The following is a 57,671-nucleotide window of genomic DNA, read 5'->3' as shown; positions in this document are numbered from 1 at the left end:
CGCATAATCGCTTTTGATGTGACGGATTTGCCAGAGCCTGATTCCCCCACAATGGCAATTGTTTCTCCTTTATGTACATGAAAGGAAACGCCGCGAACTGCATGGACTTTCCCATAATCGGTTCGAAAAGAAACGTGTAAATTATTTACCTCTAAGATTTTCTCCATGCGTTATCTTCCACCTCTTTTATCTTTTTCGTGACCTAGGGTCGAGCGCGTCGCGCAGCCCATCGCCAATTAAATTGAAACTAATCATAATCAAGCTGATTACAACAGAAGAAATAACCATTTGGTGTGGATAAATTCTCATATATTTAAAGCCATCATTCACAATGGTTCCTAAAGAGGCTGTCGGCGGCTGAAGTCCCAGTCCGATAAAGCTTAAAAAGGCTTCTGAGAACACGGCTCCAGGTATAGAGAAGGAAACCGTTATAATAATTGGACCTAGTGTATTCGGCAATAAATTCCGAAAAATCAGCCGTCTATCCTTTGCCCCAAGTGTTCGTGATGCCAAAACAAACTCTTGCTCTTTTAATTTCAACATGTTCCCGCGGACAATCCTTGCCATGCCGGTCCACCCGGCAAGGCCCATCGCAATCGTTAACGTAATGATGCCCGGCTTCAAAACAAGAATCAGCATGATGATAATAATGAGCTGTGGAATACCAATTAAAATTTCAATGATCCGTTGCATGATATTATCAACCCTACCGCCATAATAAGCAGAAATACTTCCATAGGAGATGCCAATGATTATGTCAATGAGGGTTGCCAACAAGGCAATATATAAGGATACTCTCGTTCCCTCCCATACTCTTGTCCATATATCCCTTCCTAGCTCATCGGTGCCAAACCAGAAATTTGTCGTTATGTTCTTTTGTTCATATTGGTCAACTCCTCGAGTATCAACCCCATCAAAGGGCAGCCATGAAACCGACTCGAGCAGTGAAATTTTTGGAGGCAGATTAGCCCTGCTTATATCTTGATCATCATATCCATGTTCATTAAAATATGGACCCAATATGGCTAAGAAAAGCAGAAGTAACAGAATGATGAAACCTGTTAAGGCCACTTTATTTTGTTTGAACCTTCTCCCAACTCCGCTCCAATAAGATGTATTCTCTGCTGATAGCTGATCATACATGACAGGCCTATTTTCTGCCACCTTGAATAATTTTTTAGGCACAATAGTGTTTGGCTCCATCATTTCCCTCCATCCATTAAGCGAATTCTTGGATCGATTAGTCCATATAGAATATCGACAATGAGCGTTGCGATAATGAATAATGCGCTATATAGCAAGGTAGTCCCCATGATGACAGGGTAATCATTGGTCATGATCGATTTAACAAATTGTTCCCCAATTCCGGGAATGCCAAAGATTTTTTCAATGACTAATGAACCTGTCATTAAACTGACTAATAAAGGACCTAATATCGTAATAACGGGGATAATGGCATTACGAATACAATGACGAATGACAATCGCCCACCCTGACAGCCCCTTTGCTTCAGCAGTCAACAAATAATCTTGATTGATAACCTCAAGCATTTCTGTCCTCATATATCTGGCTATGACGGCAACAATCGATACGGCCAAGGTTAGTGTCGGCAAAATCGTATACTCGAACCCATTCCACATGGCGACAGGAAGCCAATTTAACTTCACGCCAATCCAATATTGCAGGAATCCGGCAAAAACAAAGGATGGAATAGCAATTCCTGCGACCGATAAGATCATCACGCCATAATCGATAAAGGAATTATGCCTTAAAGCGGCAATAATTCCAATGACAACGCCTACAATGGTCCCCAGCACTAAGGCCTGGATACCAAGCTGTGCTGAAGGACCAAGCCGTTCCGCAAATATATTCATGACAGGGCGTCCATCAAATTGAAATGATACTCCTAGATCTCCCTTGAAAATATTCGTCATATATTTAAAATACTGATAGGAAACTGGTTCATCTAAGCCATACTTTTCATAAAGCCTCTCTCTTTGGTCAGGACTTAATTTCGCATCATTAAATGGCGAACCGGGCAAAGTCTGCATGAGGTAAAAAGAGAATGTTGCAATAAGAAAAAATGTTAAAAATGCATAAATGATTCTTTGTGATATGTACCGTACCATTTCTTCCCTCCTGATTAAATTTACCGTTCCATGAGCAAATCCTTAATGGATTAAACAGCCGCCCTCCTCTCTAGATTGTTTCACTCTATATACAAGCAAGAATCATGCCAACTTGTTAAAAGGGTAAATTTTACAATGCATGACGAAGATTGTATAATAGCTTTATATATTTTAGAAATATTCAGAAAATAAGAATGATAGGTGAGCCCTTTATGAGCACTCTTTTGCCAAATATTCAAAGCGTGACAAAATCCGACATTGTATTCCTTGAATGGCAGCAATCAAACGCGCTAGAAATCGGTGACTTATCCACTAAACCTCCCATTCTATGGACAAAGTCCCCTCAAGAAGAATTTTTCTATTATAACCATTGCTATGCAGCTGAAACAGCTATATCTTCTCGACTTCCATGGATAAAGACTCAGCTCATCAGCAAGGATACACCCTTACATATCGTCATCCCTCTTTTATCAGACCATGAAATTGTACTCGTCGAGGATAAAAACACCGTCATTGGATACGTAAAAAGCGGTGATCTGTTAGAGAAAATTTTTGAAACCTATCAACACCTATATGCTTACTATGAAACGATCCTCGAAACAACTGACAATGCTATATCCATCATCAATCACGAAGAAAAAATGATTGCCTGGACCTCCTCTGCAGAATATATCTTCAACATTCCCAGGGAAGAGATAATCGGAAAACCCGCCACTGATTTCTTTGCATTGGAAATGCTCCAATCATTAAAAACCCTCCGAACCGGAGAGTCCGTTTACCGAATTCAGCATCAGCCAAGGGAACATATATTTGTTCTCATTAATTCAAATCCGGTTATCCATAAAGATCGCATTATCGGTGCCGTTTCTGCAGAAACCGATATTACCTCTCAAATTCTCTTACAACAGGAACTCATCCATATGTCTAGCAAACTCATTGATTTACAAAATAAAGTATCAAAGCTAACCCCTTCAGAGGACCCTTTTATCCATATCGTAAGCCGCAGCCAATCTATTAAAAATATGATTGAAATGGTTAAAAAGGTCAGCACCACAAGAACTCCTGTCTTACTCACAGGCGAAAGTGGTGTCGGCAAGGAGGTATTCTCCAAAGCTATTCACGACTGCAGTGAGGAAAGGCACGGTCCCTTTATTGCCATCAACTGCGGAGCTATACCGCCATCCTTATTTGAGAGTGAATTATTCGGCTATGAAGGAGGCGCATTTTCAGGGTCCAACCCTAAAGGCAAAAAGGGAAAATTCGAATTGGCCAACGGAGGCACATTACTCCTCGATGAAATTGGCGAAATCTCATTAGACATGCAGGTGAAGCTGCTCCGTGTTATTGAGGAGAAGACGTATTATCAAGTAGGCGGAACGAAAACATGGAGTGTCAATTGCAGAATTATTGCTGCAACCAACCAAAACCTTGAGAGGATGATAGAGGAAGGCACATTCCGTAAGGATCTCTATTATAGGCTGCAGGTCATCTCCCTTGATATCCCTCCGCTGCGCAAACGAAAAGAAGATCTATTCGAACTAATTCAGACCTTTTTACATGAATTCTCTGTGACCCATCATCAGCACATCAAACATTTCCCTGATGATGTCTTTCAAGCATTATTAAACTATGACTGGCCTGGCAACATAAGAGAGCTGAGAAATACAATCGAACGCCTAGTTATCTTCTCTATCGATGGTGAAATCAAAAAAGAGCATCTTCCGAACTCAATCCTAAGGCATGCACAAACTGCCCTTTCTACAATTGAAGAAGAACCTAACTCCCCCTTTCAAGCAAAATTGGACGCCTTTGAAAGAAAGCTGATCTTAGAGCAATTGCAGCAGGTCCACGGCAACAAAAACAAGCTCGCAAAAAAATTAGGTATCTCCAGGGCTACGCTCTACAATAAAATGAATCGGTTGAATATATAGCCTTCCTTTCTCCCTGTATATTCTGTGCGATTATTTTCTTTCAATCTACTGGCCTTTGGCATGATTGGTGTTCCCTTAAATAGGACATTAAAATTTTTTTCTAGGAATGCAAATGGAAATTAGATTTTTTAAGTTCATTTTTTGGTTGTGTATAATTTTTAAGATAAGCAGAGATTTGTTGTCTATTTTTTTAGACAAACCTATAAATATGATTCATTCCTTCTTGGCACAATAAGTCGTAAAGAAATGCTGCATTCACAATAAATAAACCCTATTAGCAATTTCCTTCTTCGTATAATTTGAGTATCCTAAAGATGTGTTGTATGTGATTCAAGGTCAATGGAGTTAGGTAAGTGACTTTTTAAAGGAGGTTTATGATGGCTTCAGGTCAGCCCTTTATATTGGTAAAGCTGCTTTTCACTCTTAAAGCCTGCTAGCCATCGAATTCCTATCAACTAAAAAAAAGCAGGCGGTCCACCAATCAAGTTGGTTTCTCCGCCTGCTTAAATATCATTTTATAGTCTAGTATCCCACTTATTGCACCAGACGTTTTCATTTGGTGTTCCTTTGAAGTCGGATTCACCCATAATTTTGTCGATAACCGCTTTAATCGTGATGTCTGTATCTTTATATGCGTTGATATAGGCTTTAACCATAGGGACATCGGTTAAGTGTGTTGTAAAGTTAAGTGATACGAAAACAGTTGGCACTTCATGTACATACCAAGGGATTTCGTTCGCCATAGCTGCTTTCCATCTGATGCGGTAGTTATTTTCTGCACCATAACCAACCACATTAGCGAATACTAGGGCTGCATCTACTTCTTCACGATATTTCAATGTAGCGCCTTTAATACGCGTGTTACCTTCGTTAACGGTTACTTCAAAGCCTCTGCTTTCTAGCTCTTTCACAATATAGGTAAGCGTTTTGTCATCGCCTTCATAAATGCCGCCCTTTTCTCCTTCTAAGAAATACAGACGAATACGTTTATGTGTTTCTGGGCGAATTGGCAGCTGATCCAATGTGTTTTTAACAAGCGTAATTCCTTTGTCAGCTGCTTGTTTAGCACGTTCAATATGGTCCTCACAGCCAATAACTTTTAAATCTTCTTCATCACGGAAGATCGAACCGTCTTGTTGTGCTTTGTGCAAGCCAAGTGTCGCTTTGAAGCCCAAGATTCTTTCTAAAGCATCTTGAAGACGTTCTTCTGTGATGATGCCGTTTTTGTAACCATTCAACATGAAGTTATAGTCTTCATCAATATCATTGAAGAACAAGAACATATCACAGCCGGCTGCAATGGATTGCGGTACATATTCTTCACGTCTCATAGCTGCCGTCATTCCAAGCATGTGAGAAGCATCTGTCAGTACCAAGCCGTTGAAGCCTAATTTGCCTTTTAGGAGGCCATTGATTAATTCGGGTGCTAATGTAGCTGGTAGAATATCACGGTCTTCTAGCTCAGGCACCAATGCTTTTTGATATTCCGGTAAAGCGATATGACCGGCCATGATGGAATGTACCCCATTTTCAATATGGTTGCGGTATACTTCACCAAAGGATTTTTCCCATTCATCAACAGATAGTTCATTCACGCCCATAACTAAGTGCTGGTCGCGTTCCTCTGTACCATCGCCAGGCCAGTGCTTGATGCATACTCCTACATTGCTTTCTGTCAGCCCTTTAATGTATGAATTTGTGTGCTTAATTACGGTTTCAGCATTTGTACCATATGCACGCGTGTTAACGATGGTATTTCTCCAGTTTTTCAAAATATCAACACATGGGTCAAAGTTCCAGTTAACACCGACTGCATGCGCTTCACGTCCGCTGACATAACCCGCGTCAAAAGATACTTGTTCATCACCGGAAGCTTCACACATAGCAGCAGATGCCACATAAGTGCCGTCGTTAACCGCACCATTACCGCCAGCATCACAGTTCGCCGCTACGAGCAATGGAATTTTGGAATCCTTTTGCAGGTCGTTGATAAGCGCTTGTACTTTATCAGATGTAGCGCCCATGTAACGAGCTCCACCAATATGATACTTTTCAAGAAGTTCTTTGTTGGTGAACTCATTTCCGCTGAATTTATCATCTCCGAAGAAGAACAAGTTAATGAATAACTGGCCGATTTTCTCTTCGACAGTCATTCCAGCAATCGTATCTTTCACCCATTTGATATCTTCATCAGAAAGATTATAAGGCTTTGCCTTTAAATCAACTTTGGGCATCGGAATGTTTTTAGCAATCTTTTGAATCATCCGTATTTCCTCCAAACCTTACTTCAAGTTATCGTTAAATTCCTTGATCAGCTGCTGCTGATAATCACCCGCAAAGCTTCCATCTAGGAATTTTGCTAATGCTTCATCTCTGAAACGATCCCATGAGAACTTCTCTTTCCCAACAAGAATCGGGTAATAAAGAACGTCATTTACTTCTGCAGCAGATAAGTCTCCAGGAGCATCTCCAATCATCAATACATGTGTATTCTCATAGCCGAATTTCTTCAATTGCTCGATGCAATAGGCTTTCGTACCAGCCTCTTGACCAAGCATGACATCAACATGTACAGAAAGTTCATGTCTTGTCCATTCATCAAGTACAGCTGCGCCGTTAGCTGATGAAACAATCGCTACGTCTGCCACATTATTAGCCGTTTCCAATCCAGCTTTAGCGCCTTCAACAGGTTTATCATTACCTGCGAGTTCTTCCTCAATGGTACGGTTAACCGCATGGCTCCATTCTAAAGCCTTCTTTAATTGCTCATCATTCGTTTCAGCAATGGCTCTTTCAAGTGAAGGATTAGAAAGCTCATTTGTTGTTTCAGTCCACTTTTTAAAGGAAGAGATATCAGGCATTTCAATACCTTCTTTTTCTAACGCTTCAAATGTAGCGACAACCCCTTTAAAGCGGTTAATTCCTCTTGTTCTTGTGTAAAGATTGATATCATTCCATACTTTAAGGAAGTGATCTTTAATAGAATGAAGCTCCCAAACGTCAACTGCGCGTGGCCCAAAAGCTTCCTCGTGTTTTACCCCCATCGTATCCATGGCACAGCCATCAGAGTCAACACAAACTAAAAAGTTTTTCGTCTTTTGAAATTCTTGAATCGTATCTTTCATGAATAAAAACCTCTTTATCATTGGGTTTGTTTTTTGCCATTTGAAAATAAAGGTTGCTAATCCAATAAATTAGATTAACAACCTTTCATTCAGCATAAGAATCTGATTAGATTAAACGCCAGAGTAAGAAGAGAATCCGCCATCGATTGGAATAACGACGCCAGTTACGAAGCTTGCTGCCTCTTCACTCGCTAGGTATAACAATCCGCCAACTAATTCTTCTGGCTCACCGAAGCGTTCCATTGGAGTGCTGTTAAGAATTTTTCCTGCTCTAGCAGATGGAGTGCCATCTTCATTGAACAATAATTTTTCATTTTGTTTTGTAACAAGGAATCCTGGTGCAATCGCATTAACACGAATGCCAGCTTTCGCAAAGTAAGTTGCACACCATTGTGTGAAGTTACTGATTGCTGCTTTCGCTCCGCTGTATGCAGGGATTTTTGTTAAAGGTGTGTAAGCATTCATAGAAGAGATGTTAATGATGTTTGCACCTTTTTTCCCGATCATATCTTGTGCGAAGACTTGAGAAGGAAGAAGAGTACCTAAGAAGTTAAGGTCGAATACGAAGCTAACTCCTTTAGGGTCTAAATCAAAGAATGTTTTCATTTCTGGATTGTTCTTTACAGCTTCTGCATTGTAGAACTCATCATCTGTTGTACCTTTTGGATTGTTTCCGCCAGCATTGTTGACAAGAATATCCACTGTTCCAAGTTCTTTATTCACGATTTCTCTTGCAGCTTCAAGAGCTTCCTTATCTAATACGTTAGCAGCAACACCGATTGCTGTTCCGCCAGCCGCATTAATTTCAGCAGCAACCTTATCTGCTGCTTCTTGCATAAGGTCCATAACCGCTACTTTTGCTCCGCATTCTGCCAAAGCTTTTGCGAAATAAGAACCTAATACACCGCCGCCGCCAGTTACAGCTGCAACTTTACCTGTTAAATCCATTTTGAATGGAACTGCCATGTCCGTATCCTCCTTTAATATAACGCATCAATTATTTTCTGTTTTTTTGTTCTGCTTCCCATAGACCATGTAAGTATGTTGCACCTAGTGCACGATCATATAAGCCGTAGCCTGGTTTTCCTGTTTCGCCCCAGATCATTCTTCCGTGGTCAGGACGGATTGGGCCTGTGTAATTGAAGTCTGCCATCGCTTTAATCACTTCATACATATCAACGGAACCGTACTCAGATGGGTGAGCACTTTCTTCAAATGACATTCCGCCAGTTAATTTAACGTTACGAGCATGTACAAAGTTTACGCGGTCTTTTTTACCGAAGTAACGAAGCATTTCAGGGAAATCGTTCTCAGGATGTGAACCAAGGGAACCGCTGCACATTGTCAAGCCGTTATAAGGGCTGTCATATAGGTTAACGAATCTTTCCAAGTTTTCTTTGTTTGTGATGATACGTGGTAATCCAAAGATATCGAATGGAGGATCATCCGGGTGGATGGCCATTTTCACGCCAGCTTCTTCTGCAACTGGGATGATTTCTTTAATGAAGTACTCAAGGTTTTCCCAAAGTTTTTCATGATCCACGTTTTTGTAGTGATCGAATAATTGTTGAAGGTCTTCTTTCTTATAGCTAGAATCCCAGCCTGGTAAAGAAAGTTCACCTGTTAATGGATCCATTTTCTTCGCTACTTCTTCTTCGAAGATAAGAGCTGTAGAACCATCTGGAAGACGGTATTCTAAGTCTGTACGTGTCCAGTCAAAGATTGGCATGAAGTTGTAGCACACAACAGGGATACCAGCTTTTCCAAGATTACGTAAAGTTGTTTTGTAGTTTTCAATATATTTATCACGAGTTGGCAATCCAATTTTAATATCTTCATGAACAGGCACACTTTCGATAACTGAAATGTGCATACCAGCATCTTCTACAGTCTTTTTCAATTCTTCAATTTTATCCATCGGCCAAGCTTCACCAACCGGGATATCATAAATAGCTGTTACAATTCCCTTCATGCCTGGAATTTGGCGAATATATTCAAGCGGAATTGTATCTGTCTTTCCATACCAACGAAAACTCATTTCCATAATTAAGTTCCTCCTCTAGGTCAAACTACTTCGATTACGAAGTAGTTTCTCGCGTTGTTATAACAAATGCCTTCTATTAGGTTTTTCAGCATTTCTTGATCATTTGGAATTTCCCCTGCTTCCACCCATTGACCAACTAGGTTACATAGAATTCGGCGGAAGTATTCATGTCTGCTGTAAGAGATAAAGCTGCGTGAATCTGTCAGCATTCCGACGAAGTGGCTTAATAGCCCTTGGTCAGCAAGCGCCGTTAATTGGCGGATCATGCCTGGTTTTGTGTCATTGAACCACCATCCAGAACCGAATTGAATTCTGCCTGCGATTCCTTCCTCATTGACTTGGAAGTTTTGAATCGTAGTCCCAATCAATTCGTTATAAATTGGGTTCAAGTTATATAGAATCGTTCTAGGCAAGGAATCATTCAGCTCCATCGCATCGAGAAGGGCATTTAATGGTGCTGCCACTTCCCCTTGGTCGCTGATGGAATCAAAGCCTGCATCAGGTCCAAGCTTGCGGAACATTTTTGTATTGTTGTTCCGGATTGCCCCAAAGTGGATTTGCATAGCCCAACCGCGCTCTTTGTAGGCCTTTGCCAAACTCATTAATAGGGCTGTTTTAAATTTATTCTCATCTTCCAGGCTTACAGCTTTACCGCTGCGCCCCGCTTCATAAATACCGTTCAGTTCACTTTCTTCAAACTCAGCGTATGGAATCTCAGACACCCCATGGTCTGATACTCGACAACCGCTTTCATGGAAGTATTGAACTCTCTCTAGTAATGCCTGCTCAAAGGCCTCATACGTTTCTAATGATTTTCCAGTTACCTTCTCAAGTGTTTCTACAAAAGGAACGAATGTTGCCTTATTGATCTCTAACCCTTTATCAGGTCGGAAGGATGGCAATACCTTCACCGGAAAATCAGGAAGCTCAGCGATTTGCTGATGATATTTCAAGTCATCAGTCGGTTCATCTGTTGTCCCGATTACTTTAACATTTGACCGTTTGATAAGAGCTTGTACAGAATATTCATCCTGCTGCAGCAATTCATTGCAACGATTCCATATGTCTTCCCATGTATGCTCATTCAATAGCTCTTCAATACCAAAGTATTTCTTCAGCTCAATATGAGTCCAATGATACAAGGCATTCCCAATTGTATGAGGGACCGTTTTCGCCCAAGCAGCAAATTTCTCCTTTGGATCCGCATCGCCTGTGATATATTCTTCACCAACCCCGTGCGCTCGCATGGCTCTCCATTTGTAATGATCGCCTTCAAGCCATAGCTCGGTAATATTATTGAATTTACGATTCTCCGCGATATCCTTTGGGGATAGATGGCAATGATAATCATAGATTGGCATATCTTTTGCATATGTGTGATACAACCGGACGGCTGTTTCATTGTTTAACATAAAGTTTTCATGAATAAACGAAGTCAAACAGAATCCCTCCTCTATTGGCATTCAACTAGGCTGGCCGCCCCGCCGTTCTAAGCGATGCAGCCGAACCTTATTATTCAGCTTTTACAGAAGCCAGCTTGTTAACGAATTGACGTGCAACTTCTTGAACGGAGCTGTAATCACCGTCTTTAACCCCTTTTGTCAGAGCACTTCCGATACCGACTGCAAATGCGCCGTTATTGACCCATTGATCAAGGTTGTCAATGCTGACACCGCCTGATGGCATAAGCTCAACATGAGGAATCGGACCCTTCACATCCTTTAAGAATCCTGGTCCCATCAAGCTTCCTGGGAATAGCTTCACAACATCTACGCCGGATTCCAGCGCCTGCATGATCTCTGTTACAGACCCGCATCCAGGTAGATATGGAATCGCATAGCGGTTGCATACTTCGGCAATATCGCTGTTAAAGTGAGGGCTTACAATGTAACGCGCACCTTTCATAATCGCGATACGGGCTGTTTCCCCATCAAGGACAGTTCCTGCTCCAACAACCATATTAGGGTTCCCCATTTGTACTAGCTCAGCAATGGCATCCTCTGCACCAGGGGTTGAGAAGGTGATTTCTAGAGATCGAATACCGCCTTGGAATGCCTGTTTTGATATTTCTACTGCATCTTCTTTATTTTTTCCGCGGATAACCGCTACTAAATAGCCGTCATGTATATCGCTTAAAATTTGATGTTTTTGCAACATAACATCCACCTCTTCCATTTCTTTGGTGAGGAATCGTCCATCACCAGTTGCAAACAATTCCTTTGAAATGCGCTGCTTCTTCCAAAATTGGCTCATTTCGTTATCGACACTATTCTTTACTAATGCCTCGTTTTTAAAAAGAGAATGAATCCTTAACTATTCGGCTTTATAAGAAGCATCGCCTTGTATACTTGTATACTAGCATGTGCTTACTGGCATTTCAAGTAAAAAAAGTGCGTATAGTATAGGGTTTTTCTCTCTTAAATTCCCCTATGCTTGTATCTCAGCGATATATTGGTTATCCTGAATAAATAAACCAAATTGCCATCGGGGATTAGCTATTTAGGGCTCAATATCATCCTAAATGCAGATTAGGTTCTGCTAAGTGAAATGCCTTACTTCTCATTCGCCCATGCAAAAAACACCTATCATTTCAATTCGGCTATGCCAAAATCGAGTTGAAATGATAGGTGTTTTTTATTTGTTACATATAATAAATCCGTATCTTTTTGCCATTATCCTACGAAGTTGCGGACTCACCTTCAATAGAATCAAAGTAATGGATATAAGGGCTTCCCTCTTTATATAGATCATCCCAAAGCCTAGTAGCTTCAATAATATGAAGATTCACAACATCCTCTACTTGGTCACATCTTTTATGTTCAAGAATATCAATGATGGTTTCATGCTGCTTAATAGCCTCACTAAAATTATGCTCAATTTCCGATAAAAGCCTCATGCGGTTATAGTGAGTACTTATTCTCGTAATGGCTTCCCAGATATGTTCCTTCTTATTTGCCTTAAAAATGATACGGTGAAACTCTTTATCAAGCATATGGAAATCGGCTTCTTTACCACTTTGTCCAAGCAAGCCTTTTTGAAGAGCTACATTTTTCTTCAAATCATACAATGCTATATCTGGAAAAGATTCGCAAGCCAGTTTAAGTACCTCTTTTTCCAAAATATATCTCATGAAAGAAGCTTCCTTAATGAGCTGAAGGTTTATTTTGGATATATATGTACCCACTTGCGGAATCACTTCAATCAAGTGCTCTTCGCGTAATTTAGCTAGAACTTCTCGAACTGGAGTACGAGATAAGCTTAAGGCCTCTGCTAGCTCAACTTCACTTATTGCCTGTCCAGGCTCTAACTCTAAAGACATAATAGAATCCTTTATCACCCTATAGGCATAATCTTTATTATTCTCTCCCGGAAGCTTTGGCGACACTTTCACCATTGTGCTCACTCCCTCTATTATCGATCATGTATTCTTTCATCATATCACGGCAATCTGCCATGGTTCAATAAAATGTCAAAAAGATCGAATACAATAGGACAACGATTTCATATTGCCAGCAAAATCGACAGCTAATACTACCTGAATATTACACCCAATATTATCGTAAAATTCTTTTGAATATACCTATATACGAATAAAAATGAGACAAAATCCCTTTTCATAAAATATGCCTTAAAAAGAGATTTTGTCTCTGAGTCAGTTAATAATCTTTTTCGATATGATTCGTATATAATTAAGCCGTTTGTTTCTTTCTGTTTTCAGCTAAATCTACTGCCAATTGTTCTGAACGTTTTTTATTTAACGGATAAAGGAACATTAGGACTAAGAACACGAGCCCAAGTACAATTGCAGGTACTAATGTTGCCAACATATGAATTCCATTTAGAGTTCCTGTTGTTTGTACTGTTAATTCTGCGTTGTAGCCGACAGCTGCAATCGCTGCACCGCCAAGACCACCTGCAACAGCTTGTCCAATTTTACGAGCCATTGAATAGATCGAATAAATTGTTCCATCTTCACGTAAACCTGTTAAATATTCGTGGTAATCGATAACATCTGTAACGAATGCCCAAATAACAAGGTTAAATGTACCGTAACCAAGCATTGCAACTGTTAAGATAGCAATGAATGATGTCATACTTAAGTCTGAGAATACATATAAAAGAGCATAGGCAGCAGCACCAACTAATACACCAAAAGATGCCACTTCTTTTTTACCGAATTTCTTAACCAGCTTAAGGATGAATGGCGCCATTGCAAACACGGCTGCGGATTGTAAGAACCCAACAATACTTAGGCCTTTCGTATTTCCAAAGTAATCTTTAAATAAGTAAACATTTACCGCTCCGATAAACATGATAATAACCATGAATGTTAATGAAGCGACAAGGAACCAAAGTAAAGGTTTGTTTTTAATGATACCTTTTATTGTCTCACTTGTTTTCACTTTAGGCTGATCATCTTTATCAGCAAGAGTAACACGTTCTACTGTTAAATGATAACATCCCATGTAACAAGCAATCGCTAAAATACCGAAAATAACAGCAGCTAATAAGAAGCGGTTTGCTGATGCTTCGTTATCAACAAACAAAATGATTGGCCCTAAAACGTTAATGACTAGTCCTGCCATTTGTGATCCCACTGTTCTCCAAGAAGATAAAGCAGTACGCTCTACAGGATCAGCTGTCATAACAGAAGCCATTGAGCCATAAGGAATATTTACAGTACTGTATAATGTTCCCCATAAAATATAACTTACATAGGCATATGCTAGATAGAATCCATTAGACATCCCTGGAATATAAACAAACATTAATACACCTGTGATGACTAACGGAAAGGACATTCTAAAGATCCACGGTCTAAATTTACCATGAACTCCAGCTTTTCTTGTGTCAATAAAACGACCCCAAGCCACATCAGCAAATGCATCCCATAATCGTGCAATCGCGAACAATCCGCCGACTGCCAAAGGATTAAGATGATAAACATCCGTATAGAATACCATCAAATAACTTGCCACGAGCATGAAGAAGAAATCGTTTCCAAAATCCCCGAACAAATAGCCCATTTTGTCTCTAAGACCGAATTGTCTCATTATGTTTCACCTCTAATTTTTATAATCTCCACTATCAAGTTGGTTTTTATTCGCAAATGAAATGTAATCAAATAGATAGTCTTTTTGACTTTGTGAAATATTGAGCAATAAAACTAAAAAAAATTTATCCTCGTTTTACTAGATTTGATTACTAACCTCCTCTTAGCTTCGATATACTAGTATACTAGCATGCCACAATCCAATATGCAACACTTTCTCGAAATCGTTTTCACACAGGGTTTACCCCTGTTGATAATTGCGTTCAAACCCTTATATGGCAAGGGATAAGAAAGATTTAGATATTATTAATTTTTTTATTCTACTCAACGCAAGGAATTAATTACCATAGAATTTTGTCGGGTTTATGATAGAAAATGTCTATCGGATATAAAGATTATAAAACCACAAGGAAACGCTTACAACAAATCGGAAATATTTAAAAGTTTTCAGTAAATAATAATTTTAAGTGCTCCAGTAGTTGCTTAATCGTGTTATGAGGAAGGTAATAAAAAGAGCGGATCCTCTCTCCTATCCAAAAGATGAATTGTCATAGTTAGCAAGTTACATGCAAAGAATTCATATAAAGGATCTGGCCGTTTTATGCCCTACCATACAAGGATTCATTGAAATAGATGATTAATTTGCGAAGAATATCCACGATGCTAGAGCAAGGCTTAATTGGAAATCTCTCTTAATCGTACAACGATTGCATTTTCACAAATATCCTACACAGTTATCAATATAGAAAATAAAGAGGACTGGTTTTCCCCAATCTCCTTCTGTATAGGAAGACTATGCTTATTCATACATAGAACTTTTATCTAAGTTCATTTCTATCCTGCGGTTTTCCATCTTCTTTAACCAGATGACACAGTTTTGGCATTTTTGATGTTCACTCATTCAAGAAAAATCCCCAACATTATCGAAATTCACTTACTTATGAACCGTTCTCCAAAGCCAATCAAATAAATCTAAAGTATTTTGTTCTTATATCGGACCAAACGCTTTATTTAAAAACGTATTTGATTTCCAATCATTTTCCCTTAAGTTACCAGTTTAATCCGCTTATGGACTGTCCATTCTTGTCCCTTAAGCATATTAATAAACAGTATCTGCAGCTTATTTAAATGAGGTTGCTATTTTTCAAATTGCCTTTTTTTCATGATCTGTAAAGGTATAATTTGCATGGAAAAGGAGAAGTGATACATTGGAGCATCAAATTATTGTACCGTGGGAAATGGACGAATTATCTACTCATGATGAATTTTATGTACCTGATTATATCCATGATATGGGACTAGAGGTTCTTAAACAGTACGATTTAAAAGTTAATAGCATGCAGGTGGTCACAACAAAGCCTGATAAGGGCGGTGCCATATGGAAGTTGGAGACCGATGATGGACCTAAAAGTTTTAAGCTTCTCCATCGAAGACCTACAAGAAGCATGTTTAGTCTTGGTGCCCAAAGGTATTTGGTAGACATAAAAAATGCAAGGGTACCGGGAATTATCACAACCAAATCGGGTGAAGATTATGTTCAGGCCGGAGATAAGTTATGGTTTGTTGCAGAATGGATTGAACCATTAATGCCAGTAACAAAAGACTTAGAAGGCGCAAAACAGCTTTGCTATGCGCTCGGTGAATTTCACCGGTTAAGTCAAGGGTATGTCCCCCCTGCTGGGGCAGAAATTGCCTCAAGATTGTATAAGTGGCCAAAAAGCTACCAAAAAATCCTCAGGAAAATGGATTGGTTCCGAAATGTAGCTATAGCGTATAGTTCAATGCCTGCTAGTCAGGAGCTATTAAATGTTATCGATTTATTTGAAGAACAAGCAAAGAATAGTATCGAAGCATTAAATCAGTCAAAATACTTGGAACTAGTAAAACTCGGTAATACAAATTGGGGTCTGGTTCATCAGGATTACGGCTGGTCAAATGGTCAAATGGGACAGAATGGAATGTGGATTATTGACCTTGATGGTGTAGCATATGATCTTCCCATACGTGACTTAAGGAAATTGATAACAGGAACCATGGCAGATTTATTTAGATGGGATGTAACGTGGATGCGTGAAATGATTCAAGCTTATCACGAGGCAAATCCAATCAGTACAGAGCTATATGACATCTTACTAATTGATTTGTCACTTCCTAGTGAATTTTATAAAAATGTCAAAGAGTTACTATATGAGCCAGAAATATTTTTAGATGAAACAACCTCTCAATTAATTAGAACAATTGTTGATACTGACCAATCCAAATGGCCGGCATTAGAGGAAATTAAAGCTGATTGGAGGAATCAGTCATCATGAAAATTTTAATGATAGCTACTGAAAAACTTCCTGTACCGCCTGTCCTTGGAGGGGCCATTCAAACGTATATTTCCGGAAGCCTTCCACACCTAGCAAAGTCATATAATATTACTGTTTTAGGAATAACAGACCCATCGCTTCCTAATGAAGAAGTCAAGGATGGCATTAAATATGTCCGAGTACCAGGGAAATTATTGCCGCTCTATCAACAAGGAATCGTTCAATTTTTAGCCTCCAACTCTTTTGACATCATTCACGTTTTTAATCGCCCTCGCCTTGTTATGCCGATTCGAAGCGTTGCACCTCACTCGAAAATTATCCTTAGCATGCACAATGATATGTTTAATCTTGATAAAATTGAACCGAATGAAGCTCATGCAGCAATAGAAGAAGTCTCTATGATCGTAACAATCAGCGACTATGTAGGGAATGTCATCCGCAGCCTCTATCCCGAAGCATCCTCAAAAATCCGCACTATTTATTCAGGTGTTGATTCTGAACGGTTTTTACCCGGCAATCATTCTAAAATGGAATCTATTCGAAATCGGCTTCGTAAAGAACATGGTTTAGAAGATAAAAATATCATCCTATTTGCAGGAAGACTTTCCGCAAACAAAGGAGTAGATCGGCTAATTCGAGCATTACCCCTGCTTTCAAAAAAACACAAAAACCTAGCCTTGGTTATCGTAGGAGGAAACTGGTTTAGCCAGAACAAAATAACCGATTATGTAGCCTATATTCGATCTTTAGCAAAACAACAAACCGTTCCTGTTGTCACAACAGGCTTTGTATCATCAGCTGATATCCAAAATTGGTTTGCGGCTGCCGATATATTCGTCTGTACCTCTATTTGGCAAGAACCACTCGCACGCGTTCATTATGAAGCAATGGCTTCCGGCCTTCCTATTATAACAACGGCAAGAGGAGGAAACGCAGAGGTCATTATTCCAGGGAAAAATGGCTTTGTAATCGAAGATCCAGAGGACCCAGCAAACTTTGCAGAAAAGATTTCTGAAATATTGTCAAATAAATCATTAATGCAAAGCATGGGGAAAAGAGGAAGAGAACTCGCTATAAGCCATTATAACTGGCCTAGAGTCGCACATGACATTATGGAGGTTTGGGAGCGTACGCTGCAGACGCCTCTTCCTGCACTGCTGCCAGAAGACGAAAGCCTTCAAAATATTACTCCACCAGATGAACCGAGTGATGAAAAGAAGAAAAAGAAGAAGAAAAAACAAGACAAAGATAAAGATAAAAAAGGTAAACATACAAAGGAGAAACACAAGAAAGATAAACACAACAAAGTAAAGACAAAAAAGAAAGATAAGAATAAAGAATCTAAGAGCCGCAAACTAAAGGGTAAAAAAGATAAGAAACGTAAAAAAACTGACTAATGCTATTAATCAATCGGTGCAGCAACATCTAAAAAACCTGAACTTTTAGGCAATAGATTCATAAAATACCGCCTAAAAGTTCAGGTTGATCATTGGCTGAGATGCCAATATTCAAGTCTATTCTTCAGCCTTTTTTATTAAAACCTCATCTATTTATGATAGGGTTCTCCTCGATTAATCCGAAACGCCCGGTACACCTGTTCCACTAAAATCAATCTCATCAACTGATGCGGGAACGTCATTTTTGAAAATGACAGGGTATCATTTGCCCGCTTCATGACATCCTTACTCAAGCCAAGAGAGCCGCCGATAACGAAGACGATTTTGCTTTTGCCGTATGTAGCGAGCTTGTCGAGTGTGTCAGCAAGTTCCTCAGATGATTTCATTTTCCCTTCAATGGCAAGGGCGATAACATGGGCATCATCTGGAACTTTAGCAAGGATTCTCTCCCCTTCTTTTCCTTTCACCTGAAGCATTTCTTGTTCGCTTAAGGTTTCAGGAGCTTTTTCATCGGGTATTTCAATGATATCAATTTTGGCATAGGCCGATAGTCTCTTCGTGTATTCCTCTATTCCTTGTTTCAAGTATTTCTCCTTCAATTTACCTACCGTTACAATCGAGATATTCACAGTTCATCCTCACTTTACAAACAACTTATCCACAAATGTTATCCACATATACACAGTTACCGTCCACATATTGTGTCCGAATGTTCGTTCGCCACAACATATACAGCTGGTTTTCCACAGTATTCACAGGTGAATTCGCCCGAATTGTGAGTAACTTTTCCTCCTTCTTCATCAGAAAGGTTGTTGATAAATGGAGGTACTTCTGCCTCATCCACGATATTATCGAGTCCTACTTCCACATGCTCTGCACAGCAATAAATTTTCATTTCAATCTCTCCATTCTTTTTTCAATAGGGAAAGCAGGGCACCGTCTACAGTCCCCTGCTTCCGTCAACTATTATTGTAAGTCAGCTTCCGCCAACGTCATTTCCGTTGTTTGAACCTTGCCGTTACGGTAATACTTCACCTTCATCGTATCACCAATCTTCTTCTCAGCATATAAGTGTTTTCTTAAGGATGGTACATCTGGTATTGCATCACCATCCAGCTCAACAATGACATCATATTCCTTCAATCCAGCTTTCTCAGCTGGTGAACCTGGCTCGACACTTGCTATGACTACCCCTTCCGTTATCTTAGACGGTAGATTCAATGTTGCATCCTGTTGATAGCTTGTCACTTCGCTCAATGACCGTAAAGATGTCCCCATATAAGCCCGTTTCACCTTTCCATGGGCTTCAAGGTCCTCGATGATTGGAATGGCATAATTGATGGGGATTGACAAACCTATACCCTCAACAGAGGATTCAGCAATTTTCATTGAGTTTATGCCAATCACCTGGCCGTTGATATTAACAAGCGCTCCTCCACTGTTACCAGGATTAATAGCCGCATCTGTTTGAATGACCTCTGCGTTCCAATCCTCAATCCCGTCTGAATTGACATCAATAGGGATTGTTCGATTTAAGCCAGAAATAATTCCTTGGGTCACCGATCCAGAAAAGTTCAGCCCAAGCGGATTTCCAATCGCAATAACGGGCTCGCCAGACTTTAGTTTATCAGAATTTCCGAACTGTGCAACGGTATCGACCCCTTTGTCGTCAATCTGAATGACGGCCAAGTCGGTCCATACATCGCTGCCTAGCAGCTTTGCCTCTGTCTTTGTTCCATCTGTCAATGTCACCTCAAGCGTGCTTGCTCCTTCAACGACATGATTATTGGTCACAATGAAGGCTTTTCCATTTTCCTTTTTATAAATAACACCGGAGCCTGTTCCTGCTTCCGTCTCCTCATTAAAGAAACTAGAGCCTTGAATATTCGTTATGCCAATAACTGCATCAGCTGCTTTTTCGACCGCCTTTGTAACATCTGTGGTCACATCCACTGAGAGATTTTGCGTCAGACTGGATGTTCCGTTATTTTGGTTTATGGAACCAGGATTGTTCTGTCCATTTCCGCCAGTAAGATTGCCGCTTAAGAAGAGGACAAGCAAGGCCCCAATAATCGAACCAATGAGACCTGATACGAAATATCCGCCCTTCCCTTGGCTTTTCTGCCGCCTGAACTGGTTATCATCTTGATCATAATAGCCCATCCACACACATTCCTTTCAGCTTGAACTCAATTTACCTTCTATTATTTGTTTATTTCCATAATATAAACCGTAAATTACTGTTTCAACTCTTTCGCTTATTCTTTTCCCTGCTGAATGGAAGATTATGTGCGGTCAAAAAAATAACAGAGATACTCTCTCTGTTATAGCTCAATTAATTCAGTTGGCTCGTTAGGATCAGTATCATATAAGCTAAATTGCTCTCCGACACGAATCCCCTTTGTCTCTAGCGTTTGGGCAACAGACATTTGGGCAAGGTCCTTCATATTATTATCTTTGCTTAAATGGGCCAGATAAAACCGCTTTGTCCGATCACCTGCGACCTCACTCATGGCAATTGCTGCATCTTCATTGCACACATGGCCTACATCGCTTAGAATTCGGCGCTTAACGCTCCACGGATACCGACCCATCCGCAGCATGCCTACATCATGATTGCTCTCAAATATATACATATCTGCATTATGGATGATTCCTTTCATCCTGTCGCTCACATAACCTGTGTCTGTAATCGTTACAAGCTTCTTATCTCCATGATGGAAGACATAGAACATCGGCTCAGCTGCATCATGGGAAACACCGAACGATTCTACATCCAGCTCACCGAATGTCTTCACGGTCTCCATCCCAAATTCGAACTTCTGCTCAGTTGGAATTTCCCCAATCAAGCCCTCCATTGCCTTCCACGTATTCGCATTCGCATAAATCGGTAATTGATATTTTCGAGCCATGATACCAAGGCCCTTAATATGGTCGCTATGTTCATGGGTCACGAAAATGCCTGAGAGATCCTCAGGCTTTTTATTAATCTTTCCTAATAACTCTACCATTTTCTTGCCGCTCAAGCCGGCATCGACGAGAAAGGAATTCCCCCCGCATTCTACATAAAGAGAATTTCCCGTGCTCCCGCTGGCGAGAACGCTGAATTGCATTGACATATTCCTCACTCCGTTAAATTCTCTTCTTCTGTATTCAATACTTCACTATCGGTTCCTTTAACGAAATAATCCTCCTGTCCATTCACCTTGAAATGCCAGGTTGGCACAAGCACCAAGATTTCAGACTCCGTCACTTCAATCAGCGTGTAATACCCAAGCTCAGGATCTGTGACTTTGCTGCCATTCGTTAAATATCCATTCGTCAGCAAGCTTCCCAATGCTTTCACAGCTGGGTCGATGGCTTGATTATCGTTAAATTCCTCGATATTATCGAGCATGGTCTGCTCATAACTCACTACTTGATCTTTCTCATTCAATTGAAAGACGATCTGGGCGTTCTGATTATTAAAAAGCATCCGCCCATTATAAACTTGATTATAAATAATGGATTGGCCTTCCTTGCGCCAAAACTTATAAGAATCACCAGCTGTTATATTTTTCTCCATGAATGTTTGCAGTTCGTAATATTTCCCCTCGCCTGTTCCAATTGCTATCGGTTTCTCGAGTTGGGAAAGAATTGTGTGTTCGTCACCAAGAACAGCATCTTGATTCTTGAGACCTCGGATATCACTTTCTGTGAATACCTTTGCCTTTGCACTAATCGTTTTCTCAGTAACAGACCCGCTTGGCATGGATGAGTACACTATACCAGCATCCTTCAGCTTTTCCTCAAGGGTTGTTTCTTTATTGATTTCAAGCTTGGCTGCCTTGAAATCAATGAACTGATAAAGAAGAAAAATATCTAGAATGAGGAAGACAATAATGAATAGACTCTTTGTTTTATTCCAATCCATCCAAGATGCCTCCCTTAGTCTTATCCGTTATCGTTACCCAGGACTGGTCGTAATAGAAATACCATGTCGGTTTTAAGACGATAATATCTGTGCCAGTACTCTCATCAATCGTCATCATATACCCGATCGTCATGTCGGTGAGCTTATCTGGATTATATTGCTTGCTCATGCTTTCTTTAAAGACGGCGAGCGCATCCTCCGCTGCTGGCAAAGTATTCTCACTTTGTGTCAGAGCCTTATCACCGAGATACACATATGGACGCTCATACACCTTCACATTCTCCGTGCCCCATTCAACATCATATTCTGAGATACCTGTGTCATTAAATACAGGCAGGCCGGATATATAGAGGCGATAGAGGATATCTCTATTTCTCTCATCCAATGCAGCATAACGATATCGTTGATCCCAGCCTGCATGGGTGTTAATCCAATCAATACTTCTTTGGAGGATATGAGTATCTGTATTTTTCTCTTCCTTTGCACCCACAGCAAGGTTCTTATACTCAATCATCATGGTTTTGGAGTTTGCCTTCAGGAGGCTTGATCCATCTGTATAAAAATCGCCTTCCTGTTTCACTGTATCAGGAACAGAGAATAAGGCCTTCATGAAACTTGTTGCGGATACAAATTTGGTTAAATAGCTGTATCCTGTTACCTTTTGCCTGCCAGCTGGCACAATAACAGATTGTTGATCGGTAATGGCAATCTTCTCATACCTTACATAATTCTCTGTCTTTGCATAGGAAGAAGCAAACTGCTCAAGCACCTCAGGTTCAAGAGCTGCTGTCACTACTGTCTCTTCATCCTCTGAAATGAAATAAACCGCATGATTACTATCACCGATGTTCTCCGTAAAGACCACAATTCGGTCAAAGTTAATATCTGGCACGCTGCTATCTTCAATCTTCAAATACTTTTTATAGAAGGATAAAGGCACATGATCATTGAATATGACTTCAATCGCCCCATCCTGCTCCATTAATTCCTTTATAGATTTCACATCATATTTCTCAGATTGGTTCTGGAAATTAAAGAGACTAAACCGTTTGATGGAATCAATCATTTCCGGCACCAGTTCATCCGAATAGGTTCCGTAATAGGAGCCTCGGGTATGGTACAGTACCTTGACCGGCTGCACGACCTCATCAGGCTCCATATTGCCATTGCTCGTAATTTTCGTCTGGACATATTGAGAGCTGTCAATCTCATAAGTCGGCTGATAGAACCAATATGACCAAGTAAGCAATCCGCTGATTACAATTAAGGAGAACAATAAAATATTTTTTAATCCTTCCCAGCTCATTCCCAATCATCCTCTTGTAAAGGTTCATATGGAAGCGTAAAGAAGACGGTTGTCCCTTTTCCTTCCTCGCTTGATGCCCATATTTGCCCCTTATGTGCTTCAATCATTTCTTTTGCGATAGCAAGACCTAAGCCGGTGCCGCCCATCTTCCGTGAGCGTGCTTTGTCGACACGGTAGAATCGCTCAAAAATTCGTGAGACATTCTCTTTTGGAATTCCCATTCCCTCATCGCGGACGCTGACTTCAATATTTGGTCCAATGACCTGAAGCTTAAAGGTAACCTGTCCGCCCTCTGGGGAATACTTTAAGGCATTGGAAATGATATTATCAAGTACCTGCGTTATTTTGTCTTCATCAATCTCCACACCAATTGATTCATCAGGAATAAGACGCTTGAAGGTCACATCCCTAGATTTTGTCATTTCAAAACGGTCAATCACACGATGGAAGTATCGGCCAAAGTCTACCCACGTTGTCGATAATTGATAATCTGTGCTATCGAGCTTAGACAATTGAAGAAGGTCATTCACCAAACGAATCATCCGTTCTGTTTCTGTCTGAGCTGTATTCAAGAATTTCGGTGCAAGCTCCTCATCATGCATCGCACCTTCTGCCAATGCCTCAAGATAGCTTCGCATTGTCGTCAATGGCGTTCGCAGCTCATGGGATACATTGGCTACGAATTCTCTGCGTTCCTCATCAATCTTTTCCTGTTCTGTAATATCATGCAGAACGACAATCAATCCATTCACAAAGCCTGTTTCACGCTGAATAATGGAGAAGTTTGCTCTTAAATATAACAGCTTTTTATCAGAGCTGTGATCTAAAATAATCGATTCCTTTTCATTCAATAGCTGATTAAATGTATAGGAATCTTCTAATCCTAATACTTCTGTCACTGGCTTCGATAAAGATGTTTCACGTGAAACCTTCAGCATGGAAAGAGCCGTATCATTAATTAAAATGACACGTCCTCGCCTGTCAGTCGTCAGCACCCCATCTGTCATATTGGTTAGAACAGATGATAGCTTCCGCTTCTCTGCCTCTGTTGTGGCTTGAGCATCCTGAAGCTTCTTCGTCAAGTTGTTGAAGGCCACAGCCAGCTGCCCAATCTCATCATCACTATAGACTTTTACTTTTCGAGAATAGTTTCCGCGTGACATCGCCATTGTTTGCCTTCTCATGTCCGAGATTGGCTTGGTAATCGTCTGAGCTAGCAAAACACCCAATATAGCTGTTACAGCCAGGGAGATAATTGTGGCCTTTGCCATAATCGTGTTGATTTGTTCAAGCTCCTCGTAGACATTCTCAATCTTCGTTATTAAGTACAGATTGCCAATGACAACATCATCCTCTGTCATGAGCGGCTCAGACCATAGGAGAATTCGTTCGGCAGTACCCGCATCTATCCGAATATCCTTCTGAGCCGTCCCCTGATTAAAGGCCGTCATGACCATCTTATCGTTAAAACGAGTTCCGACAATATCCTGATTCTCAGCAGAGGAGCCGATGACCTTGTAATCTTGGTCCATGACACGAATCTCCAAAATATCATCAGAATCATAATCCCCAATGGTGGTTTCAATATCCTCCATCAAAGTCGGATCACCGACCTTACGCGTTTCGGTGATCTCCTTCTCAAGACTATATTTCAAAATCGTAACCCGCTCTTGAATAGAGCTCTTGAAGCTGTCTAATAACTGCTGCTCCAGGCGCTGGGCAAAATAAACACCAATAATCTGCATCGCTACAAAGATTAGAAGCAAATAGATTAATACGAATTTAAAGTAAATCGATTTAAAAAAGCCGACTTTTTTCATAAGAGTTACTCCTGTTCTGGGTGACGGAGATAATAGCCAACTCCTCTTCTCGTAACAATCCATGCCGGATGGCTCGGATTATCCTCTATCTTCTCCCTTAGACGTCTAACTGTAACGTCGACTGTTCTTACATCTCCGTAGTAATCATAGCCCCATACTGTTTGCAGAAGATGCTCCCGTGTCATAACTTGTCCAATATGCTTCGCTAAATAGAAAAGCAGCTCGAATTCACGATGAGTGAGTTCGATTGTCTCCCCTCTTTTCGATACCATATAGGAATCTGGGTGAATAACCAGATTGCCGACAGTGATTTCGTTCGTTTCCTCCTGCTCATCCTGCTGGGTTGCCGCATGCTTCTGTCGGCGAAGATTTGCCTTAACACGCGCAATCAACTCACGCGTACTGAAAGGCTTTGTCACATAGTCATCTGCTCCAAGCTCAAGACCGAGCACTTTATCGATTTCAGAATCCTTCGCGGTCAGCATGATGATTGGCATATCGTATTTCTTTCTTACCTCCCGGCACACTTCCATTCCATCCTGCTGTGGGAGCATAATATCAAGTAAAATCAAATCAGGTTGTATCTCTTCAACGAGCTTGATTGCATCATTGCCATCATAAGCACAATACACCTCAAACCCTTCCTTCTTTAAATTAAACTGGAGTATGTCAGCAATTGGTTTCTCATCATCAACGACTAAAATTTTCTTATCCATTACAGCGACTCCTTTACCTAGCTTATAAATCTATATAAAAACAGGACAAAACTTGTCCCATTTTCTATAAACTCCTTCAAACTTACTTTATCATTTCTCCTTGATTAGGTCACCTTTTTAAGAAAAAATCCAGTTATCTACTGGAATAAGCGATAAATACCAATTTCCTTATATTCCCGCAAACGAAGCTTTGTAAACAGGCTGCTCCGCTCATATTTTCACTTTTTTATCATTTTCTTTGCTGTTTGTACCTGTATTTCCTTTCCATTCGTATCAATGAAATCTTATACAAAAAAAAAGAGGTTGGAACATGACTGAATTTGCCGTGTCCAAAAACGAATGTTGCGCTGACATCTAGGCTTGATTAATCTAAATCGCTGATCCTCGTTGCAGGCGGCTGAATCTAAGGGCGGACGGGGTGCTTTGGCAATCTGCGTGGTCACCCCTGTCCGCTGACCACGCAGGAGTCAACAGCTTGAAACGTTAATTACCGGTATTCTACTATCATCATTCATTTTTAACAGAGCTAAGGAAAAAAGGACTGAGAATATGTATTCTCAGTCCTTTTTTGTACAAGCTCGGCAAGGCTGCCTTGCTATCCTTATTAAAGTCCGTATGGGTTGCGCAATACATTGGTTTGATTGCGGTCTGGTCCAACAGAGAAAATGGACAATGGAATGCCTGTCAGCTGTGATACGCGTTCCAGGTAAGTTCTAGCATTCGCTGGGAGGTCTGAGAGCGTCTTCGCTCCTGTAATATCCTCCGTCCAGCCAGGAAGCTCCTCATAGACCGGCTCACATTCAGCTAGCACTTTCAGACTTGCCGGGAACTCTTCCATGATTTGTCCTTTGTAGCGGTAAGCCACACAAATCTTCAATGTCTCAATACCAGTCAAGACATCAATGGAGTTCAAGGAAAGGTCAGTCAATCCGCTCACACGGCGGGCATGTCTTACAACAACACTGTCGAACCAGCCAACACGACGCGGGCGTCCAGTTGTTGTCCCGTACTCTCTTCCTACCTCCCTGATCTGGTCGCCAATCTCATTGTGAAGCTCAGTTGGGAAAGGTCCATCCCCTACACGAGTTGTGTATGCTTTGCACACACCGACAACATGATTGATTTTGGACGGGCCGACACCAGCTCCGATTGTGACTCCCCCTGCTACTGGGTTAGAGGAAGTAACAAATGGATAAGTACCTTGGTCAATATCAAGCATAACCCCTTGTGCACCTTCAAAAAGAACGCGACGACCCTCATCAAGGGCATCATTTAAAACAACAGATGTATCACATACATATTTCTTGATCTGCTGTCCATACTCATAATATTCTTCAAAGAAATCAGCTAGGGTAAATCCTTCTGTCTCATAGAATTTCTCGAGCATCCGGTTCTTTTCCTCTAGATTTCGTGTCAATTTTTCTTCAAATACTTCACGATCAAGCAAGTCAGCAATGCGGATGCCGATACGGGCAGCTTTATCCATATAAGCAGGCCCAATGCCTTTTTTCGTTGTACCAATCTTATTGGCTCCCTTGCGTTCTTCTTCTACCTCATCCAGCTTCAAGTGATAGGGAAGAATAACGTGAGCACGATTAGAAATACGAAGATTGTCGGTAGAAACACCGCGTTCATGTAAATAAGCAAGCTCTCCGATTAAAGCCTTTGGATCAACGACCATCCCATTACCGATAACGGAAATTTTGTCCTTATAGAAAATTCCTGATGGAATTAAATGTAGCTTATATGTTTCGCCATTAAACTTAATAGTATGTCCTGCGTTATTGCCCCCTTGATAACGAGCAATGACTTCTGCATTTTCAGAGAGAAAATCAGTGATCTTCCCTTTCCCTTCGTCTCCCCACTGTGTACCAACTACAACTACTGAAGACATTCTGACACCTCCAAAATTTATGAGCAATCAGCATATGCTTTTTGCTTAACAAACATACTTAGTGTACCAATATCGAGCAGGATTATCAAGAAAAACACGAACATTTTTATTGGATAATTAAAGTATGTTCGTGATTATTTTAGGGATATAAAAAATCCGCCCCATTCAGGCAGCGGATTCTCTTATTATGCACCAGTCGGAAACGCGTCATTCTCAAACCTTCGTTCCAGATTGACGAATTTATTGTATTCTTTCACAAAGGCAAGCTGCACCGTACCGACCGGGCCATTCCTTTGTTTCGCAATAATGATTTCAATGACATTTTGGTTCTCTGTTTCTTTATCATAGTAGTCTTCCCTGTAGAGGAAGGCTACAATATCGGCATCCTGCTCAATACTCCCGGATTCACGAATATCAGACATCATTGGACGTTTATCTTGACGCTGCTCCACTCCACGGGAAAGCTGGGAAAGGGCAATAACCGGCACCTCAAGCTCACGGGCCAGCGCCTTTAAGGAACGGGAAATCTCAGATACCTCCTGCTGCCTGTTCTCACCGGAACGGCCATTCCCTTGGATTAGCTGCAAGTAGTCAATCAAGATCATGCCAAGACCATGCTCCTGTTTAAGACGACGGCATTTAGAGCGGATTTCACTAATGCGAACCCCCGGTGTATCATCAATAAAGATTCCTGAATTGGACAGGCTCCCCATCGCAAGCGTTAGCTTTCTCCAATCCTCATCTGTCAATGAGCCTGTACGTAAGTTCTGGGCATTAATATTCCCCTCAGCGCATAGCATACGCATGACAAGCTGTTCAGCTCCCATCTCCAGGGAGAAGATGGCAACATTCTCATCGGTTTTTGTTGCGACGTTTTGGGCAATATTTAAGGCAAAGGCTGTTTTACCAACAGATGGACGTGCAGCGACAATGATCAGGTCATTACGCTGGAATCCCGCTGTCATCTTATCTAAATCATTAAACCCTGTCGGAATACCAGTAATATCACCGACACGATTATGCAAAAGTTCAATATTATCATATGTCCGAACAAGGACATCCTTAATATTATGGAAGGCACCCGCATTTTTGCGTGAAGCAACTTCCATAATGCTCTTTTCTGCTTCTCCAAGCAGGCTTTCCACTTCATCCTCACGTGAATAACCATCTTGAACGATTCCCGTCGCCGTATTAATCAATCGGCGCAGTACAGATTTCTCTTCTACGATTCGAGCGTAATACTCAATATTAGCCGCTGTTGGCACAGAAGAGGCAAGCTCTGTTAAATAAGACACACCGCCAACTTCTTCAAGCTGTTTCGTTGCGCTAAGCTCTTCTGTTACCGTCACTAGGTCGACGGCTTTCCCCGTGTCATTCAGCTTGAGCATAACGAGGAAAATCTTTTGATGTGCGCTTCGATAAAAGTCCTCCGGAAGAAGAATCTCCGAAGCTAGTATAAGTGAGGAAGGCACAAGAAAGATTGCTCCTAATACAGCCTGTTCGGCTTCCACGTTTTGTGGCGGTACCAAATCAGTAAAGAGCTCATTCATTCGGCAAACCCCCTTTGTATAATAAGGCCCTTCTGACAATCGTTCATGCCTGGGCATCTCTAATATCATTCATACTGTTTGTTCTTCTATTGTATATGGAAATGAACAGAATAGGTATAGGTAATTATTTATTAATTTATCCACTAAAATCTATCATACTAAAAAAAAGTGATGAAATCAGCTTTTGAGCTTTTCATCACTTTTTTTCTGAAATTATTTCCCGGAAAATGTCGCTTATTGTTCCTTGACGTGTACATTTAAGGTAGCTGTCACTTCATGATGAAGCTTAACAGGCACCTTTGTGTAACCTAAAGATTTAATCGGATTTTCAAGATCAATCTTCCGTTTATCCAGCTTCACTTTATGTTGCTTTTGCATGGCATCAGCAATTTGCTTGCTTGTAATGGAGCCAAAGATGCGGCCGCCGTCGCCAGATTTCGCTTGAAGCTCAACTGTAAGCTTTTCTAAGCTCTCTTTTAGTTTCTTCGCATTTTCAAGCTCTTCCTGGGCAACCTGAGCCTCTTTATTCTTTTGGTTCTCTAATGTCTTCATATTGCCGCCTGTTGCTTCTACAGCGAGTCCTTGTTTAAGCAGGAAATTATGGGCGTATCCGTCAGCCACATTTTTAATTTCCCCTTTTTTCCCTTTACCTTTTACATCTTTCAAGAAAATAACTCTCATGAAATGGTACCTCCTTCTAATTGCTCATCAATTGCTTCTTTCAGCATTTGTTCTGCCTTCAGCATGGATATTTTTTCAAGCTGAGTTGCCGCATTTGTTAAATGACCGCCGCCCCCGAGCTGCTCCATGATGACTTGAACATTGACCTCACCAAGCGACCTTGCACTAACACCAATAATGTCTTCTTCCTTCTTCGCAAGCACGAATGAGGCAGATACACCTTCCATAGACAGCAATGTATCTGCTGCTTGGGCAATCAGCACCTGATCAACATAGCCCGATACCTCTCCGCTTGCAATAGCGACGCCATCCTTGTAGAAATACACATTGCTCAAAAGCTTTGCCCGCTGCAGGTAAGAATCTACACTCTCCTTTAGGAGCCTCTGAACCATGATGGTATCAGCTCCATGGCCTCTTAAGAATGAAGCCGCATCAAAGGTACGCGAACCAGTTCGGAACGTAAAGGATTTCGTATCCACGATAATCCCTGCCAATAAGGCGGTGGATTCAAGCATTTCCAACTTAACCCGGCTCGGTTGATACTCAATCAACTCTGTCACAAGCTCAGCCGTAGAGGACGCATATGGCTCCATATAGACAAGAAGGGAATTATCAATGAATTCCTCCCCTCGCCGGTGGTGATCGATCACCACAATCTTCTCTGTACGAGAAATGATTCTGTCATCGATGACCAGGCTTGGTTTATGTGTATCTACGACAACCAGCAGTGTCTTCTCGGTAATAAGCTCTACACCATTCTCAGGTGATATAAACATGGCATCGAGCTCCGGCTTCTGCTTAATCTCACAGAGCAGTCTCTTAACGCCTGAATCGAGCTCATCCCGATCAAGGATGATATAACCGTCGCGGTCATTCATCTGGGCAATCTTCAATACACCAAGAGAAGAGCCTATGGCATCCATATCAGGGAATTTATGCCCCATTATAATGACCTTATCGCTGTCAATAATCAAGTCACGAAGTGCATGGGAAATAACTCTTGCTCGGACACGCGTCCGTTTCTCCATCGGATTCGTTTTGCCCCCGTAGAATTTCACCTTCCCATTTGGCAGCTTGATGGCTGCCTGGTCCCCACCTCTTCCTAACGCAAGGTCAAGACTGGATTGAGCTATAACACCAAGGTCAGGCAAGGATGGAATTCCACTGCCGATACCGATGCTGAGTGTAAGCGGCACATTCTGTTTAGCTGTCGTTTCCCTTACATCATCAAGGATAGAAAACTTTGTCTTTTCCAGCTCAGTAAGGATGTTTTCATTCATTACTGCAATGAACCGATCTGAGGATATCCTTTTCAAAAAAACACCGTATTCCTTCGCCCAATTATTCAGCAAGGATGTAACGAAGCTATTAAGCCCGCTTTTCCGCTGATCATCCATCCCTTGGGTCACATCATCATAGTTATCAAGGAAGATGATTCCAATAACAGTCTGTTCATCCTCATACAGCTTCTCAATCTCTGTTTGCTCAGTCACATCAAAGAAATAAAGCAGCTTCTCATCCGGTTTATGGACGATACGGTATTCCCGATTATAAAATGTCAGGATGGTCTCGGTCTCCTGTTTGCGGAGAAAAGGAAGCAGCGGTTCTGCCGCCTGTTCTATATACTTGCCTACCAAAGTATCCTCTTCAAGGCATTTGGCCATATATGGATTGGCCCACTCAACTAAAAACTCATCATTGTACAATAAAATGCCAATAGGCATTTCTAAAAGCGCTTCCTCTCCAACCCTCTTTAACCGATAAGAAAGGGTAGAGATGTATACCTCTGTTTCTTTTCGTACTGCAGACTCAATCTGCAGAATCAAAAAGAAAAAGGTGACAAAGAGCAAAGAAGCCACTAATGCAAAAATCCAATTATAATAAGCAAGGATGCCAACAATCATCACGCTTACGCTTATCAAAGCGTAAATCGGATAGCGAATCGCTTGCTTTTTTAAATAAGACGGCATGGTTTCAGCTCCTAATTAAAATGAGGTCAATTATGTATTACATCTATTATACTTGATAGTATAGCACCATGACCAACATGGTAATAATTCTCATGTATATTCAGACATAGCTAATTATCATTTTAGTATAAGTAAAACGAAATAACAGTAATAACGCCTATAATGATATGAACGATCCTTGTTTATTCTCCCCCGAAATCTTTTTTATAAAGCCGGGAATATCTTATCTGTGTAATTCATTCCCCGCATATGCTATTTTGTCCTATATTGATTATATAGCCCTATTCTAAAGGACGATTTCCCTTTTGTTTTTCCCGGTACCATTCCATAGGACACTTTTGTACAGAATGTTATCCATTGATTATATTTCCAAAGGATATGAATAGCAGTGTGGACTTTTAGGGAGATGACGGAGAAGAATATAGATTTTTTGTCCAGAAAAGCGTTCTTCAAAAAGAACAACCGATTTATTTTGTTTCCTATCTATCCCTTAAGATGAAGGTCATCATCACCTCAACAACTTACAGGGGTATTATGTGAATAAATTATATAGTGCTATATCAATTTAGAAAAAATTGAACTACGTCTATCAATGGAGAGTGTTTCTGTCTTCCTTAAAGTCCCTGAAAAATAAAAACACAGCAAGGTCGAAACCTGCTGTGTTTTTTATCGTTCTTACTTATCTTCTGCAACGAATGGAAGAAGAGCCATAGTACGAGCACGTTTAATTGCGATAGTCAATTTACGTTGGTACTTAGCGCTAGTTCCAGTCACACGACGTGGAAGAATTTTTCCGCGTTCAGAGATAAACTTTTTAAGAAGATCTACGTCTTTGTAATCGATGTGCGTAATGCCGTTTGCTGTGAAGTAGCAAACTTTACGGCGTTTTGCACGTCCGCCTCTGCGTCCGCCTGCCATTTGATTCACTCCTTTGAGTTAAATTATATATTTCACACTGCGTTTAAGTTCATTTTAGAATGGAAGGTCATCATCGGAAATATCGATTGTTTGTCCATCATTGCTGAATGGATCATCATCGATTTTCGTATAACTGCTATCCTTCCGTTGATTCTGGTTTTGGCTGCGATTGCCCTGACCGCCAAATGGATTATCATTGCCTCCATATTGGTTTCCGCCCATTCTCTCACCTGATGAGGAGCCTTTTGGCTCAAGGAATTGCACGCTTTCTGCCAGTACCTCGGTTACGTATACACGTTTTCCATCTTGGCCTTCATAGTTACGCGTTTGAATGCGTCCATCGACCCCAGCAAGATTACCCTTCTTCAGATAATTAGCTGCATTTTCTGCTTGGCGGCGCCAAACAACACAGTTAATGAAATCCGTTTCCCGTTCACCTTGTTGATTGGAAAATGTGCGGTTAACCGCTAGCGTGAAAGTAGCAACCGGCACACCATTTGGAGTATAGCGGAGATCAGGATCCTTCGTTAAACGACCTACCAAAATGACACGGTTTATCATCAGAATCAACTCCCGTTATTAGAAAACTGTTCCACATGGAACAAGTAACATCCAATAAAATTATGCTTCTTCTTTAACTACGATATGACGGATGATATCTTCGCTGATTTTAGCAAGACGGTCAAATTCTTGAACAGACTCAGCAGTTTCAGCTTGGATTTTGTTGATCATGTAGTATCCATCACGGAAATCATTGATTTCGTAAGCTAGACGGCGTTTGCCCCATTCTTTTGTTTCAAGAACTTCAGCACCTTTGTCAGCCAAGATGTTGTTAAAACGCTCAACTAGCGCTTTTTTGCTATCTTCCTCAATGTTTGGACGGATGATATACATAATTTCGTATTTTGTCATCACTGTCACCTCCTTTTGGTCTAAACGGCCCAATGGGCAAGGAGCAATTAACGATAATTACTCACAAGAATAGATTATACTACAGCGGAGATTTTATTGCAAGGTTGAGGAGAGTAATGAAAACTTAGCGCGATTTAAACACTTAGCCCATTTTTAAGGGTATTTTCAACAGAACGGCCTCGCACTCCATAGGGTAAGCGAGATCACGAGGCTAGAAACAACTTCCCCTAACATATGGAATGCAAGAACATAAAAAAACTGTAGGCACAATCCTACTCGGATTGTGCCTACAGTCTAAGTGCCAATCACTTGAATGGCTACCTTGCTTATTCTTATACGTTAAAGCGGAAGTGGATGATGTCTCCGTCTTTTACTTCGTATTCTTTTCCTTCAAGGCGGACTTTTCCTGCTTCCTTCGCTGCTGTCATAGAGCCTGCTGCCATGAGGTCGTCGTAGGATACAATTTCTGCACGGATGAAGCCGCGTTCGAAGTCAGAGTGGATGATGCCGGCACATTGTGGTGCTTTCATTCCTTTTCTGAATGTCCATGCACGTACCTCTTGTACACCTGCTGTGAAGTAAGTTGCAAGGCCAAGAAGATTGTAGGATGCGCGAATCAATTGATCTAGGCCGGATTCTTCAATGCCAAGCTCTTCAAGGAACATTTGCTTTTCTTCTCCTTCAAGCTCAGCGATTTCAGACTCGATTTTTGCACAAATAACGATAACTTCTGCTTTTTCACCAGCAGCAAATTCACGTACTTGTTTCACATATTCATTATCCGATGCATCAGCAACCTCGTCTTCATCAACATTCGCTACATATAGAACAGGCTTGACCGTCAATAGGTGAAGACCTTTAACGATTTTTTGCTGTTCATCAGTGAATTCAACGGCTCTAGCTGGCTTTTCTGCCTCAAATGCTTCTTTCAATAAGGAAAGGACTTCAAATTCAGCTACTGCTTCTTTGTCCTTCTGCTTAGCTAGCTTGCCAACGCGTTCAATACGTTTTTCAACTGTTTCCATATCTGCTAAGATAAGCTCCAAGTTGATGGTTTCAATATCATCAATTGGATTTACTCGGCCAGATACATGTGTGATGTTCTCATCAGCGAAGCAGCGGACAACGTGGCAGATGGCGTCTACCTGGCGGATATGTGAAAGGAATTTATTCCCGAGTCCTTCCCCTTTGCTTGCGCCTTTTACGATTCCGGCGATATCGGTGAATTCAAAAGCAGTAGGAACTGTCTTTTTCGGGATGACAAGCTCTGTTAGCTTTTGTAATCTGTGGTCAGGTACTTCAACGATTCCCACGTTTGGATCAATTGTACAGAATGGATAGTTTGCTGATTCTGCACCTGCCTGGGTAATTGCATTAAAAAGTGTGGATTTTCCGACGTTCGGTAATCCAACGATTCCAGCTGTTAATGCCAATTCATTCACTCCTTATGTGTAAAACATGTAAACATGTCAATAATCACTTAAACCTTTTCCAATTATAGAGACTACGTGTGTAAATGACAAGCGGTCGAGTCTGTTTTCTTCCTAGCCTGCTGAGGTATTCAGCTAGCTTCGTGCTTCTCAACAACCTTCTTCATCTTCTTCACGAACTCCTTGCGAGGCAGCATGACACTGTGCCCGCAGCCCTCACATTTAATCCGGATGTCCATGCCAATTCTGATGATCTTCCAGCGGTTCACCCCGCATGGATGCTGTTTCTTCATTTCAACAATATCATTCAAGGCAAATTCTTTCTCATCCAAACTAAACCACCCTTTACCTGTTATTATTTCAAATTCAATCATCCTGTTGTCTTTGTCCGTAAAGTGGAGCATGATCAAGTCTCCGGCTCATAAACTAGCTCACCAAATTGATACAATCCATATTATCATATCCTGTGTTTAGTCATAGGATAAAAAACTCACAAAGGATAAAGTTTTTTAAGTCTTTATTGAATGATATATCAAAATAATTATTCCGTTTTATTCCTGCATTCTAAAATTACTAGATTACCAATTCACTCCATGTTTCTAGTCTATAAGGGAGTGGGTATATTGTATATAGCTTAAAATCTGCTGTCTAAGCAGTCACCAATCAGATAACCATCTCTAAGAGTTATACTTTTAAGCATTTAATTTCAATTCCAATGTATATATATTTTTGCTTTTCCGTATACTGATAGTATCTTTCTTGAGGAGTGGTACAAATGAACATGAGGCCTTCTTTTTTTGAACACCGACACTCAGCCAATCGAATATCTTATGAAGAAGAGAATGCCCATCATGTTCTCTCCAAAGAAATCATTTCTCTTTTACCTAAGGAAAGGAATCGTCCAATCGTCATTGTTTGCATCGGGACTGACAGATCAACTGGTGATGCTCTAGGACCTTTGATTGGAACCCTTCTAAGTGAAAAGCCTTTAGCAAACTTCTATGTTTACGGAACATTGGATGATCCAATCCACGCTGTTAACTTAGAGGAAAAATTAGCGAATATCCATCAATTACACGATAACCCGTTCATCATAGGGATTGATGCGTGCCTCGGTAAAGTCAAAAGCGTCGGCATTATTCAAATCGGGAAAGGACCCGTTAAACCGGGTGCTGGAGTCAATAAGGAACTGCCTAATGTGGGCGATGCCCATATTACAGGAATTGTAAATGTCAGTGGCTTTATGGAATTCTTTGTCCTGCAAAATACACGTCTTAACCTAGTGCTGAAGATGGCCAAAACCATCTCCAGAGGCATATACTTAGCCGGCCTTTCCTATAATCATGCCAACTCAGTTTCACCTACATTTAATTGGAATTATGAGGATGAACACCTTCAGGAAAACTGAAAAAATAAAAAAACCATTAAAAATGGTTTTTTTATTTGTCCAGCATTTCAAGGATTCTCTCTAAATCATCATCTGAGAAGAATTCAATTTCAATCTTTCCACGTTTCTTTGATTTCTTGATTGTTACAGAAGTTCCAAATCGTTCCCGCAGATGACTTTCACGCTCTTGAATGAAAATATCCTTAGGCGGCTCCTTCTTTGTTTCACGTGAAACATTCTCGTTTTGATTATGAATAATCTCCTCTAGCTGTCTCACATTTAAGTTAGCTTTAATCGCTTTGTCGGCAATCGGCTTTATTAAGCTCTTATTCTTTAATCCTAATAGAGCACGTCCATGTCCCATGGATAGTTTGCCATTAGAGATGTAATCCTGAATGTCATCTGGCAGGGATAATAAACGGATGTGATTGGCAATATGAGGGCGGCTTTTCCCCATTCTTTTTGCCAGTTCTTCTTGTGTGATATCGAGTTTTCGAAGGAGTGCCTGATAGGCTGCGCCCTCTTCCACAGGATTTAAATCCTCGCGCTGCAGATTCTCCAGCAGGGCCAATTCCATCATCTGTCTATCATCGAATTCACGAACGACGACCGGAACTGTTTTAAGCTTCGCTTCTTTTGCAGCACGGAACCTTCTTTCCCCTGCGACAATTTCATACCCTTTAATGCTGCTTTTTCGGACGATCAATGGCTGCAGAATGCCATGCTGTAAGATAGAATTCTTTAATTCTTCGATGGCATCCTCCTGAAATGACTTCCTCGGCTGATAAGGGTTGGGCCGCAAATCGGAGAGTTTAACTTCCTCTATGGATTCCTCTTTGCTGACTTCCATATTAGTAATTAAGGCATTAAGACCTTTCCCAAGTCCCTTTCCCAGTCCTTTACCCATTTGCAACCACTTCCTTTGCCAAGTCTATATATACTTCTGCGCCACGTGATTTTGGGTCATAAATAATAATGGGCTCCCCGTGGCTTGGTGCCTCACTTAATCGGACTGTACGAGGAATAATTGTCTTATAAACTTTATCCTGGAAGTACTTCTTCACTTCATCAATGACTTGAATGCCAAGATTTGTCCGAGCATCAAGCATGGTGAGAAGCACTCCTTCTATCTTTAATTGTTGATTTAAATGCTTTTGAACTAGACGTACTGTGTTGAGTAATTGACTGAGGCCTTCAAGGGCGTAGTATTCACATTGCACAGGTATAAGTACAGCATCAGAAGCTGTTAGGGAATTAAGCGTTAATAATCCTAAAGAAGGAGGGCAGTCAATGATAATGTAATCGTATTGATCAGACACTTCCTCAAGAGCCCTTTTTAAGCGGACTTCCCGAGAAATGGTCGGAACGAGCTCAATTTCTGCGCCGGCTAGTTGAATCGTTGCCGGGATTACATCGAGATTTTCTACCTTGGTCGGTTTGATTACATCGGCTACCTCGACATCATCTATGAGGACATCATATATGCACTGTTCTACGTCAGCTTTCTCTATCCCTACTCCACTGGTCGCATTCCCTTGAGGGTCAATGTCGACTAGCAAAACTTTTTTTCCTATGTACGCCAAGCAGGCCCCCAAATTGACGGAAGTCGTTGTTTTACCAACTCCCCCCTTTTGGTTTGCTATGGATATTACTTTTCCCATGTTGTCACCTGCCCCATTTCTCATTCATCTTGTAACGTATTCTATTTTATCATGTTTCCAATTTTCGAGGTCCATATATTTATAATATTGTAAAGAAAATAACGAAATATGTAAAAACGTATCATAAATGAAAAAAACCAGGCAATCTTCTTGATTGCCTGGAGCATAAATAAACAAAATTATTGCTTCTTTTTTGGGATGCGGATTGTAATTTGGTAGAAATCATCAAATTCCGCTTCCTCTGAATCTAGGTTTATCCCATTATCTTTCACCATAGTCATAGATTGCCTGATTGTATTAACGGCAATTCTCATATCCTTGCTGAACGCTTTACGGATTGAGCGCGGCTTCTTCTCTGTATCTTTGGATAGAAGCTTATTGACCCGCTCTTCTGTCTGTTTGACATTCAAGCCCTTTTCAATAATCTCTTCCACAAGCTTGTCCTGTAATTCAGCATCCTTTAGTGGAATGAGTGAACGGGCATGTCTTTCTGTGATTTGCTTATTCATGACAGCAGATTGGACAGTTTCTGGCAGCTTTAAGAGGCGAATCTTGTTCGCAACGGTTGATTGTCCAATACCTAGCTGGTTAGCAAGTCCTTCTTGTGTCAATTGATGGAGTTCAATCAGCTGACTGTACGCGATGGCTTCTTCAATCGGGGAAAGTTCTTCACGCTGAAGATTCTCAATCAAGGCCACAGAAGCTGTTTCCGTGTCAGATAAATTATTGATAATTGCCGGGATGGTTTCCCATCCTAATTTACTGACGGCCCGAAAACGTCTTTCTCCGGCGATGATTTCATAACGGCCTTCCTGAAGTTCACGCACGACGATTGGCTGGATAATTCCATGGGTTTCAATGGTTTGGGCAAGCTCATTGATTTTCTCATCAACAAAAACGCTCCGTGGTTGAAAACGATTCGGAGTGATGGAATTAATTGGAATTTCATGAACTTCATTCCTTATTTCTTCCATCTGATGATGTTCTTCTATAGTCTCTTCCTTTTCTCCAAGCCCAAAAAAACGTGAAAAAGGATGTTTACTCATCCCTACACCACCTTTAAAAAACTTCCAACTAGCATACGCCCTAGTTGATAACCTTAGCAATAAAACGGGAACGCCTCATTCATCTGGTAATCGCTATCTTTCATTATACAGATTTTTCGTACTCCCGTCTGCTAAAGTTTCTTTATTCAAGAGGCTGCTTATTCGGTGTTCCTGGTTTCCGAGGGTACTTTTTCGGTGTTGCCTTAACTTTATCGATGATAACGATATGACGGTCACTATCCTCTTGCGGAAGTTGGAAGTAATGATCTTCTTTTATCTTCCCGCCAAGGATGGTGACAGCCTTTTTCCCAGTGCTCATCTCATCCTCTGCCCCGGCCCCTTTCAAGGCAACGAATTGGCCGCCGACCTTCACGAGCGGCAGGCAAAGCTCACTAAGAACAGATAGACGTGCTACCGCACGAGCAGTCACGATATCATATTGTTCTCGCTGGTCTGATAGTTTTCCGAAGGTTTCAGCCCGGTCATGATAGAGACTTACATTTTCCAGGCCAAGTGTTTCGGTCAAAGTCTTCAAGAAGGTAATTCGTTTATTGAGCGAGTCAACAATGGACACCTTTAAGGATGGGAAACAAATCTTCAGTGGAATGCTCGGAAATCCTGCTCCCGCTCCTACATCACATATGGACTTCTCTTCAGAAAAATCGACGAAGAAGGATGGAGAAATCGAATCATAGAAATGCTTCAAATACACTTCTTCCTTCTCTGTGATGGCGGTCAAGTTCACCTTTTCATTCCATTCAACCAGCATCTTGAAATAGGTTTCAAACTGGTCGAGTTGTTTAGGAGAAAGGTCAATCCCCTTCTCCTTTAACGCTTGTTCAAATTCACGAATATTCATGTGCTTACCTCATTATTAGTTTTGGGCTATTTTAGCGATTTTCCCTTGTTCGATATAGACGAGCAAAATGGAGATATCGGCTGGGTTAACACCAGAGATCCGAGATGCCTGTGCAACGGATAATGGTCGAACCTGTTTCAATTTCTGTCTAGCCTCAGAGGCGAGTCCTGTGATGGCATCATAGTCAATCAAGTCAGGAATCTTTTTGTTCTCCATTTTCTTCAGCTTTTCAACCTGCTGAATGGATTTTTCGATATAGCCTTCATATTTCACTTGGATTTCCACTTGCTCTGCTACATCATCCGTGATTTCTGTATCACTTGGGATGAGCTCGCTCACAAGATGGTAGTTCATTTCAGTCCGGCGCAATAAGTCATGACCGCGGATACCATCCTTCAACTCGCTGCTTCCCCACTCTTTCAGTTTAGCCTGAACATCAGCGCTCGGCTTAATGATCGTATTTCGAAGCCTTTCGATTTCCGCTTCGATGGATGCCTTTTTCTCTTGGAATCGTTCGTAGCGTTCATCACTAATCAAGCCGATTTTGTGACCAATTTCCGTCAAGCGAAGATCTGCATTATCATGGCGGAGGAGCAAACGGTATTCTGCTCTGGATGTCAATAAACGGTAGGGCTCATTCGTCCCCTTCGTAACCAGGTCATCTATTAAAACTCCAATATAGGCCTCTGAGCGGCTTAGGATGAGCTCCTCCTCATTCAGAGCCCTGCGGCCTGCATTAATCCCTGCCATTAAGCCTTGACCTGCTGCCTCTTCGTAACCAGAGGTACCGTTAATTTGTCCTGCTGTATAAAGATTCTTAATTTGCTTTGTTTCTAGTGTTGGCCAGAGCTGAGTCGGAACGACCGCATCATACTCGATTGCATAGCCGGCACGCATCATTTGGACATTCTCAAGTCCAGGAATTGTAGAAAGGATCTCCTTCTGAACATCCTCCGGAAGGCTTGTGGAAAGTCCTTGAACATATACCTCATGTGTGTTGCGGCCTTCTGGCTCAAGGAAGATTTGGTGGCGCGGTTTATCATTAAAGCGAACCACTTTATCTTCAATGGATGGGCAATAACGCGGACCAGTGCCCTTGATCATGCCGGAATACATTGGTGAGCGATGAAGATTGCGATCAATGATGGTATGTGTTCCTTCATTCGTATACGTAAGCCAGCATGGTAATTGGTCAGTAATATAAGCGGTTGTTTCATAAGAAAATGCTCTTGGTACATCATCACCAGGCTGGATTTCTGTTTTACTGTAGTCAATCGTTTCCCCGTTTACACGTGGAGGCGTTCCTGTTTTAAAGCGAACCAAATCAAAACCAAGCTCTTCTAGATGTTCTGAAAGCTTGATGGACGGCTGCTGATTATTCGGACCGCTGGAGTATTTCAATTCGCCGAGTATGATTTCACCGCGCAGGAAGGTTCCTGTTGTAATGACAACTGCCTTAGAATGATAAACTGCTCCTGTTTGGGTGATGACCCCTTTGCATTCGCCTTCTTCTATGATAAGACGGTCAACCATTCCCTGCATGAGTGTAAGGTTCTTCTCATCCTCTAATGTTTTCTTCATTTCATTTTGATAGGCAAATTTATCAGCCTGTGCCCGCAGTGCGCGGACGGCTGGTCCTTTACCTGTATTGAGCATCCGCATTTGGATGTGTGTCTTATCAATATTTCTCCCCATCTCTCCGCCCAGGGCATCAATCTCCCTAACGACAATCCCTTTGGCAGGGCCTCCGACAGATGGATTACATGGCATGAATGCCACCATATCAAGATTAATGGTCAAGACAAGCGTCTTTGCACCCTGTCTTGCCGCGGCCAAACCAGCCTCACAGCCGGCATGCCCCGCTCCTACTACTATTACATCATATTCACCAGCATGATATGCCATTGTTTAACCTCCTTATTTCCCAAGACAAAACTGAGAGAACAGCTGATCGATTAAACTTTCCTGCACACTGTCCCCAATAATTTCTCCGAGCATCTCCCATGACTTTGTTAAATCGATTTGGACAAGATCAATTGGCACACCAGCTTCAATTCCTTCAAGCGCGTCCTCAATCGCCTTCTTCGCCTGGTTTAAAAGAGCGATATGACGGGAATTCGAAACATAGGTTGCATCCCCCATCTGCAGGTTCCCTTCAAAGAACAGACTGGCAATTGCCTCCTCAAGTTGATCGATACCTACCTCTTCCTTAAGGGAAGTCATAATAATCGGGTAGTCTTTCGCTTTATCCTTCACTTGATTTAAGTCCAATTTACGCGGCAGGTCTGTCTTATTAATTAAGACAATGACATCCATGCCATCTACCGCTTCAAATAAGCGTATATCTTCTTCTGTAAAATCATCAGCATTATTCAAGACGAGCAGAATTAAATCTGCCTTCTTCAACACTTCTCTTGAACGCTCAACACCAATTCGCTCAACGATATCTTCTGTTTCACGGATTCCCGCTGTATCAACGAGACGGAGCGGGACCCCTCTTACATTTACATATTCCTCGATTACATCACGTGTCGTTCCTGGAATGTCTGTGACGATTGCTTTATTTTCCTGCACAAGGCTGTTTAACAGAGAGGACTTCCCAACATTCGGACGTCCGACAATAACGGTTGATATGCCTTCTCGAAGAATCTTCCCTTGATGACTTGTTTGCAGCAGCTTATCAATTTCCGTCTTCACGTACTCACAGCGCTCCTTAAATAAGCGATGTGTCATTTCCTCTACATCATCGTATTCTGGGTAATCAATATTTACTTCAACCTGGGCAAGTGTTTCGAGGATTTCCTGGCGGAGTGTTCGAATCAGTTTGGACAGCTTTCCTTCAACCTGTCCTAATGCCATGTTCATCGCTTTATCTGTTTTTGCACGAATGAGGTCCATGACTGCTTCAGCCTGAGACAGGTCAATACGGCCGTTTAAGAATGCTCGTTTCGTGAATTCACCTGGCTCTGCTAATTTTGCGCCTTGATTCAAGACTAATTGCAGAACTTTGTTGACGGAGACAAGTCCACCATGACAATTGATTTCAACCGTATCCTCGCGTGTGAAGGTATTCGGCCCCTTCATAACAGACACCATGACTTCATCGACTATTTGGTTTGTTGCAGGGTCGACCATATGTCCATAATGGATGGTATGGCTCTTCACGTCAGCCAAGGATTTGCCTTTCGGGCTTCGATAGACGGAATCAGCAATCTTAATTGCCTCATCTCCGCTTAAACGAACAATCCCGATTGCCCCTTCTCCCATCGCGGTTGATATCGCAGCAATTGTTTCAAAATCCATGGTTTTTACTCCTTTCCTGTTGTGTTCTTCCTTTTATATAAAATCGGCTTTTCCGACTAGTGTATGAATCGCGTTTATCCACATCTGTAGAAATGCAATACGTTTAATTTTAACTTATCCACATGTGAATAACAAGAATCTTAGCGCATTCTCTTTTTCAGTGTCTTTCCTGAGTTTTTTCAAGGCCAAGGGATTAAGCAAGCTTCCATAAAAAAAGGAGCAAGATTTTCGCCCCTCGCCCCTTTTGTTCTCTCTATTCAAATGTCTTAGCGGGTAAAGTCAGCCTATACCCTTATTATCGCCAAGATAAAGCTTATTTACTCTCCTCGAGCTGCATAGCAGGTCCGAAGAATTCATGATGAATCTGCTCGGCATGAATACCTGCTTCTCGCAAGGAGCTCACAGCAAAATTCATGAATCCTGCCGGCCCGCATACATAGTAGATTCCCTTCGCATCAAGACCTTGAAGATCTTCGGAGGTCATTTTCCTTTGGCTGTCACTAATATAAAATTCAGCATCGAAGTCAGTCAGCTTTTCAGCCAGCTGCTTTAGCTCCTCTTTAAATGCCTGTACTTGCTCATTTCTCACTGCATGCTTCAAAACAGCTTTTCTTTCAGGATTCCGGTCAGATAAGGTATGGAGCATGCTCATAAATGGCGTGATTCCAACCCCTCCGGCGATGAAGTAAACTGGTTCTGAACCCGTTACATCTAGGGTAAAGTCCCCAGCTGGGGCTGTTGCCTCCAAGCGGTCTCCTACATTCAGATGGGTATGAAGGAAATTCGAAACCTTTCCATCCGGGCTGTTTCCAGGGAGCTCCTTCTTCACGGATATCCGGTACTGCTCCTTATTTGGGGAACAGGTCAAGCTGTACTGACGGTTCATCAAATATTCCTCACCTGGGATGGAAATTCTGATGGTCATATATTGGCCCGGCTTGAATTCCGGAAGAGCCTTGCCATCTGCAGGCTTTAAGTAAATGGAGGTGATCACGTCACTTTCCGCCACTTTGTCCGTTACAATGAATTCCTTATAATCAGCCCATCCGCCGTCTGCTCTTTCTACTTCCTCATACATTTCTTTCTCAACCGCAATGAATACTTCAGCGATTGCGCCATATGCTTCTGCCCAAGCCCCGATAATTTCATCTGTAGCCGCTTCCCCAAGCACTTCCTTAATGGCTTCAAGCAAATTCTCTCCAACAACAGGATAATGCTCAGGCTTAATGGCTAAGCTTCGATGCTTATGGGCAATTTGTTTTACCACTGGCAATAAGACCTCCAGCTTGTCAATATAATGGGCTGCCGCTGTCACCGTATTGGCAAGAGCCGTTTGCTGGCGCCCCTTTTCTTGGTTCGCATGGTTAAAAATATTTAAAAGCTCAGGGTGTTTCACAAATAGATTTCTGTAAAAGGCGGTGGTTATTTCTTTCCCTCTTGTTTCTAAAATAGGGGCTGTTGACTTAACAATTTCAATCGTTTTAGCTGATAACATCCCAATCACTCCCTCTGTTTCTAAAAGATGTATTTTAAATACATCTTTATTATCCACATAAATAATAATAAAAGCAATATTTAAAATACTTCTTTTAAATATGATAGTATGAATAATACATATCGCAGGCAGAAAGAGAGGGATTGATCATGCGATTAACGAGTTATACGGATTATTCGATTCGCGTCTTAATGTATTTAAGCGCTGATACTCATAAATTAGTCAATATCAAGGATATTGCGGCCGCCTATGGCATATCCAAAAATCACTTGACGAAGATTATTTATCATTTAGGGAAATTAGGCTATATCGAAACGATCAGGGGAAGAAATGGCGGGATCCGTCTAGCCATCGATCCGATGGATATTAATATTGGGGAGCTTGTTCGAAAGACCGAAGAGGATTTTGCTATTGTAGAATGCTTCACGTCAGATGATCATTGCCCGATATCACCTGTTTGTTCACTCAGGAGCATTTTGAATCAAGCTCTCCTAGCCTTCATTGGGGTGCTTGATGCTTATTCTCTAGAGGATATATCCAGAAACAAAGGAATGCTCCTGAAGATGCTGCAGCAATCAGCCCCCTCTGAGCCTTCCCCAAATGATTCAAATCTGGACCAATAAAAAATGCCGGCCAAATCCTTGGCCGGCATTTTTTATTTATGCGGGGCAATCACAATATAGCGATTCGGTTCATTCCCCGCGGAGTAAGTCTTAATATTCTTCTTGTTCATCAATGCTGAATGGATAACCTTCCGCTCATAGGATGGCATCGGCTCAAGCGGGACTTCCTTTTTCGTATAAAGAGCCTTGCTTGCCATTTTCTCTGCAAGCTGCGTGAGCGTCTGTGTCCTTCTGCTTCTGTAATCCTCTGCATCCAGCATAACAGTCAAATATTGCTCGGAGTGCTTATTAGCCACAAGCTGAGTCAAGTATTGCAATGAATTGAGGGTTTGTCCCCTTTTACCAATTAACATGGCAATTTTCTCGCCAGACAGCTCAAAAATGACTAATTTACCTTCCTTTTTCAGTGTCACTTGCACCGGCGCACCCATTTTCTCTGCGACGTCTTCAATAAAGCGCTTGGCTTCTGCCAATGGATCCCGCTTCAAGATGACTTTAACAATGGCCGGCCTTGTGCCAAATAAGCCCAAAAAGCCTTTTTTGCCTTCATCCACGACCTGAACTTCAATCATATCCTTGGACGCGTTTAATTGTTTCATTGCAGATTCAACGGCTTCATCCACCGTTTGGGCAGTTGCGGTTACTTGTTTCACTTTTTCTTACCTCCAGCTCTAGCCATTGCTTTGTCAGATTTCGCTTGCTTAATATCTGGACCTTTAATGAAGTAAGTTTGAGCAATAGAGAATAGGTTACCAATAACCCAGTAAAGAGATAATGCAGCCGGGAAATTAATCGCAAACACGATAATCATAATCGGCATGATGTAGAGCATCATTTGCATTGTTGGGTTATTATCTTGTCCAACCATAGAAATCTTTTGTTGGATATATGTTGTTGCACCTGCGATAAGCGGTAAGAGGAAGAACGGGTCCTTATCCCCTAAATCGAACCACAGAAAACTATGATTGGCTATTTCAGTCGTCCTCATAATCGCATGGTAGAATGCAATCAAAATCGGCATCTGAATAAAGATTGGCAGACATCCTGCTAATGGGTTAACACCATGCTGCTGGAACAAGGCCATTGTTTCCTGCTGCAGCTTCTGCTGTGTTTCTGCATCTTTGGAGCTGTATTTCTCCTTCAAACGATTCATTTCAGGCTGAATTGCCTGCATAGCCTTTGTGCTTTTTATTTGCTTGATCATCAATGGCAAAATGAGAAGTCGAACAAAGATTGTGACAACTATGATGGATAATCCGTAACGGTTGCCAAGTAATTCTGCCATTTTCGTAATCAACCAGGAAAGCGGATAAACAAAATACGTATTCCAGATTCCTTCACTCTCTGATGTGATTGGTTCATTGATCTCGCTGCACCCTGATAGGAAAGCAATGAGAAATATGACTGAACCAAAGAGAAGCAAATGTTTCTTCTTCAAGCCTTCTTTCCTCCTAACTACTTAAGAGGTCTCTTGAACCTCTTGTCCAATGAATGTATTTTAACATCTTTTCTATCGCAATGCCTATCCTGTTCAATCGTTTTTGCGACAAATTGCAAAACTCAGTATCTCTTCAAGACAGATGCTCGTTTCAAAACATGTGTAAGGCTCTTCTTCGTCTCATGAAAATCCATCGCATGTGTAGGCTTTCTCGCAACGATGATATAGTCATTTCCTGTCTTGATTCGATCCTCCATCTCAAGGAAAGTTTGTCTAACATACCGTTTCACGCGGTTGCGCGTGACGGCATTGCCAATCTTTTTGCTGACAGACAAGCCGAGCCTGAACTGCTCTTGCTCTTTCCTTTCAAGGACATATACGACAAACTGGCGGTTGGCAAAGGATTGCCCCTTCTTGAAGACCTCCTGAAACTCTTGGTTCTTCTTAATTCTTCTTTCCTTATTCATGTGTCCACCTGCACCTAGTACTCTACGTTATTCGTATGAATTTGTTTCAAAAACCCGGAACATTTTCATTCCTCTTTAAGCATTGACCATTTACCAGTTTATTAAAAGTCTCTTTCTTATTAAACCATAATCATGTTCATTTATATACTGACAGTCAAAATGGCCCTTCACTCGGTCAAGTGCCCCTTCTATGCAAGTTTGCCTAGTCAAGGGCTCCCGCTCCAAAGCTAAAGGGCCATTATTCGATGACTATTGTAGTCCACCTGAAAAAAAGACCACTGAAATGGTCAGTGGTCTTAGGCAGACAATACTTTTCTTCCTTTACGACGACGTGCAGCAAGTACGCGACGTCCGTTTTTAGTGCTCATACGGGCACGGAACCCATGAACTTTGCTGTGTTTACGTTTATTTGGTTGGTACGTTCTTTTCATTATAGTACACCTCCCTGAGGATTACAGTTAAAGACAGTCCTTACAAGTATATAGAGGCAGATACCCAATTGTCAACTTATACTTTCATTAACGTCTCCGATCTGCCGATTTTTTATTCTTTCTAGTCAACGTGAATTTTATACTTGTTGTTATGGGATATGTTGTGGATAATTAAATTAATCGGTTTCCACAATCCACATCCTTTTTCGACAGGTTTTTCACAATCCACTCCCTTGTGGAAAACTTTTATCCCCACGTCGTGCGCGTTGTGGATAAATAATAAAAAACGTTGCAACTACTGTTATTTTTTGATATTATATTTTATGTTTTCATTCTTGATAACTTATCCACAAGAGAAAACTATCCACAGAATGTTAATAAGTTGTGGATAGTTTTATAAACAGTACGGAATAACTTTGTCCACAGGTGGTGGATATTGTCGAAAACGTAAAACCCTCATAAATTTCCTTATACATGGTTACTTATTTTTATACATTCCCTATCCTTTTCGTAAATATTTCTAGCGGGTTAAGGTGAATTGGCTGTCAGAAGGAGGATCGACAAGTGAAAAACATAGAAGAACTATGGAAGCATTCTTTATCCATACTAGAGAAGAAAATAAGCAAGCCGAGCTTTGAGACATGGCTTAAATCGACAAAGGTTCATTCCTTAAAAAAGGATACACTGACTGTCGTGGCTCCGAACGAATTTGCGCGCGATTGGCTTGAGGAACGCTATTCAGAGGTCATTGGAGATGTCCTATATGAAATCACTGGCGAACATTTGGAAGTGAAGTTCATCATTCCTCATAACCAAACAGAAGAAGAATATGATCTTCCTGCTCCAGCCAAGAAAGTGAAGAAAAATCAAGATGAGCAGCATGAAATACCGCAGACCCTATTGATTCCTAAATACACGTTCGACACGTTTGTCATCGGCTCTGGGAATAGGTTTGCACACGCCGCCTCTCTTGCGGTAGCAGAGGCACCAGCTAAAGCCTATAATCCCCTCTTCATCTATGGGGGCGTTGGACTCGGAAAAACACACTTAATGCACGCGATTGGTCATTATGTACTTGAGCATAATCCTTCTGCCAAGGTGGTTTATCTATCATCAGAGAAATTCACGAACGAGTTCATTAACTCCATTCGTGACAACCGTGCGGAAGACTTCCGAAACAAATATCGGAATGTCGATGTTCTATTAATAGATGATATTCAATTCCTAGCCGGGAAAGAATCAACCCAAGAGGAATTTTTCCATACATTTAACGCTCTTCATGAGGAAAGCAAGCAGATTGTCATTTCAAGTGACCGCCCTCCGAAGGAGATTCCGACACTTGAGGACCGCCTGCGATCCCGCTTTGAATGGGGCTTGATCACGGATATCACACCTCCTGACCTTGAGACGCGGATTGCGATTCTTCGTAAGAAGGCAAAGGCTGAGCGGCTTGATATTTCCAATGAGGTCATGATCTACATTGCCAACCAAATTGACTCCAACATCCGTGAGCTGGAGGGAGCTCTTATTCGGGTAGTGGCTTATTCTTCCCTCATCAATAAGGATATAAACGCAGATTTAGCAGCAGAGGCCTTAAAGGATATCATTCCGAATTCGAAACCGAAAATCATCTCAATTGCGGATATTCAAAGGGCAGTTGGAGAACATTTTAATGTGAAGCTCGAAGACTTCAAGGCAAAGAAACGAACAAAATCAGTTGCCTATCCAAGACAGATTGCTATGTATCTATCCCGTGAGCTCACAGACTCCTCTTTACCGAAGATTGGAGAAGAGTTCGGAGGCCGGGACCATACAACAGTTATTCATGCCCATGAAAAGATTTCAAAACTCATGCAAACTGACACACAGCTTCAAGAACATATTAAAGAAATCAATAGTACGCTTAACGTTCATTAATCAACAGCCGATTATTCTATTGTTGATAAGAACCGTTTAACACCCAAGATTAGTCACAGTCTGTCCACATGTGGATAGACTGTTTTTCCGTCATTTTTTCGAGTTATCCACATACTCACAGGGCCTACTATTACTTCTTCTATTTTTTTATTAAAATAAATAATAAATATGTATCTAAGATTAGTCACAATTTGGAGGATTACTAATGAAAATTATTATTCAGCGCGACCGTTTGGTTCAAAGCGTCAATGATGTTCTAAAAGCAGTATCCACTCGAACAACGATTCCGATCTTGACGGGGATTAAATTAAAAGCAAACGAAGAAGGCGTCACTTTAACAGGGAGCGATTCTGACATCTCTATTGAATCTTATATTCCTTCTGAAGAAGAGGGTAATGAGCTTGTTGAGATTAAAGAAACAGGTTCGATCGTTCTTCCAGCTCGTTTCTTTGCTGAAATTGTTAAAAAGCTGCCCGAGAATACAGTAGAAATTGAAGTCCAATCACATTTACAAACCTTGATTCGCTCAGGAAAAGCAGAGTATAAATTAAATGGATTAAATGCAGAGGATTATCCACAGCTTCCGCAAATTGAGGAAGAAAATATGTACTCCATGCCAATTGATTTACTAAAAACAATCATTAGGCAAACCATCTTTGCAGTGTCCACCTCAGAAACACGCCCTGTCTTGACAGGTGTAAACTGGCGTATTGAAGATGGTCAATTAATCTGTATTGCAACAGACTCTCACAGGTTAGCTATGAGGAAAACGGCAATCAGCGGCAATGGAAATAGCCATAGTGTCGTCGTTCCAGGGAAGAGCTTAAATGAACTCAGTAAGATCCTTGATGATACGGATGAAGAAATTCAAATGATTTTCACTGAAAACCAAGTTCTCTTCAAATCCAAGAATTTATTGTTCTTCTCTCGGTTACTTGAAGGCAATTACCCTGACACATCTCGTCTAATTCCAAATGAGAGTAAAACGGATGTAAGAATCAATACGAAGGAATTATTGCATGCCATTGACCGTGCCTCTCTATTAGCTAGAGAAAGCCGAAACAATGTCGTTAAACTTTCTACCCTTGAAGGTTCTTATATTGAAATCTCCTCCCATACACCAGAAGTAGGGACTGTTACAGAGGAAATTTTGACACACTCTATTGAAGGAGAAGAATTGAAAATTTCCTTTAGTGCAAAATATATGATGGATGCATTGAAGGCGCTGGATGTAACAGAAGTAACGATCAATTTCACAGGAGCTATGAGACCATTTGTCTTAAAAGGTGTGGAAGATGAGAGTATGCTTCAATTAATTTTGCCAGTGAGAACGTATTAATTGATTGCTTTGAGAAAGCCTGTTCGTCGGATTGACCCTAGAACAGGTTTTTTTGTGTAAAATCATTTTATTTAGTAAAATAAACTTTTAGAGACTTTTACAGGTGGGATTTTTTGAAATGGAATCTATTCAAATTCAAACAGAATATATAACCCTTGGACAATTTTTGAAGCTGGCCAGCATCATTGATTCTGGCGGAGCGGCAAAATGGTTCCTTTCAGAATACGAAGTTTATATCAACGGAGAATTGGATGTCCGACGAGGCAGGAAACTCCGCGTTGGCGATCGTATTGAGGTACCGGAAATCGGTTCCTATATAATCACGGAATAAAGCAAAGGACCTAATTATGTATCTTGAAAAGATTGCTCTTCAACATTATCGGAATTATGAGAGTTTGACGGCGGAATTTGAGAACAAGGTCAATGTCATTCTAGGTGAAAACGCCCAAGGGAAAACAAATGTCATGGAAGCCATGTATGTGCTCGCAATGGCAAAATCACATCGGACTTCAAATGATAAAGATCTCATTCGTTGGGACCAAGATTATGCTAGAATAGAGGGTAGAGTAAAAAAGAATAACGGATCTATCCCCCTTGAGCTGACAATCTCCAAGAAAGGCAAGAAAGCTAAATGCAATCACCTCGAACAGAAACGCCTTAGTCAATATATTGGAAATATGAATGTCGTGATGTTCGCTCCAGAGGATTTAAATTTAGTCAAGGGAAGCCCGCAAATTAGAAGGCGTTTCATTGACATGGAGATTGGACAGGTTTCCTCTGTCTATTTGCATGAATACAGCCAGTATCAAAAGATTCTGCATCAACGCAATGCCTTCTTGAAGCAGATTCAGATGAGAAAGGTTACGGATGATACGATGCTTGCTGTACTGACAGAACAATTCATTCATTATGCTGCGAGAATACTCATGAAGCGATTTGAGTTCCTAGACCTGTTGCAGAATTGGGCAAAACCAATTCATCAGGGCATCTCAAGAGGCCTTGAAACCCTCGAAATTCGATATAAACCATCTATAGAGGTATCAGAATCTATGGATATGTCGAAAATAGTAGAAAGATTTCAGGAAAAATTTGATAAAATAGAAATGAGAGAAAAGGAACGCGGTACAACGCTGATTGGTCCGCACAGAGATGATTTGGAGTTTTTCGTCAATGGAAGAGATGTACAAACCTTCGGCTCACAAGGTCAACAGCGGACAACCGCTTTGTCCCTGAAGCTGGCGGAGATTGAATTGATTCATTCTGAAATCAATGAATATCCAATCCTCTTGCTTGATGATGTCTTGTCTGAATTGGATGATTACCGCCAATCCCACCTATTGAACACTATACAGGGAAAGGTACAGACATTCGTGACAACGACGAGTGTAGAGGGCATCGATCATCAAACATTACGGGAGGCTGCGACCTTCCAAGTGAAAAGCGGCACAATGGCCAGAATGAAATGAGGTGACGGAGTGTACCTTCATATCGGTAATGATACGGTAGTGAAGACAAGTGAGATTGTGGCTATTTTGGATGCAAAGCTCCTTGATAGCTCACCATTATTGAAAGAGTTTATTTCGGAAAACGACGTCATCCGCTTAGCTGAACATCCACCAGCTAAATCGATCGTCATCACAAATAACCACATATATCTCTCCTCATTAGGGTCAGCAGCATTAAAACGAAAATCATCAAAGGTTCGTATTTAAAAGAGAAGTAAAGTTTTGAAATAAATGCATGAAAAGTGTAGGTGAATGGGTTTGACTACGGAACAAACAGATATCCAAAATGGGTCCTATGATGAAAATCAGATACAAATACTCGAAGGCCTTGAGGCAGTAAGAAAGCGGCCGGGTATGTATATTGGATCAACAAGCAGCAGAGGATTGCACCATCTAGTATGGGAAATTGTCGATAATAGTATTGATGAGGCACTGGCCGGATATTGTGATGAAATCAATGTCATTATCAACCCCGACAATAGCATCACGGTCAAAGACAACGGGCGCGGGATTCCTGTAGGTATCCATGAAAAGGTTGGCCGACCGGCAGTTGAAGTCATCATGACAACCCTGCATGCCGGAGGTAAATTTGGCGGCGGGGGCTACAAGGTATCAGGCGGATTGCACGGTGTTGGCGCGTCTGTAGTTAATGCCCTTTCCACTGAGCTAACGGTGCAGGTTGAACGTGAAGGAAAAATCCATGTTCAAAAATTTGAACGAGGGATTCCAAAGGGTGACCTCCAAATTACGGGAGAGTCTGACCGGACGGGAACAACCATTACTTTTAAGCCAGACGGTGAAATCTTCACTGAAACCCTTATATATGATTATGACATCCTTGCAGTTCGTTTAAGGGAGTTAGCCTTCCTTAACCGCGGCATTAAGATTACGATTCGCGACGACCGCGAAGAAGATAAATTTAATGAGTATCACTATGAGGGCGGAATTAAATCCTATGTAGAGCATTTAAACCGTACACGTGAGGTACTCCACGAGGAACCAATTTATGTCGAAGGGGAAAAAGACGGTATCTCCATCGAGGTAGCCCTTCAATACAATGATGGCTTTGCGAGCAATATTTATTCATTTGCGAATAATATTCACACCTATGAAGGCGGTACACATGAATCTGGCTTTAAGACCGCTTTAACGAGAGTCATCAATGATTATGCCCGTAAGAACGGCATCTTTAAAGATAATGACCAAAACCTTACGGGGGAGGATGTGCGCGAAGGATTGACAGCCATTATTTCCATCAAGCACCCGGACCCGCAGTTTGAAGGTCAAACAAAAACAAAATTAGGGAATTCTGAAGCAAGAACCATCACCGATAATCTCTTCTCAGAGAAGATGGAGAAATTCATGCTGGAGAACCCATCTGTCGCTAGGAAAATCGTTGAAAAAGGCTTAATGGCTGCAAGAGCAAGAGCTGCAGCGAAAAAAGCACGTGAGCTGACAAGAAGAAAGAGTGCCCTGGAGATCTCCAGCCTGCCAGGTAAGCTTGCAGACTGTTCATCCAAGGATCCTTCTATCAGTGAAATCTACATCGTAGAGGGTGATTCTGCGGGTGGTTCAGCGAAAACAGGACGTGATCGTCATTTCCAAGCAATCCTGCCGCTAAGAGGTAAGATTCTTAACGTTGAAAAGGCACGCCTTGATAAGATTCTCGGCAACCAGGAGATTCGCAATATCATTACGGCTCTTGGAACAGGCATTGGAGAAGACTTTGATATCTCTAAAGCACGTTATCATAAGGTCGTAATCATGACTGATGCCGATGTTGATGGCGCCCATATCAGAACATTATTGTTAACGTTCTTCTATCGTTATATGAGACCAATCATTGAGCATGGCTACATCTATATCGCGCAGCCACCGCTATATAAAATACAGCAAGGCAAGCGAGTAGAATACGCCTATAATGACCGCGAGCTTGAGAAGATTATGGCTGAGCTTCCAGCACAGCCAAAGCCGGGCTTGCAGCGCTATAAAGGTCTTGGTGAAATGAACGCAACACAATTATGGGATACAACGATGGACCCAGATACGAGAACACTCCTTCAAGTTAGTCTTGAAGCCGCCATTGACGCGGATGAAACATTCGAGATGCTGATGGGTGACAAGGTTGAGCCGCGCCGTAACTTCATTGAGGACAATGCGGTATACGTTAAGAACCTTGATATATGATAAATGGTTTGGCAGGTACCTGATTAGAGCGTTCCAGGTTCCTATAGGTAATCATGCAGGATAGGCCTATCTATCCTGTCTTTTTACTTGTAAAACAGGAGTTCGTGGATAAGAGGAGGTAGTTCCATGGCGGAAATGGAAAACCCAAGAGTAAAAGAGATAAATATTACTCAGGAAATGAGAACATCATTCCTGGATTATGCGATGAGCGTTATTGTATCGAGGGCATTGCCGGACGTACGTGACGGTCTAAAGCCGGTACACAGACGGATTCTTTATGCGATGAATGATTTAGGGATGACATCTGATAAGGCATTTAAGAAGTCAGCTCGTATCGTCGGTGAAGTAATCGGTAAATATCACCCGCATGGTGATTCAGCTGTTTATGAAACAATGGTCCGCATGGCGCAAGATTTCAACTATCGCTACATGCTTGTCGAAGGCCACGGTAACTTCGGTTCTGTCGATGGAGACTCAGCAGCGGCGATGCGTTATACAGAAGCACGTATGTCGAAGATCTCAATGGAGCTTGTTAGAGATCTGAATAAGGATACGATTGATTATCGGGATAACTATGATGGTTCTGAAAAAGAACCTGTTGTTCTTCCATCCCGTTTCCCGAACCTTTTAGTCAATGGTTCAGCTGGGATTGCCGTTGGGATGGCAACGAATATTCCGCCTCACCAATTAGGTGAGGTTATTGATGGCGTGCTAGCCTTAAGTAAGGATCCTGAGATTACAATTCAGGAGCTTATGGAGATCATTCCGGGCCCTGACTTCCCGACTGCCGGTAAAATCCTTGGCAGAAGCGGAATTCGGAAGGCCTATGAGACAGGAAGGGGTTCTATTACGCTTCGTGCCAACTCCTTTATTGAAGAAAAATCAAACGGCAAACAATCGATTATTATCACCGAAATTCCTTACCAGGTGAATAAGGCGAAATTGGTAGAGCGAATTGCTGAGCTTGTTCGCGACAAGCGGGTAGAAGGGATTACAGACCTTCGTGACGAATCAGACCGTAACGGTATGCGAATCGTTATTGAGTTAAGACGTGACGTCAATGCGAATGTTCTTTTGAACAATCTTTATAAACACACAGCATTGCAAACTACTTTCGGAATCAACATGCTTTCTCTTGTTGATGACCAGCCAAAGGTATTGAACCTTAAACAAATGCTCTACTATTACTTAGAGCATCAGAAGGTCATTGTCCGCCGCCGTACTCAATATGAGCTTCGGAAGGCTGAGGCTAGAGCTCATATTCTCGAAGGGCTGCGAATTGCCCTTGACCATATCGATGAGATCATTGCTTTGATCCGTGGATCTCAAACAACAGATATCGCGCGTGAAGGCTTGATGACGAAGTTCGAATTGAGCGAGAAACAAGCCCAAGCGATTCTCGATATGCGCCTGCAAAGATTAACAGGTCTCGAGCGTGACAAAATTGAGCAGGAATATAGCGAATTAATGACCTTGATTGGTGAATTAAGAGCAATCCTTGCGGATGAAGGGAAGCTTCTAGAGCTTATCCGTGAGGAATTGCTTGATATTAAAGAGCGTTATAATGATGAGAGACGCACAGAAATCGTACTTGCTGGTCTCGAAAGCATTGAAGATGAAGACCTTATCCCTCAAGAGAACATCGTTATTTCTCTTACGAATAAGGGCTATATCAAACGTCTTCCTGCCTCCACCTACCGGAGCCAAAGAAGGGGAGGTCGCGGAATTCAAGGAATGGGAACTCACGAAGATGACTTTGTTGAGCACCTGCTAACAACCTCTACCCACGATACGATTTTATTCTTCACCAATAAAGGGAAGGTATATCGTTCGAAGGGGTATGAGATTCCTGAATTCGGACGCACAGCTAAGGGACTTCCAATCATCAACTTGCTTGAAGTAGATCAAGGAGAATGGGTCAATGCCATCATCCCGGTTCAAGAGTTTGCGGACGATTGGTTCCTCTTCTTCACAACGAAGCAGGGGATTTCTAAGCGGTCACCATTGTCCTCCTTCTCTAATATCCGTAACAACGGTTTAATTGCCTTAGGCTTGCGTGAGAATGATGAACTCATCTCTGTTAAATTAACAGATGGGGAACGCGATATTATTATTGGTACGAAAAATGGGCTTCTTATCCGATTCCCAGAAACGGATGTACGTTCTATGGGCCGTACGGCTACAGGTGTTAAAGGCATCAGTTTGAGTGATGGTGATGAGGTAGTCGGAATGGACATCCTTGAAGAGAAGGATGACATTCTTATCGTAACCAAAAAAGGATACGGTAAGCGTACAGGCGAAGAAGAGTACCGTATTCAAAGCCGAGGCGGTAAAGGTATCAAGACATGTAATGTATCTGATAAGAACGGAGAGCTTGTCTCAGTCCAAACTGTAACAGGTGAAGAAGACTTAATGGTTATTACCGCTAATGGTGTCATTATTCGTATGGATGTTGGCCAAATCTCCCGCCTTGGAAGAAACACAATGGGCGTTAAGCTGATCAGACTTGAAGATGGGCCAGATCAGTATGTTTCCACTGTGGCGAAGGTTGAGAAGGAACCTGAATCAGAGGATGTTTCTGATGAGGAAAATGAAGAAACAATTCTAGAAACACCTGCAAATGGTGAAACGACAGAGTCTGATGAAGGCGAAGAATAATGGTTTTAAGCCAGGGAGTGCTTGTTCACCTCCTGGCTTTCTTTATATCTTTTAAAAGAAATACATAAAAAGAGAAAAAAGATGTTGCAAACCAGTCTATATGTTGGTATACTGATTTAGCTGACCGAGAAAAGCAGGTCACGAAAGAAAAAAAGAGATAAAAAGTTGTTGACAAAATGAAGCTGACTTGGTATGATAGTAAAGTCGCTGAAAACGACAACGAAACAGATTGTTCTTTGAAAACTAAACAAAAC

Annotated in this window: 51 protein-coding genes (1 of these 51 running past the window's edge); 12 read left to right on the top strand and 39 right to left on the bottom strand. The window is 41.5% G+C overall.

Features of this window, described 5'->3' with window-relative positions; translation table 11 throughout:
* The 3 genes in view from ACI35L_RS04515 to opp3b are tightly spaced (at most 19 nt apart) and all read right to left on the bottom strand, a layout consistent with a single transcriptional unit that may run on beyond the window.
* Positions 1 to 167, bottom strand: partial view of an ABC transporter ATP-binding protein gene (locus tag ACI35L_RS04515; RefSeq protein ID WP_439802317.1) — the 5' end (the start) only. It extends 1,831 nt beyond the left edge of the window; 167 of the gene's 1,998 nt are visible here — the first part of the coding sequence; it begins with the start codon at positions 165 to 167; its stop codon lies beyond the left edge, outside the window.
* A 19-nt stretch (positions 168 to 186) separates the two neighbouring features.
* A complete protein-coding gene (gene opp3C / locus ACI35L_RS04510) occupies positions 187 to 1,206 on the bottom strand; it encodes an oligopeptide ABC transporter permease (protein WP_049672685.1) in 1,020 nt (339 codons plus the stop codon).
* Complete coding sequence (gene opp3b / locus ACI35L_RS04505) at positions 1,203 to 2,129, bottom strand: oligopeptide ABC transporter permease (protein ID WP_049672684.1); 927 nt, start codon at positions 2,127 to 2,129, stop codon at positions 1,203 to 1,205. Before opp3b ends, opp3C begins: the two co-directional genes overlap by 4 nt.
* A gap of 212 nt (positions 2,130 to 2,341) precedes the next feature.
* Between opp3b and ACI35L_RS04500 the strand changes: the two genes are divergently transcribed.
* Complete coding sequence (locus ACI35L_RS04500; RefSeq protein ID WP_049672683.1) at positions 2,342 to 4,060, top strand: sigma-54 interaction domain-containing protein; 1,719 nt, start codon at positions 2,342 to 2,344, stop codon at positions 4,058 to 4,060.
* A 515-nt stretch (positions 4,061 to 4,575) separates the two neighbouring features.
* Here the strand turns inward: ACI35L_RS04500 and ACI35L_RS04495 are convergent.
* The 8 genes from ACI35L_RS04495 to ACI35L_RS04460 all read right to left on the bottom strand — a co-directional run bounded on the left by ACI35L_RS04495 (position 4,576) and on the right by ACI35L_RS04460 (position 14,283).
* Entirely contained in the window at positions 4,576 to 6,339 is a 1,764-nt protein-coding gene (locus ACI35L_RS04495) for a glycoside hydrolase family 3 protein (protein ID WP_231589564.1), read from the bottom strand.
* 3 nt (positions 6,340 to 6,342) lie between these two features.
* Positions 6,343 to 7,185, bottom strand: coding sequence for an HAD family hydrolase (locus tag ACI35L_RS04490; RefSeq protein ID WP_439802316.1), 843 nt, complete (start codon positions 7,183 to 7,185; stop codon positions 6,343 to 6,345).
* A gap of 111 nt (positions 7,186 to 7,296) precedes the next feature.
* Complete coding sequence (locus ACI35L_RS04485; RefSeq protein WP_049672681.1) at positions 7,297 to 8,151, bottom strand: SDR family oxidoreductase; 855 nt, start codon at positions 8,149 to 8,151, stop codon at positions 7,297 to 7,299.
* Positions 8,152 to 8,182: 31 nt separating this feature from the next.
* Complete coding sequence (gene uxuA, locus ACI35L_RS04480; RefSeq protein ID WP_439802315.1) at positions 8,183 to 9,229, bottom strand: mannonate dehydratase; 1,047 nt, start codon at positions 9,227 to 9,229, stop codon at positions 8,183 to 8,185.
* A gap of 20 nt (positions 9,230 to 9,249) precedes the next feature.
* A complete protein-coding gene (gene uxaC, locus ACI35L_RS04475) occupies positions 9,250 to 10,668 on the bottom strand; it encodes a glucuronate isomerase (RefSeq protein WP_156185675.1) in 1,419 nt (472 codons plus the stop codon).
* 73 nt (positions 10,669 to 10,741) lie between these two features.
* Complete coding sequence (locus tag ACI35L_RS04470) at positions 10,742 to 11,383, bottom strand: bifunctional 2-keto-4-hydroxyglutarate aldolase/2-keto-3-deoxy-6-phosphogluconate aldolase (RefSeq protein ID WP_082197290.1); 642 nt, start codon at positions 11,381 to 11,383, stop codon at positions 10,742 to 10,744.
* A 523-nt stretch (positions 11,384 to 11,906) separates the two neighbouring features.
* Entirely contained in the window at positions 11,907 to 12,623 is a 717-nt protein-coding gene (locus ACI35L_RS04465; protein WP_439802314.1) for a GntR family transcriptional regulator, read from the bottom strand.
* Positions 12,624 to 12,918: 295 nt separating this feature from the next.
* Entirely contained in the window at positions 12,919 to 14,283 is a 1,365-nt protein-coding gene (locus ACI35L_RS04460) for an MFS transporter (RefSeq protein ID WP_049672677.1), read from the bottom strand.
* A 1,237-nt stretch (positions 14,284 to 15,520) separates the two neighbouring features.
* Between ACI35L_RS04460 and ACI35L_RS04455 the strand changes: the two genes are divergently transcribed.
* The gene (locus tag ACI35L_RS04455; RefSeq protein WP_439802321.1) at positions 15,521 to 16,594 is read left to right on the top strand and encodes a CotS family spore coat protein; all 1,074 of its coding nucleotides are present in this window, start codon (positions 15,521 to 15,523) and stop codon (positions 16,592 to 16,594) included.
* Positions 16,591 to 17,991, top strand: a complete 1,401-nt coding sequence (locus ACI35L_RS04450) for a glycosyltransferase family 4 protein (protein ID WP_439802313.1) — start codon at positions 16,591 to 16,593, stop codon at positions 17,989 to 17,991. Before ACI35L_RS04455 ends, ACI35L_RS04450 begins: the two co-directional genes overlap by 4 nt.
* Positions 17,992 to 18,140: 149 nt before the next feature.
* Here ACI35L_RS04450 and rlmH read toward each other — a convergent pair whose 3' ends face one another.
* From rlmH to ACI35L_RS04365, 17 genes are all read right to left on the bottom strand, one after another.
* Positions 18,141 to 18,620, bottom strand: a complete 480-nt coding sequence (gene rlmH / locus ACI35L_RS04445; protein ID WP_049672675.1) for a 23S rRNA (pseudouridine(1915)-N(3))-methyltransferase RlmH — start codon at positions 18,618 to 18,620, stop codon at positions 18,141 to 18,143.
* A gap of 56 nt (positions 18,621 to 18,676) precedes the next feature.
* On the bottom strand, positions 18,677 to 18,886 hold the full coding sequence (locus ACI35L_RS04440; protein WP_439802312.1) for a CxxH/CxxC protein: 210 nt from the start codon (positions 18,884 to 18,886) through the stop codon (positions 18,677 to 18,679).
* Between the two features lie 71 nt (positions 18,887 to 18,957).
* Positions 18,958 to 20,154: a S1C family serine protease gene (locus ACI35L_RS04435; protein WP_439802311.1), complete on the bottom strand. Its 1,197-nt coding sequence runs from the start codon at positions 20,152 to 20,154 to the stop codon at positions 18,958 to 18,960.
* Positions 20,155 to 20,315: 161 nt separating this feature from the next.
* Positions 20,316 to 21,110 carry an MBL fold metallo-hydrolase gene (locus tag ACI35L_RS04430; RefSeq protein ID WP_049672672.1) on the bottom strand — a complete coding sequence of 265 codons (795 nt, stop codon included), beginning with the start codon at positions 21,108 to 21,110 and terminating at the stop codon, positions 20,316 to 20,318.
* Between the two features lie 5 nt (positions 21,111 to 21,115).
* Positions 21,116 to 21,904 (bottom strand): two-component system regulatory protein YycI, encoded by a 789-nt coding sequence (locus ACI35L_RS04425; protein WP_049672671.1) that lies wholly within the window; start codon positions 21,902 to 21,904, stop codon positions 21,116 to 21,118.
* Entirely contained in the window at positions 21,891 to 23,210 is a 1,320-nt protein-coding gene (locus tag ACI35L_RS04420) for a YycH family regulatory protein (RefSeq protein WP_049672670.1), read from the bottom strand. The genes ACI35L_RS04425 and ACI35L_RS04420 overlap by 14 nt, the downstream gene beginning before the upstream one ends.
* On the bottom strand, positions 23,207 to 25,030 hold the full coding sequence (gene walK, locus ACI35L_RS04415; protein ID WP_439802310.1) for a cell wall metabolism sensor histidine kinase WalK: 1,824 nt from the start codon (positions 25,028 to 25,030) through the stop codon (positions 23,207 to 23,209). Before walK ends, ACI35L_RS04420 begins: the two co-directional genes overlap by 4 nt.
* A 5-nt stretch (positions 25,031 to 25,035) precedes the next feature.
* Positions 25,036 to 25,746, bottom strand: a complete 711-nt coding sequence (gene yycF, locus ACI35L_RS04410) for a response regulator YycF (RefSeq protein ID WP_049672668.1) — start codon at positions 25,744 to 25,746, stop codon at positions 25,036 to 25,038.
* Between the two features lie 604 nt (positions 25,747 to 26,350).
* Entirely contained in the window at positions 26,351 to 27,640 is a 1,290-nt protein-coding gene (locus ACI35L_RS04405) for an adenylosuccinate synthase (RefSeq protein ID WP_049672667.1), read from the bottom strand.
* Between the two features lie 185 nt (positions 27,641 to 27,825).
* Positions 27,826 to 29,190, bottom strand: a complete 1,365-nt coding sequence (gene dnaB / locus ACI35L_RS04400) for a replicative DNA helicase (RefSeq protein ID WP_049672666.1) — start codon at positions 29,188 to 29,190, stop codon at positions 27,826 to 27,828.
* A gap of 234 nt (positions 29,191 to 29,424) precedes the next feature.
* Complete coding sequence (gene rplI / locus ACI35L_RS04395; RefSeq protein ID WP_049672665.1) at positions 29,425 to 29,871, bottom strand: 50S ribosomal protein L9; 447 nt, start codon at positions 29,869 to 29,871, stop codon at positions 29,425 to 29,427.
* Positions 29,868 to 31,841 (bottom strand): DHH family phosphoesterase, encoded by a 1,974-nt coding sequence (locus ACI35L_RS04390; protein WP_049672664.1) that lies wholly within the window; start codon positions 31,839 to 31,841, stop codon positions 29,868 to 29,870. The genes rplI and ACI35L_RS04390 overlap by 4 nt, the downstream gene beginning before the upstream one ends.
* Before the next feature lie 675 nt (positions 31,842 to 32,516).
* Positions 32,517 to 32,759 (bottom strand): 30S ribosomal protein S18, encoded by a 243-nt coding sequence (gene rpsR / locus ACI35L_RS04385; RefSeq protein ID WP_049672663.1) that lies wholly within the window; start codon positions 32,757 to 32,759, stop codon positions 32,517 to 32,519.
* 54 nt (positions 32,760 to 32,813) lie between these two features.
* Positions 32,814 to 33,320, bottom strand: coding sequence for a single-stranded DNA-binding protein (gene ssb / locus ACI35L_RS04380; RefSeq protein WP_049672662.1), 507 nt, complete (start codon positions 33,318 to 33,320; stop codon positions 32,814 to 32,816).
* 60 nt (positions 33,321 to 33,380) lie between these two features.
* Positions 33,381 to 33,674, bottom strand: a complete 294-nt coding sequence (rpsF, locus tag ACI35L_RS04375) for a 30S ribosomal protein S6 (protein ID WP_269431797.1) — start codon at positions 33,672 to 33,674, stop codon at positions 33,381 to 33,383.
* 329 nt (positions 33,675 to 34,003) lie between these two features.
* A complete protein-coding gene (gene ychF, locus ACI35L_RS04370; RefSeq protein ID WP_049672660.1) occupies positions 34,004 to 35,104 on the bottom strand; it encodes a redox-regulated ATPase YchF in 1,101 nt (366 codons plus the stop codon).
* 128 nt (positions 35,105 to 35,232) lie between these two features.
* Positions 35,233 to 35,475 (bottom strand): DUF951 domain-containing protein, encoded by a 243-nt coding sequence (locus tag ACI35L_RS04365; RefSeq protein WP_049673092.1) that lies wholly within the window; start codon positions 35,473 to 35,475, stop codon positions 35,233 to 35,235.
* A 401-nt stretch (positions 35,476 to 35,876) separates the two neighbouring features.
* On the opposite strand from ACI35L_RS04365, the gene yyaC reads away from it, so the two are divergent.
* The gene (gene yyaC, locus ACI35L_RS04360; RefSeq protein WP_049672659.1) at positions 35,877 to 36,509 is read left to right on the top strand and encodes a spore protease YyaC; all 633 of its coding nucleotides are present in this window, start codon (positions 35,877 to 35,879) and stop codon (positions 36,507 to 36,509) included.
* Between the two features lie 31 nt (positions 36,510 to 36,540).
* Here yyaC and ACI35L_RS04355 read toward each other — a convergent pair whose 3' ends face one another.
* From ACI35L_RS04355 to hmpA, 7 genes are all read right to left on the bottom strand, one after another.
* Positions 36,541 to 37,383: a ParB/RepB/Spo0J family partition protein gene (locus tag ACI35L_RS04355; protein WP_049673091.1), complete on the bottom strand. Its 843-nt coding sequence runs from the start codon at positions 37,381 to 37,383 to the stop codon at positions 36,541 to 36,543.
* A gap of 4 nt (positions 37,384 to 37,387) precedes the next feature.
* Positions 37,388 to 38,149 (bottom strand): ParA family protein, encoded by a 762-nt coding sequence (locus ACI35L_RS04350; protein WP_049672658.1) that lies wholly within the window; start codon positions 38,147 to 38,149, stop codon positions 37,388 to 37,390.
* A gap of 179 nt (positions 38,150 to 38,328) precedes the next feature.
* A complete protein-coding gene (gene noc / locus ACI35L_RS04345; RefSeq protein ID WP_049672657.1) occupies positions 38,329 to 39,195 on the bottom strand; it encodes a nucleoid occlusion protein in 867 nt (288 codons plus the stop codon).
* A 142-nt stretch (positions 39,196 to 39,337) separates the two neighbouring features.
* Positions 39,338 to 40,054, bottom strand: a complete 717-nt coding sequence (gene rsmG, locus ACI35L_RS04340) for a 16S rRNA (guanine(527)-N(7))-methyltransferase RsmG (protein ID WP_049672656.1) — start codon at positions 40,052 to 40,054, stop codon at positions 39,338 to 39,340.
* Between the two features lie 15 nt (positions 40,055 to 40,069).
* A complete protein-coding gene (gene mnmG, locus ACI35L_RS04335) occupies positions 40,070 to 41,959 on the bottom strand; it encodes a tRNA uridine-5-carboxymethylaminomethyl(34) synthesis enzyme MnmG (protein WP_049672655.1) in 1,890 nt (629 codons plus the stop codon).
* 12 nt (positions 41,960 to 41,971) lie between these two features.
* Positions 41,972 to 43,357: a tRNA uridine-5-carboxymethylaminomethyl(34) synthesis GTPase MnmE gene (mnmE, locus tag ACI35L_RS04330; protein ID WP_049672654.1), complete on the bottom strand. Its 1,386-nt coding sequence runs from the start codon at positions 43,355 to 43,357 to the stop codon at positions 41,972 to 41,974.
* 313 nt (positions 43,358 to 43,670) lie between these two features.
* On the bottom strand, positions 43,671 to 44,852 hold the full coding sequence (gene hmpA / locus ACI35L_RS04325; RefSeq protein WP_049672653.1) for an NO-inducible flavohemoprotein: 1,182 nt from the start codon (positions 44,850 to 44,852) through the stop codon (positions 43,671 to 43,673).
* A 149-nt stretch (positions 44,853 to 45,001) separates the two neighbouring features.
* On the opposite strand from hmpA, the gene ACI35L_RS04320 reads away from it, so the two are divergent.
* Positions 45,002 to 45,475 carry an RrF2 family transcriptional regulator gene (locus ACI35L_RS04320; protein WP_049672652.1) on the top strand — a complete coding sequence of 158 codons (474 nt, stop codon included), beginning with the start codon at positions 45,002 to 45,004 and terminating at the stop codon, positions 45,473 to 45,475.
* A gap of 32 nt (positions 45,476 to 45,507) precedes the next feature.
* Here the strand turns inward: ACI35L_RS04320 and jag are convergent, their stop codons facing one another.
* The 4 genes from jag to rpmH form a co-directional block, all read right to left on the bottom strand.
* Positions 45,508 to 46,128 (bottom strand): RNA-binding cell elongation regulator Jag/EloR, encoded by a 621-nt coding sequence (gene jag / locus ACI35L_RS04315; protein WP_049672651.1) that lies wholly within the window; start codon positions 46,126 to 46,128, stop codon positions 45,508 to 45,510.
* Positions 46,125 to 46,913: a YidC family membrane integrase SpoIIIJ gene (spoIIIJ, locus tag ACI35L_RS04310; RefSeq protein WP_049672650.1), complete on the bottom strand. Its 789-nt coding sequence runs from the start codon at positions 46,911 to 46,913 to the stop codon at positions 46,125 to 46,127. The genes jag and spoIIIJ overlap by 4 nt, the downstream gene beginning before the upstream one ends.
* Positions 46,914 to 47,035: 122 nt before the next feature.
* Entirely contained in the window at positions 47,036 to 47,380 is a 345-nt protein-coding gene (gene rnpA / locus ACI35L_RS04305; protein ID WP_049672649.1) for a ribonuclease P protein component, read from the bottom strand.
* Positions 47,381 to 47,676: 296 nt separating this feature from the next.
* Positions 47,677 to 47,811, bottom strand: a complete 135-nt coding sequence (gene rpmH / locus ACI35L_RS04300; protein ID WP_066109727.1) for a 50S ribosomal protein L34 — start codon at positions 47,809 to 47,811, stop codon at positions 47,677 to 47,679.
* A 564-nt stretch (positions 47,812 to 48,375) separates the two neighbouring features.
* Here rpmH and dnaA point away from each other — a divergent pair.
* From dnaA to gyrA, 7 genes are all read left to right on the top strand, one after another.
* Positions 48,376 to 49,728 carry a chromosomal replication initiator protein DnaA gene (dnaA, locus tag ACI35L_RS04295; RefSeq protein ID WP_049672648.1) on the top strand — a complete coding sequence of 451 codons (1,353 nt, stop codon included), beginning with the start codon at positions 48,376 to 48,378 and terminating at the stop codon, positions 49,726 to 49,728.
* A 205-nt stretch (positions 49,729 to 49,933) separates the two neighbouring features.
* Positions 49,934 to 51,067 (top strand): DNA polymerase III subunit beta, encoded by a 1,134-nt coding sequence (dnaN, locus tag ACI35L_RS04290; RefSeq protein ID WP_049672647.1) that lies wholly within the window; start codon positions 49,934 to 49,936, stop codon positions 51,065 to 51,067.
* Positions 51,068 to 51,185: 118 nt separating this feature from the next.
* Positions 51,186 to 51,398 (top strand): S4 domain-containing protein YaaA, encoded by a 213-nt coding sequence (yaaA, locus tag ACI35L_RS04285; RefSeq protein ID WP_049672646.1) that lies wholly within the window; start codon positions 51,186 to 51,188, stop codon positions 51,396 to 51,398.
* Between the two features lie 16 nt (positions 51,399 to 51,414).
* Positions 51,415 to 52,533, top strand: coding sequence for a DNA replication/repair protein RecF (gene recF, locus ACI35L_RS04280; RefSeq protein ID WP_049672645.1), 1,119 nt, complete (start codon positions 51,415 to 51,417; stop codon positions 52,531 to 52,533).
* 9 nt (positions 52,534 to 52,542) lie between these two features.
* Positions 52,543 to 52,779, top strand: coding sequence for an extracellular matrix regulator RemB (gene remB, locus ACI35L_RS04275; protein ID WP_049672644.1), 237 nt, complete (start codon positions 52,543 to 52,545; stop codon positions 52,777 to 52,779).
* A 72-nt stretch (positions 52,780 to 52,851) separates the two neighbouring features.
* Positions 52,852 to 54,759, top strand: coding sequence for a DNA topoisomerase (ATP-hydrolyzing) subunit B (gyrB, locus tag ACI35L_RS04270; RefSeq protein WP_231589615.1), 1,908 nt, complete (start codon positions 52,852 to 52,854; stop codon positions 54,757 to 54,759).
* A gap of 126 nt (positions 54,760 to 54,885) precedes the next feature.
* Complete coding sequence (gene gyrA / locus ACI35L_RS04265; protein ID WP_049672642.1) at positions 54,886 to 57,417, top strand: DNA gyrase subunit A; 2,532 nt, start codon at positions 54,886 to 54,888, stop codon at positions 57,415 to 57,417.
* Positions 57,418 to 57,671 lie beyond the last annotated feature (254 nt).

It is taken from the genome of Pradoshia sp. (assembly GCF_051873915.1).
GTDB lineage: Bacteria > Bacillota > Bacilli > Bacillales > Pradoshiaceae > Pradoshia.
Note: the sequence above shows the minus strand (reverse complement) of the source record. Positions and strands in the feature narration are given on the sequence as shown.

Bases quoted from the DNA above. Each gene is read 5' to 3' on its own strand.
- opp3C (WP_049672685.1), bottom strand. From the start codon at position 1,206: ATGATGGAGCCAAACACTATTGTGCCTAAAAAATTATTCAAGGTGGCA.
- opp3b (WP_049672684.1), bottom strand. From the start codon at position 2,129: ATGGTACGGTACATATCACAAAGAATCATTTATGCATTTTTAACATTT.
- ACI35L_RS04500 (WP_049672683.1), top strand. From the start codon at position 2,342: ATGAGCACTCTTTTGCCAAATATTCAAAGCGTGACAAAATCCGACATT.
- ACI35L_RS04490 (WP_439802316.1), bottom strand. From the start codon at position 7,185: ATGAAAGATACGATTCAAGAATTTCAAAAGACGAAAAACTTTTTAGTT.
- ACI35L_RS04485 (WP_049672681.1), bottom strand. From the start codon at position 8,151: ATGGCAGTTCCATTCAAAATGGATTTAACAGGTAAAGTTGCAGCTGTA.
- uxuA (WP_439802315.1), bottom strand. From the start codon at position 9,229: ATGGAAATGAGTTTTCGTTGGTATGGAAAGACAGATACAATTCCGCTT.
- ACI35L_RS04465 (WP_439802314.1), bottom strand. From the start codon at position 12,623: ATGGTGAAAGTGTCGCCAAAGCTTCCGGGAGAGAATAATAAAGATTAT.
- ACI35L_RS04460 (WP_049672677.1), bottom strand. From the start codon at position 14,283: ATGAGACAATTCGGTCTTAGAGACAAAATGGGCTATTTGTTCGGGGAT.
- ACI35L_RS04455 (WP_439802321.1), top strand. From the start codon at position 15,521: ATGGACGAATTATCTACTCATGATGAATTTTATGTACCTGATTATATC.
- ACI35L_RS04450 (WP_439802313.1), top strand. From the start codon at position 16,591: ATGAAAATTTTAATGATAGCTACTGAAAAACTTCCTGTACCGCCTGTC.
- ACI35L_RS04440 (WP_439802312.1), bottom strand. From the start codon at position 18,886: ATGAAAATTTATTGCTGTGCAGAGCATGTGGAAGTAGGACTCGATAAT.
- ACI35L_RS04435 (WP_439802311.1), bottom strand. From the start codon at position 20,154: ATGGGCTATTATGATCAAGATGATAACCAGTTCAGGCGGCAGAAAAGC.
- ACI35L_RS04430 (WP_049672672.1), bottom strand. From the start codon at position 21,110: ATGTCAATGCAATTCAGCGTTCTCGCCAGCGGGAGCACGGGAAATTCT.
- ACI35L_RS04425 (WP_049672671.1), bottom strand. From the start codon at position 21,904: ATGGATTGGAATAAAACAAAGAGTCTATTCATTATTGTCTTCCTCATT.
- ACI35L_RS04420 (WP_049672670.1), bottom strand. From the start codon at position 23,210: ATGAGCTGGGAAGGATTAAAAAATATTTTATTGTTCTCCTTAATTGTA.
- walK (WP_439802310.1), bottom strand. From the start codon at position 25,030: ATGAAAAAAGTCGGCTTTTTTAAATCGATTTACTTTAAATTCGTATTA.
- yycF (WP_049672668.1), bottom strand. From the start codon at position 25,746: ATGGATAAGAAAATTTTAGTCGTTGATGATGAGAAACCAATTGCTGAC.
- ACI35L_RS04405 (WP_049672667.1), bottom strand. From the start codon at position 27,640: ATGTCTTCAGTAGTTGTAGTTGGTACACAGTGGGGAGACGAAGGGAAA.
- dnaB (WP_049672666.1), bottom strand. From the start codon at position 29,190: ATGAATGAGCTCTTTACTGATTTGGTACCGCCACAAAACGTGGAAGCC.
- rplI (WP_049672665.1), bottom strand. From the start codon at position 29,871: ATGAGAGTTATTTTCTTGAAAGATGTAAAAGGTAAAGGGAAAAAAGGG.
- ACI35L_RS04390 (WP_049672664.1), bottom strand. From the start codon at position 31,841: ATGCCGTCTTATTTAAAAAAGCAAGCGATTCGCTATCCGATTTACGCT.
- rpsR (WP_049672663.1), bottom strand. From the start codon at position 32,759: ATGGCAGGCGGACGCAGAGGCGGACGTGCAAAACGCCGTAAAGTTTGC.
- ssb (WP_049672662.1), bottom strand. From the start codon at position 33,320: ATGATAAACCGTGTCATTTTGGTAGGTCGTTTAACGAAGGATCCTGAT.
- ACI35L_RS04365 (WP_049673092.1), bottom strand. From the start codon at position 35,475: ATGATTGAATTTGAAATAATAACAGGTAAAGGGTGGTTTAGTTTGGAT.
- yyaC (WP_049672659.1), top strand. From the start codon at position 35,877: ATGAACATGAGGCCTTCTTTTTTTGAACACCGACACTCAGCCAATCGA.
- ACI35L_RS04350 (WP_049672658.1), bottom strand. From the start codon at position 38,149: ATGGGAAAAGTAATATCCATAGCAAACCAAAAGGGGGGAGTTGGTAAA.
- noc (WP_049672657.1), bottom strand. From the start codon at position 39,195: ATGAGTAAACATCCTTTTTCACGTTTTTTTGGGCTTGGAGAAAAGGAA.
- rsmG (WP_049672656.1), bottom strand. From the start codon at position 40,054: ATGAATATTCGTGAATTTGAACAAGCGTTAAAGGAGAAGGGGATTGAC.
- mnmG (WP_049672655.1), bottom strand. From the start codon at position 41,959: ATGGCATATCATGCTGGTGAATATGATGTAATAGTAGTAGGAGCGGGG.
- mnmE (WP_049672654.1), bottom strand. From the start codon at position 43,357: ATGGATTTTGAAACAATTGCTGCGATATCAACCGCGATGGGAGAAGGG.
- hmpA (WP_049672653.1), bottom strand. From the start codon at position 44,852: ATGTTATCAGCTAAAACGATTGAAATTGTTAAGTCAACAGCCCCTATT.
- ACI35L_RS04320 (WP_049672652.1), top strand. From the start codon at position 45,002: ATGCGATTAACGAGTTATACGGATTATTCGATTCGCGTCTTAATGTAT.
- rnpA (WP_049672649.1), bottom strand. From the start codon at position 47,380: ATGAATAAGGAAAGAAGAATTAAGAAGAACCAAGAGTTTCAGGAGGTC.
- rpmH (WP_066109727.1), bottom strand. From the start codon at position 47,811: ATGAAAAGAACGTACCAACCAAATAAACGTAAACACAGCAAAGTTCAT.
- dnaN (WP_049672647.1), top strand. From the start codon at position 49,934: ATGAAAATTATTATTCAGCGCGACCGTTTGGTTCAAAGCGTCAATGAT.
- yaaA (WP_049672646.1), top strand. From the start codon at position 51,186: ATGGAATCTATTCAAATTCAAACAGAATATATAACCCTTGGACAATTT.
- recF (WP_049672645.1), top strand. From the start codon at position 51,415: ATGTATCTTGAAAAGATTGCTCTTCAACATTATCGGAATTATGAGAGT.
- gyrA (WP_049672642.1), top strand. From the start codon at position 54,886: ATGGCGGAAATGGAAAACCCAAGAGTAAAAGAGATAAATATTACTCAG.